Origin of the sequence: Rothia mucilaginosa (genome assembly GCF_001061665.1) — a bacterium.
GTDB classification, from domain to species: Bacteria; Actinomycetota; Actinomycetes; order Actinomycetales; family Micrococcaceae; genus Rothia; species Rothia mucilaginosa_A.
Genome location: NZ_JVSP01000002.1, coordinates 42464 through 91076, shown reverse-complemented (window position 1 = coordinate 91076; position 48613 = coordinate 42464). Strand labels below are relative to the sequence as shown.

Here is a 48613-nt window from a genome sequence, read left to right as displayed (position 1 = left end):
CTTCACCGAGCCCCGCCTTTGCCGTTCCCAACCTAACGCCCCGCGCTCTCGGTGCTCTCGGTCCCCTCATGCCACGACCCATCAGGTGGTGTTCATGCACTACCCGGCGGAATGGTGCTTGCGATAATGCGATACTTTATTCCTAAAATATCAATTCTGCTATGCAACTATTTATGCCGGGCTGAGGAATATCTAAATCTTTACTTTAATCTCTCAATATTGTCTTGACTAGGCAATTCTTTATTTTTATCCCAAAATCAAAAAAATACATTAGCTGTGCCACATTCCCGGTTTTTGGAGCTTTGCCATGAGGGAAAGGTGCTAGGATAGCAATATCTCACCGCATAAACCACTTCCGAAATAAACTCCTCCAGGGGCTTAGAAAACATTGCACATTAATGCAGTAATGTGCATTTTTCTTTCCGTTACCGCACTGCCAACGCGGCGCACAAAGAAATATAAATGTTTTCCGAAAAGTGCATTTATGTGAGTGGGTCATCCTCACCAACTGCCGCTTCCGGCACTCACATATGCAAAGGACCCCGATGTCTTTTACCACTCATCCCTCCTCGCGCCGCATCGCACGCGTCGCACTGAGCATGGGAACCGCCGCAGCACTCGTGGCCTCCCTGGGCGCACCCGCAACCTTCGCGGCTCCCGCCCAGACCAGCAACGCAGCTCGCGCCGCAGCACACACGACCATCTCCTCCCTCAGCTCCGATCAGCAGAAGGCAGGTTTCAACCGCTTCGTCATCACCTACACCGATGACGCGTTGAACGCCGGAGGCATCAACTGGGCAAGCCCCGCGGGCACCCATGTTGCCACCTGGAGCGATTCTCTCTACTCCGGCATCACCGCCGACGTGCAGAAGATCGACGACCTGCTCAATGTCAAAACCAACTACGTGCGCACCACCTCCCAGAAGGCAACCGTGGTGACCACTTCTTCCAAGCTCACCGCAGAGCAGGCGGAGAAGTACATGGCGGCGCTGAGCTCCAACGCCTCCGTCGCCTCCGTCGAGCCCGACCTGATGCGCCGCTCCAGCGCGCGCCGCCAGGCCACCAGCACCCTGGCCAAGGCCGCAAGCGCTTCGAAGAACCAGGCGGCCGTCACCCCGAATGACACCCTGTACCCCCAGCAGTGGAACCTACACGACGCTAAGGGCATCTCCGCTCCCGAGGCCTGGGCCACCACCCAGGGCTCCGGCGTGACCGTTGCTGTGATTGACTCCGGCATCGTCAAGCACCCGGACCTCGACGCGAACGTTCTGCCCGGCTACGACTTCATCACCGAGCCCTCCATCGCCCGTGACGGCAACGGCCGCGACGCCGACCCCACCGACCAGGGTAACTGGGAAGAAGCCGGCGTCTGCGCCGCTGGCTCTGAGGCCTCCGAGTCCAACTGGCACGGCACCCATGTGGCCGGTTCCATCGCCGCAATCATGAACAACAAGCGCGGCATCGCGGGCGTGGCTCCCAACGCCAAGATTCTGCCCCTGCGCGCCCTGGGCATGTGCGGCGGCTATGACTCCGATATCGCGGATGCCATGGTGTGGGCCGCGGGCGGCACCGTTGAAGGCGTGCCCGCCAACACCCACCCCGCCCAGATCATCAACCTCTCCCTCGGTGGCGAGGGTACCTGCCCCGCGACCTACTCCAAGGCCATTGCCGAGGTGAATAAGCGTGGTGCCATTCTGGTGGTTGCCGCCGGTAACGACGATCAGGACACCTCCAAGATTGCCCCCGCAAACTGCGGCGGTTCGATTGTGGTTGGCTCCACGAATCAGAAGGGCCAGCGCAGCGATTTCTCCAACTACGGCAAGATCGTTGATGTGAGCGCCCCCGGCGACGGCATCATGTCTACCGTGGACCTCGGCACCACCGTATCCACCGGTGCCGGCTACACCGAGTACGATGGCACCTCCATGGCGGCTCCCCAGGTGGCCGGCATCATCGCCCTGATGAAGTCCGTGGATCCCTCGCTGACCGCCGATCGTGCAAAGCAGGTTCTCAAGCAGAGCGCAAAGCCGCTGACCTGCGATGTGAATGCATGCGGCGCGGGTATCGCGAACGCCGCGAGCGCTCTTGAGGTCCTGCAGGGCAAGAACGTCACCCCGGCGCACCCCAAGCCCAAGCGTGCACCGAAGTACCCGACCCGTGCGGCTCGCACCGGTTACGTGACCAACCCGACCACGAATCACAACCCGCCGTTCCTAATCACCCCGCACGGCCTGATTCCCGGTCAGTAATTCGGTGAGCTCTCACCCCTCAGTCTTCCGGCGGCGTTAGCCGTGGGAAACCTCAAAGAATGACAATCACAAAGCCCCCGCCGGGTACGTCCCGGTGGGGGCTTTGCGTGAACAGAACGCTGCCGCATTTGGTGCTGCAGCTTGCTTCTCCCACCCACCCTCACGACTGACAGGTGGGAGAAATCTTGGGGTACGCCCCTAGCGAGCTGGACGCTAGGGTAGACGAGCTAGGGGCGTACCTGGGAGGCGCGCACACCGGTACGGATACCGGTTGCCTCCACGCGAGCGGACTCGTAGCTGACCGCACGCAGACCCGAGGGTGCGTTGGTTGCCGTTGTCTTTTCTCGCGGGTTTTCCTGACGCTGGGTGGGTAGAAAAACCCAGCGGCGCTGAACCGCAAAGCTCACCGGAATCAGGATGAGCTCGGTCAGGATTTTGGCGACCAGCAGGGATACGCCCAGGCCGGTCAGGGTTTCCATCAGAGCCGCGTTGGCTGCGAGGATACCCACCGCCAGCACGGTGTAACGTACCAGCGAGGAGGATGCCGAGGGGCGTGCGCCTCCGTCGTGCATGAGCATTCGGTTGACGGTGAAGTTCGTCAGCGCCGAGATGACGCGGGCACCAATCACGGCTGCCAGCAGCGGAACGCCCAAGCCCACCAGGACGAAGAGGGCGATAGCATCCACCAGGAAGCCGGTCACAAACGAGGACGCCAGGAAGGCAAGCAGCGGTGCGTAAATCAGCGCCGAGTCCTGCAGAGGCCTAAAGTGGCTGGTCGGGTTGCCCGGCTCGTAGACCTTCACGATGGGTACCTGCACCAACTCCACGTCTGCGCGGGTTGCGCGCAGCAGCATGGAGAACTCGTACTCGTACTTATCGCCGGGAATCTGCAGCAGCCAGTCCAGGATCTGCGGGGTGAAGCCGCGCAGACCGGTCTGGGTGTCTGCCACGCGGGCGCCGGTCGCCAGGGCGAAGAAGCCTACGGTTGCGCTGTTGCCAATTTTGGAGCGCAGCGGCACCTTCGTGCCTTCTTCGCCGGCGTTCGGGTCGGGCTTGGTACGCACGCCGAGGATGATGGTCCGCTGCCCTGCCGCCGCGGCGGTTTCGGTGCGCACACCCACACGGAAGATGTCCCGAGGGAGGTGCTGGCCGTCCGCATCGGCGGTGACGATGACCTCACCGGGGCGGTTTGCTTTCGCCCAGGCGATGCCGGTACGCAGGGCCGCGCCCTTGCCTCGGTTGACGGGGTGGGTCCGAACGATGGCCCCATCCAGGTGCAGCTCGGCAAAAATTGGCGCATAGGTGCTACCGGATCCATCGTCGATAACGAGAATCTCTGCGCTCGCGTCTTGCGCCTTTAGAGCGTGCACAAGACGGACAAGAGACTGGTCAGGCTTATATGCGGGAATTAGAATAATCATGATGCGCTCCCGGCAATGTAGAGAATGTCGCTGGTTCCACGCTCCTTCGTGCCACCCTGGGGGCGGTTGACCAGCTGGTTGTTGAAGACCATGGCGGAGGAGCCACCACCGTCCAGGTTGTAGGCGCTGACGCAGCCCAGGTCCTTGAACATCTGCGCGAACTCGGTCATGGTTACGCCGCGCGAATAGTTGGTGGAACGGCCATCGACCACGATGAAGACCAGGTGGTTGGCGCCGAGCACACCCACACCGGTTCGAGGCTGGTTACCCTGAATCGAGTGGTTACCGAAGTTGGTGTCCACCTCAACGCTGTCGATGCCATCCACGATGGCGGAATCCTTCACCAGGGCCGGGCCGAAGGAGAGGGTGTTCCACACACCCTCGTTGACGAGGGTCTGGGCGTTGGTTGCGGTTTCGTCGTAGAGCTTGACGGAGCCGTCGCGGTAGAAGGCGAGGCCTTCACGTGCACCGGAGTCACGGTAGACAACACCGTTTCGGATCACGATGCCGGTGGTACGGAAGCCGTAGTAGTCGCCGTTAATGGCCCAGATACCGTTGTGCTCCGAGGCGATATTCGAGGGGGTACCAATGATGTTCTGGCCGAACTTGTTGTTCGCAAAGGCGCTACGCAGCAGGGTCGCGTTATCGAGCTTGATGTCCGCGACGAAGGAAACAACCGCGTCGGAGCCGCTACCGGTGGTGGTGGAGGTGATGGTAATCGAGCCTTCGTTAGCGGTGAGGCTCTGGCCATCGATTTTCACCCCGGTCAGTTCGCTAGGGCTTGCGGTGGCGGAGCCGGATGCCGAGGCGTTCGCCTGGGCCGCGGCCGCCTCGTAGGCGGTGGTATCTTCGATCTCGGTGTGCTCTGCCAGGTAGCGGTTGTAGGCCCAGCCCGCGCCGCCGCCAACAACGGCGAGCGCGCCGAGGCCGCCTCCGATAAAGATACGGCGGGTGAGCTTCTTCTTGGCGAGCTTCTGTTCTACTGCGGCTTGCTCTGCGGCGGTTTGTTCTGCCGCGGCCTGGGTGGTCTGGTTGCTGTTCTGAGTCATGTTCTGTTCGTTATTCATGACTCTAGATTGCCCGTGTACTCTCAGCGCCAGGCATGACTAAGCTGTGCCTCAGCTATGTATGCTTATTCAGCCGAAATTATTTTATGCAGGGGTGTTCCGTCTTTCGAGGCCTCCGGCTGAGCGGTCTCCTTCGTGTTTTTCTCGGTTACGCGTCCTCTTATCCGCGCTCCTCCCGGGGCTCGCCCTCTCGGCTTGGGGTCTTGAGGGCACGAAAAAACCGGCTGAGCACCCCGTGCGGGGCCTCAAGCCGGTTCATCATCTGTAGAATACGCTCGGTCGATACCTACCGAATCATTCCGCGTATCCCTATGCCTCATCCTCGTAGGAAGCGTACTTTTCAGCGTATGCCGAGTAGTCGTCCTCGTCGTCATAGCGGCGGCGGGACGAATCGGAGGACTTGGTATTCTTCGCGCTGCTGAGCTCACGCTCGAGAGCACTGTAGTCGGTCTCGGGGCTGAAGTACTTCATCTCCCGAGCCTGCCTTGTTGCTTTAGCCTTCTGACGGCCGCGCCCCATGGCGTGACCCCCTCTTTCATCCTGTCCGAAGCTACGGGCGCGCGGGGCACGCCCTCCCTCGGATCGTTCTACAGTCTTTACTACACTATAGAGTACCCTGTTTTGACGTTCAATGTCGCGCTCTGCAACACGTATTTTACGGAGCGGAGCACCCCTATGCACCAGAACATCCGTTTTATTTTTCTCGCTCTCGGCTCTCCACGCACGGAACCCCGCGTCGAAGGCATACTCAGCTTCGAAGCGGGGTTCGTGTCTCTCGGGCGGCTCACTCACAAGACCGGCATCGAGAGAATCAGCCGCACCGGTCATGACCTCCGGCGCGGGGTCTATGGGATTCCCAAGTTCCGGGCCCTAGCTTGCGGTGAAACTACCCAGCGAGGTGGCGTTCGAGGCCACGGAAGTGCTGGAGGCATCCACGCTATCGGTCGTGGTGTACACCGTGTAGCTCTGGCCCTTGGTGATATTGGCACTGGAAACCAGGATCAGTGCGGTGTTGGAGTTGGTCACCTTGTAGTTGGCCACCACCTTACCCGAGGAATCGGCCACCTGAATGGTCGTGCCGCTGCTGACATTCGACAGATTCGTCAGCTTCACGTAGCCGCTGGTGGAGGAGGATGCGGGCGCCTCGAACATGTCGCCGGAGTTACCCGCAACCACGGTCGTACCGTTGAGCAGTAGGTCGCCGTTGGTATCCAGCGAGGTGTTACCGCCCGTGAACGGGCCGTTCACGACCAGGGTGCCGCCCGAGAGGGTTGCCGTACCGTTGGAGTCGATGCCGTCGCCGTTCGCGTTCACGGTGACAGTACCACCGGCAATGTTGATGGTCGCGTCGACAACCTCGAAGGTGCCGCCGCCACCGCCCATGCCACCGCCGCCACCGGCCGGGGGCTGACCCATGTTACCGGAGGGCGCCTGGCCACCTGCCGGGGGCTGACCGCCCTGACCGCCCTGCGCTGCATTACTCTGTGCAGACTGGCCGCTCTGGGTATTCTGCGCGGTCTGGTTGCTCTGCGTAGTGGAGCTCGACGTCGACTCGGTGCTGGATGAGCTGGAGGTGCTGTACGAGGCGTTGATGCCGTCATCGGAACTGGTCACGTTCACGGTACCGTCCAGGATGTTGATGTACTGCGCCTCGATACCCTCGTTCGACTCGGTGATGTTCAGGGTACCGCCCGAAATCTCCAGCACGCGCTCGGCCTTGAAGCCGTCGTCACCGGCGGAGATGTTCACGGTACCGCCGCTCAGGCGGACCCAACCGCGGTTGCCGTCGGTGTCATTGGTAGCCTTGATGCCGTCCTTGGTTGCGGTCACGGTTACGGTGCCGTCCAGGATATCGACGTAATCCTTACCCTTGATGCCGGTGTTCGCGGCGGTCACCTCCAGGGTGCCGGAGGCGATGACCAGGCCGTCCGTGGTGTGGATACCCTCTTCGTAGTTGCCCTCAACCTTCAGGGTGCCCTCGCCGGCAAGGGTCAGGTCACTCTTGGAGTAGATGGCTGCGTCGGGGCTGCCGCTGGCGGTATCGGAGTAGGAGGAGCCGTCAGAGACGGTGTTCGTGTTACCCGAGGCGGTGTAGATAACGACCTCGTCCGCCTCAACCACGTTGATGGCCGCGCCGGTGGAGTTGGTGATAGTCGCGTTATCCAGGATCAGGCGGACCATGTCGCTGTCGGCTGCCTCAACCTTGACCTGGCCGCTATAGGTGCCGGTGAGCTTGTAGTTGCCCGCCTTGGTGATGGTGATGACGCCATCGCTGACGGTCACGCCGTCGGTCGCGGTCGGGTTAGAAAGATCGATGGTGACCTCGCTGGAGGAATCCCAGGTCAGATCCTTCGCGGAGTAGTGGGTGTCCTCGGCGAGCTTCGCGCCGTTCTTCACGTCGGTGGAGAAGGAATCGGCGGTCTTCGACTTGGTGTCGGAATCGCTCGAGGTGGAGGTGCTGATGGCGCTCGTCGCGCTGGTGTTCGATGCCGAGGTTGCCGAGCAGCCGGTCAGGGCCAGGGCCGTCAGGAGGGTAATGGAGGTTGCACTCTTGATCATATTGCTCTTTTTCACGGTATTCCTCTTCGTGGTTCACAAGCACTATGTAGTGCCGCTGCGGTTTTCGGGTAAGTCTTTGGGGGGGGTCAGGCGTACTCTTAGCGAATCCTGTTGGTGCCTGCGCCCGGTCAGGGCTATGTCTGGTCAGGATCCGGTTCCATCCGCGCGGGTAGAGCCTGCTACCCTACCCGCGCATCCGGGGTGACGGCCCTAAGCGGCCGCGTAACATTCGGTCAGAAGCTTGCGGTAGTCTTCCTCGGTCAGCGCATCCACGTCGGGACGGGTGCCGTTGACCGGTTCCAGGTGCATCCAGTTCTTCAGGGTTTCTGCCCACTTGTTGCTTGCCAGCTGCGGGTTCAGCGCCGCCATACCGGTTGCGAACTTGGAAATCTTCGCGGGGGTGATGCCCGCATCCCAGAGGTGCTGATCTGCCACGGAGGGCTCCACACCGGACTTGGTTTCGATGATGACCGTGTTCGGCAGGCCGTAGGTGGTGCCGACCAGGTTGCCGTGGAAGTTACGGTAGTTCACGCCCGCCATGAGGATGTTCTCGGACATGGGGGTCCAGGTCAGGTTGGTGTCCACCGTCATGCGGGAGGCGACCGGGTTCTTCTCGCTCTGCGGCAGGAAGACCGTGGTACGGCGGTACCCGGTGGTCAGGACCGCCTCCAGCTTGTGCACGGGGCCCGCGAGGATGTCACCAAGTGCCGCAGTGATGTACTCGTGGCCTTCAGCGGTGAGCGTATCGCGCTTCTCGAAGGTGTACGGGATGCGCTTCTTGACGGTCATGTCCTGCTCACCGTCGGTCTTGACCTCCAGGAAGGTCAGCTTCGAGTCCAGGTAGCTACGGGTACGGATTTTGAAGGTATCGTCGCGGCTGTAGGCTGCCGAGTGGTAGCTCTGCATCTGCGGGGTGTCGAAGTAGACCGAGTCGTAGGCGAAGTCGCGCCGACCCTTGATGTCCATGACGGAGGCGTCTGCGTCAAGCGTGGAGAGTACCTTCGCGGCGGTTTCCGCATCGACGATGTACTTGCGGTCCACACGGGTCTGCATGGCTGCCTTCTCGTTCATGGCTTCGAGACTGATGCTCTTCCACTCTGCGGGGATGATGTTTGCGGCTGCGTTCGTCATGGTCCTATCCTTCTGGGGTTCCGCCTCGATTCGTCGAAGGCGGCGGGAGTAGTGCGTCTGTCGTGGATTTTAGATTTTGGGGTGGTGCCTACCGGGCTTACTTAGCGACGGGAGTCCGCTGGAGCGGCATCATCCGGGTATCCAGCGTGGCGTACGCCTCGGCAGTGGGCGCTATCGGCTGAGTTGCCGCGGGCTGGCGGGTTGCGGTTACCTGCGGTGCTGCTGCCTCCACCGCTGCGGGGGTGCCGCCCTCGGTGGTCTCCTTGGGCTGGTAGGTGATGGTAGCTCGGGTCAGGTCGTTCACCAGGTCCAGCTCGGTCACCTTGACCGAGGTGATGGCGTAGCCCAGGCGGGCGCCCAGGTAAGCCTTGAGCTCTTCCTCATCGCTAATCGCGCGATCGGCGGTGACGGTCTGGGCCTGTCCCTTGACTGCGGGGGCGCTACGCGCATCCAGGATTGCGATGAGAGCCACCAGGGCCGCCATCAGGATGAAGGCTATGTACGCGGGGCTGATGTTGATACCGGCGATCATGCCGACCGAGAGTGCTACGAAGTAGTAGCCGACTTCTCGCTGGCTCAGGGCGGTGGAGCGCAGTCGAATAATCGACAGAACGCCGAAGAGGCCCATGCCCATGGCCGAGGCGTTTGAACCCGCCGAGACCAGGGCCACCGAGACGGTGAAGATACCGGCGTTGATGACCGCGTAGGAAATCATCATTTCGCGGTTGCGGTGACGCACCAGGTAAAGGGTGCACAGGATTGCGATCGCGAGGGCGTCTGCAATCGCCATGGTCAGGATTGTCATGGGGTGCTCCAGGTCGTGGGGTAGGTTTCCAGCTTCCCGAGCCGTCTGTTCTCGGCTCCGGCGTGAGTACCTACGTGTTCTGCTTGGTTTCTAGAATCCCGTCCGAAGCTGTGTCACGCCTGTGCGCTCTGTAATTCTCACTTATGTCTTCGCAAACACCGATTAAATGACTGGTCAGAGCGTTTTACCTTTAAGGTTTTTTCAATTACCGGGGCGCAGTGAGGCGGTCAGCCGCGCCCGGATACAACAAATGGGGCCCCCTCTACATCAGAGGGAGCCCCACTCGGGTTTCTAGGGAGTAACCCTAGAATTCAGTATGTACTTATGCCTTCTTACGCATGCGGGTTGCCACGATGGTTGCACCACCGGCACCCAGAGCAATCAGACCCAGGCCAGCAGCGGTCATCGCACCGGATGCACCGGTCTTAGCCAGGGATGCAGAGCTCTTGGAGGATGCGTTGGAAGAGCCGGAGCCCAGGTTGTCACCGGAGCCGGAGCCCAGGTTGTCATTGTCGGAGGAACCCAGCACGAGGTTATCGGAATCCTTGGAGCTCTTGGGAGCTGCGGAATCGCCCTCAGCGTGGTCGCCCTCGGGAGCGGCCTGGTCCTCAGACTTCTGGTCGTCAGACTTCTGCTCGTCAGACTTCTGCTCGTCAGACTTCTGGTCCTCGGACTTCTGCTCGTCAGACTTCTGGTCCTCAGCGGGCTTGGTCTCCTTAGCGTCCTCAACGGCGGGAGCGGAGGTCTCTTCAGCAGGCTTGGGAGCCTCGGTGGTCGGAGCCGGGGTCGGGTCCTCGGAAGGAGCGGGGGTCGGGTCCTCGGAGGGAGCCGGGGTGGGCTCGGTGGACTCGCTCGGGGCCGGGGTAGGCAGCGACTCGTTAGCGGCCTTAATGGTCACGGTCGCAGCCTTGCCGCCGCGAGGCACGTCACCATCCTTAAGGGAGCCGGACAGCAGGTAGAGGTCAACCGAGACGTTACCCTGCAGCTCGCTCTGCCAGGGAACGGTGACGGTGAAGTTGCCGGCTTCGTCAGCGTGGATCTCCAGGTAGTCCTGGCCATTAATCTTCACTGCGCCCTTGTTCAGCTTCAGGGCCAGCACGGAGCCGGAAGCGCCGTCAGCGGTCTTGAAGCCCTCACCTGCAATGATCAAGCCCTGACCCTCAATCCAAGTGTCGGGGGTGATGAGGCGTGCGGAATCCGCGTAAGTAAAGGAAATCTCCTGTGCAGCTTCGTCAGCGAAGGTAGCGGGGACGGTAGTAGCGACCAGGCCACAGCTAATCAGGGCGGTGGCACCGATGCGTGCGATGTTGTTTCGAATGCTCATGCCCCCCATTCTAACGACCGAACCTGACAATATCGGGGTGCATGATGCCGATTTAACATGAGCTGACTCACTTAATGGGCCCTTCTTGAAGAATTCTTGAGGGGCGAGTTGAAGAATCAATCGCATATTCAAAGAATTCGAACGCTACCGGCGCCTTGGAATCCGGCGTTAGTTTAGACGGTTTTCCGTCCGTAAACCCACTCAACGCCCTGCCGCTCGGGACTCCGTTAAACGCAGAATCCCCCACGCCCGCGAGGCGAGCGAGGGGAATCCTGGAACAACGCATCCGATGCCCGGAGCACCGGATTCCTAAACTCTAAACTTAGGAGTTCTTGCGACGGAGCACAGAGGTCACGCCCGCAACACCCAAGCCGACGGCCACCATTCCCAGGCCGGCCACGGTGAACACGTTCGAGGCGCCGGTATTAGCCAGCGAGGAACGCTGCGCGCGACTCGAGAGAGAGGCGCTCGACGAGGAAGAGCCGAGACGGTCCTGGGTGCCCGATCCGCTGGAGCCGAGATTGTCCTGCGAGGAGGAGCTGCCATTCGAGGAGGAACCACCGTTCGAGGAGGAGCCGCTGTCGACAACCTCGCAGCCGAGGCCGTTATTATCGGCGTCGAACTGCTTACGGAAGTCCGGGTGGCTCGAAGAAATGGGGGCCAGACCCGCGGCGGCGACCTCGGAGCAGTTAGCGAAGCGGGTGCTCTCAGGCGAAGGCTGCTCGGTTGCGGGAGCCTGGACGCTCGAGGAGCCACCCAGCTGATCCTGCGCGGCGGGAGCCTGCTGGGAACCGTCCTTCTGCTCGGCCTTCTGGTCGTTCTTAGCGGTCGATACCTTCTGGTCGGCCTTCTTCTCGTTCTTTACCTCAGCGGAGGCAGAGGGAGAAACAACGGTAGACGCGGAAGCCGATGCGGTGGCGCTCGGGCTCACCGAGGCGGAAGCGGAGGCTTTCTCATCGGCACGGTTCTTCACCTCGGCATCTACCGAGGCAACGGTCTCGTCAGCTGCGGTAGCCGATGCCGAGGGGCTGGCAGAAGAATCAGCCTTGGATTCCTTCTTCGGCTCAGCGGTAGCGCTGGGGGATGCAGAGGGCTCGGCGGTAGCACTGGGGGATGCGGAGGGCTCGGCGCTTGCCGAAACGCTTGCCGAGGCACTGGGGCTCTCGGGGGCCACGGAACGAGCCTCAATCTTCACGGTGGCTGCCTTGCCGCCGCGAGCGGTGTCATTATCCTTCAGGGAGCCGGAGAGCAGGTAGACGTCAACGGAGACGCGATCTTCCAGGTCGCTCTGCCAGGGGATCGAGACGGTAAATTCGCCCTTATCGTTGGCGGTTACCTCGAGGTAGTCCTTACCGTCGATCTTAATGGCGCCCTTGTTGAGCTTAATGGCGATGGTCGAGCCGGAGGCGCGGTCCTGGGTCAGGAAGCCCTCGCCGGAAATCTCGAGGGTTTCGCCCTTGTACCAGACCTCGGAGATGTGGGAGGCGGCACGGTCCTGGTATTCGTGAGTGACGGTCTCGCCGTCATTCTGAGCGAAGGTGGCGGGGATGGCGGTCACAACCAAACCGCAACCGATGAGGGCCGTGGCACCGAAGCGAGTGATAGTGTTTCGAATGTCCATTCCCTCATTCTAGCCCCGGGTTCCAAGGTATTTTCACCAGTCAAGGGTGTATTTGCAATGAATTGCAACACAACCGCGGGCGGGTGGTCGCAGCGGCCGGACCATCGAGAGCCTAGCTGTCAATCGCATCAAGCATGAGCTCCAGGGCCTCCCCCACCCCGGTGCGCCACAGGAAGGTGGCCTTCGTATCCGCACGGCCCGGGCCGCCGTTGATGATTGCCACCGGTTTGCCGGCACGCAGGGCCTCCAGCACAATCTTGTAGCTGCTCATCACCGCCACCGAGGAACCCACCACCAGCAGCGCCGAGCACTCGGCGAGCATGGCGTCCTTGCGCGCCTTGCGCTCGGCGGGCACGGACTCGCCAAAGTACACCACATCCGGCTTGAGGCGGGTCGAGCCACACCCCAGGCAGGGCACCATCCGAAAATCTTGGATGTACTGCTGGTCCAGCTCCACGTCACCATCGGGGTTTACGCGCAGGTCTTCGTCTTCAAGGCGCGCCAGGTAGCCGGGGTTCGCGGCGTCCAGGCGCGCGTCCAGGCTCTCGCGGCCCTCATCCTGACCGCAGTCCAGACAGACGATGCGCGATAGGTCGCCGTGTAGCGCCAGCAGATTGTGACTTCCGGCGCGGGCGTGCAGGCCGTCCACGTTCTGCGTGATGACGCCATTGATAGCGCCCAGCTGCTCGAGCTCGGCGAGCGCGTAGTGAGCGCGGTTCGGCTGGGCGCGGCGCATGCGGCGCCAACCCACGTAGGAGCGCGCCCAGTAGCGCTGACGGGCGGCATCATCGTAACGGAATTCCTGGTAGGTCATGGGACGATGGTCGTGCAGGGACCCACCCGGGCCGCGGTAGTCGGGGATGCCGGACTCGGTGCTCACGCCCGCGCCGGTGAGCACGAGAACCTTACCCGCCTTGAGTAGCCGCGCGATGCCCTCGGCGGCATACCCCTCCTCGTGGGGTTCGGCGGTATCCGCCACGACCCGCTGGATAGAGCGAATCGCGGCCCTATGCACGGAGGCAATTTCTTCGCGCTGTTCACCGGCGGCGGCGAAGTTCTGGTGGTCGGTCCAGCGGTCCATTCTTCTCCCATGCTCTGTGTTCTCTATACATTAAAAGGCTGTGGGGCGCCCCCTTTCGAGGGTACCCCACAGCCTATTTTCTATTAGTTCCAAACTCGCGGACTCAGCCACAGGCTAAGCCCGCTGAGCCAATCGGCTCCGTCCGGCTAACCGGTTGAGCTTAGTCCTCAGCCTTCTGCTCACGCTCGGAGGTCACCGACAGGCCGTCGCTGGCAACGTCCGGGTTCACATCCACGGTCACGGTGTCGCCGTCGTGGATGGCACCGGAGAGGATGCCGCGAGCCAGGCGGTCACCGATCTCGCGCTGAACCAGGCGGCGCAGCGGGCGGGCACCGAATGCCGGGTCGTAGCCGGTCTTGCCCAGCCACTCGAGGGCTGCCTCGGTGACGTTCAGGGTGAGGCGGCGGTCCTCCAGGCGCTTAGCCATGCTCTTGACCTGCAGACCCACAATCTGACCCAGGTTCTCAGCCGACAGGGGCTGGAACATGATGATGTCGTCCAGTCGGTTGAGGAACTCGGGGCGGAATGCCTGGTGCACAACCTCCATAGCCTTCTCGGAGCGCTCGTCGAAGGGCAGATCCTGGTTGACCAGGTACTGCGAACCGAGGTTCGAGGTCAGGATCAGGATGACGTTGCGGAAGTCCACGGTGCGGCCCTGACCGTCGGTCAGGCGGCCGTCATCGAGCACCTGCAGCAGGATGTCGAAGACCTCGGGGTGTGCCTTCTCAACCTCGTCGAGCAGGACCACCGAGTAGGGGCGACGGCGCACGGCCTCGGTCAGCTGACCGCCCTCTTCGTGGCCGACGTATCCGGGAGGGGCACCGACCAGGCGGGAAACGGTGTGCTTCTCGGAGTACTCGCTCATGTCGATACGCACCAGGGCGCGCTCGTCATCAAACTGGAACTCGGCCAGCGCCTTAGCCAGCTCGGTCTTACCAACACCGGTCGGGCCCAGGAAGAGGAAGGAACCAATCGGGCGGTTCGGGTCGGAGATACCGGCGCGGGCGCGGCGCACGGCGTCGGAGACAGCCACCACGGCGGCTTCCTGACCGATGAGGCGGGCACCGATGCGCTTCTCCATTTCGAGCAGCTTCTCGGACTCACCCTGCATCATGCGGCCTGCGGGGATACCGGTCCAGGAGGAAATCACCTCGGCGATATCGTCCGCGGTGACCTCTTCGGAAACCATGGACTCGCTCTTGGCGGTATCCTCGGCGCGCTGTGCTTCTTCCAGTTCAGCCTGCTTTGCGGGAATCTCACCGTACAGCAGGCGGGATGCCTCGGCGAGGTTACCCTCACGCTGTGCGACCTCTGCGCGGGAACGCAGCTCGTCGATCTGGGTCTTGATGTCGCCCACGCGGTTCAGGCTTGCCTTCTCGGCCTCCCAACGAGCGTTGAGGGCGTCGAGCTCTTCCTTCTTGTCCGCCATATCCTTGCGCAGGGCCTCCAGGCGCTCAACCGATGCGGGATCGGTCTCGTCGGCCAGGGCCAACTCCTCCATGGTGAGGCGGTCCACGGCGCGGCGTAGCTGGTCGATTTCCTCCGGTGCGGAGTCAATTTCCATGCGCAGGCGGGATGCTGCCTCGTCAATCAGGTCAATTGCCTTGTCCGGCAGCTGACGGGAGGGGATGTAGCGGTTAGACAGGGTTGCTGCGGCAACCAGCGCGGAGTCAGCAATCTGCACCTTGTGGTGTGCCTCGTAGCGCTCCTTCAGGCCACGCAGAATACCGATGGTGTCCTCGACGCTGGGCTCGCCCACGTACACCTGCTGGAAGCGGCGCTCCAGGGCGGGGTCCTTCTCGATGTTCTCGCGGTACTCGTCCAGGGTGGTGGCACCAATCAGGCGAAGCTCGCCACGAGCCAGCATGGGCTTGAGCATGTTGCCCGCATCCATGGAGCCTTCGGAGGCGCCAGCACCGACGACGGTGTGAATCTCGTCGATGAAGGTCACAATCTGGCCTTCGGACTTCTTGATTTCCTCGAGGACTGCCTTCAGGCGCTCCTCGAATTCACCGCGGTACTTAGCACCGGCGACCATGGAGCCCAGGTCCAGGCTAATCAGGGTCTTGCCGCGCAGGGATTCGGGCACGTCGCCAGAAACCATGCGCTGTGCCAGGCCCTCGACCACGGCGGTCTTACCGACGCCGGGCTCACCAATCAGCACGGGGTTGTTCTTGGTGCGGCGGGAGAGCACCTGCACGACGCGGCGAATCTCGGAATCACGGCCGATGACCGGGTCGAGCTTGCCGGCGCGGGCAATGGCGGTCAGGTCGGTGCCGTACTTTTCGAGCGCCTGGAAGGTACCTTCGGGGTCGGGGGTATCCACGGTGCGGTCTCCTCGGACGTTGGGGATGGTCTGTGCGATGAGCTCTGCGGTTGCGCCAAGGTTGTGCATGGCGGTCGCGGTGCTATCGGTTCCGCTGGCGATGCCCAGCAGAATCATTTCGGTGGAGACGTAGGTGTCTCCGAAGCCCTGTGCGCGAGTCTGCGCAGCCTGCAGAGCGGCGAGTGCGGAACGGCTGAAGGAGGCGTTCTGCACGGAGGTGCCGGATGCCTTGGGCAACTTCTTGATTTCTGCGGAAGCAGCCTCGGAGATAGCGTCGACATCCAGGCCTGCTGCCTTGAGCACGGAGACTGCGATGCCTTCGCGCTGGTCCATGAGGGCCTTGAGGATGTGCGCGGTTTCAATAGTGGGGTTACCCGCCGTTTGCGCATTGGTGTTAGCGGCGGAGATAACTTCTTGACTCTTGGTCGTGAACTTAATATCCATGGTGTCCTTTCGTATTTCGAGGGGTTTATCCTATGTGTCCCTGCATTACATAACTTGAGTCTACTCCGCTCAACTATGTTTCGCAACCCTCTTGCAAAAAATTTTTTCGTATTTTTCACCCCGCCCCATACCCCTGACCCCCAAGCAAAAGCCCCCACCAAAACTCTCTGTCAAAGCCCCCACCAAAACCCCCAGTCGAAGCCGCATTGCTATACTGACCGGATTGGGCGCTTATAGGTTCCCATAACAGCTAAAGATTGGGGACCCCACATGAAAATACTGGTTCTCGGCGCAACCGGCCGCACCGGCCGCCTCTTCATCCACAAAGCCCTCGAGGAGGGGCACTCGGTCACCGCCTACGTACGCAATCCCGATAAGGCGCTAACACTTTTGGGAACCCACCCGAACCTCACGATTACTCCCGGCGACCTCAACGATACCGAGCGGCTCACCGCAGCCTCCGCAGGGCAGGACGTCATGGTCAGCATCCTGGGCCAGAAAACCACGGTACGAGAGTTTCTCTCCTCCACGTTCATGCAGGAGCGCCTGCCCCTCATCATGGAGGCGGTCACGGGCGCAGGCGTGAAGCATTGCGTTCTGATGAGCGCCTACGGTGTGGGCGATACGGTACGGACCGCGTCCCTGCCCATGCGCCTGGTATGCAAGGCCATCATGCGCGGCATTTTCACCGACAAGGTTAAGGCGGACGCCCTGGTTGCCGAGTATCAGCCGTATATTTCGCGTGCTCATCCGGGCAGACTAACCGATAAGCCCGGTAAGGGCGGAGTGAAGGTGTTTGATATGGCGAGCGTCGAGCGAACTCCGGGTATCCCCACGATTGCCCGTGAAGACGTCGCCGATGCGCTACTCACTATCGCCAAGAACCCCCAGAATGCGGGCACAGATTTTCTGGTGACGACTGGGGACGCTGTCCTACGCTCGCCTCAGAAATAAACCGGTAGGCTTAATGACATGACGACTACGAACACCTTCCCCGCCGCCATTCTTTTCGACCACGACGGAACCCTCGTGGACACCGAACCCGTATGGGCTGCCGCAAAGGTTGCTCTCGCTGCAGAATTTGGCGGCACCTGGACTGAGCAGGACACCCTCGACTGCCTGGGCCTGTCAATGAAGTTCACCTTGGATCGCCTACGCGAGCGCGGCGTCGACCTGCCCGACAAGCAGATTAACGATTTGCTCGTGGGCAAGGTGCGCGAGGCTCTTTCCCACCGAGAGGTTGAATTCCTGCCGGGCATCGAACCCTTCCTGCGCGAGGTGCGCGACGCACACATCCCCGCAGCTATCGTCACGAACGCCACCACCTCCATTGCGCGCCGCACCGCCGATGCCGCACCCGAGGGCACATTCTCGGTCGTTATTGGCAACGACGAGACCACCCACCCCAAGCCCAATCCGCAACCCTACCTTTTGGCAGCCGAGCGCCTGGGCGTTGACCCGACTCAGTGCGTGGCAATCGAGGATTCCCCCTCGGGTGTGCGCAGTGCAACCGCGGCGGGTATGCGCGTAATCGTGGTGCCGGGCGAGCTGGACGTTCCGGCAGAACTGGGCACCGCACGCATGAGCCACGAGGAGCTGAACCTGGAGGCGGTTCGCGCGCTAGTGAACCAGTAGGATTCCACTACACCCCATCATGTGACGATTTATTACGAATTACTCATAATAAAGATTGACATTGGGTTCCCAGGATGGTTAACTCGATAGTGACGCTTCGACTCGGGCGACGGTAACCTCCGCGGGCCGAAACGAACTGTAATAGCACGACGCGACATCTCAAAGGAGAACGCATATGGCATTCGCAAAGTACACCGCTCCCGGCCTGACCCTCGAGACCGGCAAGGAACTCTCCGACGTCCTTCAGGCTCGTCTGCACGACCTGAACGATCTGCACCTGATTCTGAAGCACGCCCACTGGAACGTGACCGGCCCCGGCTTCATCGCAGTTCACGAAATGATTGACCCCCAGGTCGACACCGTTCGCGAGTTCGTCGACGCTATCGCAGAGCGTATGGCAACCCTGGGCGCAACCCCCAACGGCCTGGCTGGCGCGCTGGTTGCACAGCGCCCCGTCGAGGATTACCCCGTTGGCCGCGCACGCGTTGCCGACCACCTGCGCGCCCTGAACGACGTGTACACCCGCGTGATTGAGGCTCACCGCAAGGCTCTGGCCTTCGCGGGCGAGGCCGACCCCATCACCGAGGACCTGCTGATCGGCCAGACCGCCGAGCTGGAGAAGTTCCAGTGGTTCATCCGCGCATTCCTCGAGAACAGCGCAGGCGAGATCTCCGAGTAAAGCTGGCGATAATCGCTAAATTCATCCCGGCCGCTACCGGCCGGCTGAGCGCTCCCGGCCCATAGCCGGAATAGCTGCTTACCTTCGGGCAGGCGTTCCCACACACTGCGTGGGAACGCCCGCCCGTTTGCACACCCGCGTCGCGCTATCTACCCCTCTTTCCCGCAGCCTACCAACCGCATCGTTCCGGCACTTCGACCAGGAAAGATTCCTCGACGCGGGGGCTCCCAAAAGTACGTTGGGGCGAACTTCAACACCCGGTGGAGCCGTCCTAGATTTCCGATTCCAAGTGCTTTACAGTGGTTCACTGGTCAACACAGATTTGAACGCATTATCAGCGCGCGCGGGGCCGGACGCACCGCACGCACCGCATCCGCGGAAGGGATTTATGAGTACGCACGCACCCTACGAGCACGGCGCTGAAACCGAGATGCTCCAGAGCGAGCCGGCACGCCACCGGGCGGTTACCGACCCGACCCCGGCGCAGATTAAGCGTTGGCGCCGTTACCTGGCCGACGAGGAATCCGAGGCGCGCATCTATCGCTACCTGGCGAAGCGTGCCGAGGGTACCGACCGCGAAATCTTGCTGCAGGTGGCGGAGGCAGAAAAGCGTCACCAGCAGCACTGGCGTGACATGCTCGGCGAGCACGCGAATGTGCACATGCGCCCGTCCATGCAGTCTCTGGTGTTGCAGTTCTTGGCGAAGAACTTCGGTTCGGTGTTTATTCTGGCGATGGCGCAGCGCGCGGAGTCCCGCTCCCCTTACGCTGAGGACCCGGACGCTACCGAGGAAATGGCGGCTGACGAGGCGATTCACGAGGAAATTATCCGTGCCCTGGCGACCAGCGGCAGGGAGAAGCTTTCGGGTAATTTCCGTGCGGCGGTCTTTGGCGCTAACGACGGTTTGGTATCAAACCTGGCGTTGACTATGGGTATTACCGCCTCGGGCGCGTCCAGCTCGATGGTTCTGCTCTCGGGTATTGCGGGTCTGCTGGCGGGTGCACTGTCGATGGCGGCGGGTGAGTTCGTGTCGGTGCGCTCTCAGCGTGAACTGCTGGATGCCTCCCAGCCGACCCAGGTTACCCTGCGTGTTGCACACGATTTGGATTTGGATTCGAACGAGCTGGAGCTCATCTACCGCGCCCGCGGCATGGACCCGGAGGCTGCGCATCACCGTGCCCTGGAGCGTTTCGGCTACCTGGACTGCGATTGCGATCCGTCCCTGTCGCATCATGACGATGATGAGCGCGAGGAGAACGTGGCTCTGGGCACCGATATTGGTGCCGCCGCGGCGTCTTTCTCGTTCTTCGCCTCGGGCGCGCTGATCCCGATCCTGCCCTATATCTTTGGCATATCGGGTGTGGGCGCGATGATCTTGTCCCTGCTGTTCGTGGGTGCGGCGCTGGGCCTCACCGGCGGCGTGGTGGGCCTGCTCTCGGGTGCGTCCCCGCTCAAGCGCGGTATTCGCCAGATTCTGATTGGTTACGGTGCGGCGTTCGTGACCTATCTGCTGGGTTTGGCGTTCGGTACGACGGTCGGCTAACCTCATCCTCTACATAAGCTTTAGACAAGTGTATATAGCCGCTCAGGTATGCTCTACACTCCCCCGTGAGTGCCGCATTCTGAGCATACAGAAACCCCCGACGAGTGAGTTGAACTCACCCGTCGGGGGTTTCTTTACGCCTTTACCCGAAGCTCTTACGGGTTAGCCCGATTACGGGTGAATCTCCGCGGTGGTGGCCTGACCGGAAACGCTCTCCGAACCGCTCGCGCCGTTGCTCGAGTAGGTCAGGTTTGCGACCTGCACGCTGGAGGTCTGCTTGTACGAAATCCAGCCGTCGTTCGCCGGGAATCGCAGCTGCGCCGGCATGAAGTTGGTCTGGCTGTAGTACTTGGTGCCGGACTGCTTCATGGTGTACGCCTTGCTGGTGGTGTAGACGATACGACCCTTGAAGGTGTAGGTGCCGTCAGAGTTTTTGGTGACGGTCGGTACTTCTGCGGTCCAGGTGCCAGCGGTCTGCGCGACGGACAGGTACTTCGCCTGGCCTGCTGATGCGACCAGCTCGGTGGTCTTACCGGTCAGCTGGCGGCTAGAGGGGCTCCAGGACTGGCCGTTGATCTTGCCGAGCTTGGTCAACGACTGGGCGCTGGCGGAGACGGTGTACTCAACCTCGGTCACGAAGGTCGCACCCGCTGCGAGGGTGACGCTGCCGCCGGGGATGTAGCCGGTGCCGGTTGCGGTGTCCTTGGTCGGTACGGACCACCAGAAGCCGCTGGAGGACATGTATGCGCCGTTAGCGCCGGTCTGGGAGTTGGTGACGGGGGTGAACTTACCTTCGCCGTTGACGTAGGTGGTGTACTTGGGCTTGGAGGTTGCGTCGTCCCAGTTGATGTCGGAGTCGGGGTTGGTGGTGGCGGTGAAGTGCGCCTCGGGGGTCGCCGGGTTGATGGTGCCGGTGTTGTTGGAGGACGCGTAGCCGACGTAGCCGCCGTTGTTCTGTACGCTGACGTACACACCGTACTGAACGCCGGGGGTTTCCTTGGATGCCGCGTATGCGGGAACGGCTACGGAGGCCGCGACGACGGGTGCGGACCAGACGCCTGCCTTGGCGATAGTGCGGCGAGAGATGGGCTGGGTCATGAGTGTGGTGATCTCCTGTGAGTGGTGGTGTTTCTTGGAGCCACTCAGAATGATTCTGACTAGGCTCAATGCACTCCAGTATACAAAGGTTGAGGTTATATCTGCACCTTAATTAGGGCGGATGTGCACAATCTTACTTTCTGTCGCAAGTTCTACCGCTATGGTTCAAACACCTCAAAAGCACCCTCAAATCCCAGCACTGTTCGACAGCTGGAGCGGCTCAACCCTCCTCTTTTCCCCGGCGCATCCCCAGCGCCTCCAGTATTTTCCAGCACGCTGTCCCGGTTGAGCTCCCGGTTAAAGCACGGATGCCGGCAGTCTTTCGACTACCGGCATCTGCCGCAATACTATGCTGTTTACTTCGCTGCGAAGATTTCGCGCATCAGGTTTGCAGCCTCGGAGGGGGTCTTACCGACCTTCACGCCTGCTGCTTCCAGAGCTTCCTTCTTCGCCTGAGCGGTACCGGAGGAACCGGAGACAATAGCGCCCGCGTGGCCCATGGTCTTACCCTCAGGAGCGGTGAAGCCTGCAATGTAACCAACGACGGGCTTGGTCACGTTTGCCTTGATGTACTCTGCAGCACGCTCCTCAGCGTCACCACCGATCTCACCAATCATGACGATTGCCTCGGTCTCGGGGTCAGCTTCGAAAGCTTCCAGAGCGTCGATGTGGGTGGTGCCGATGATGGGGTCGCCACCAATACCGATAGCGGTGGTGAAACCGATGTCGGAGAGCTCGTACATCAGCTGGTAGGTCAGGGTACCGGACTTGGAAACCAGACCAATCTTGCCCTTGCCGGTGATGTTCGCCGGGATAATACCGACCAGGCACTCCTCGGGGGAGATGATGCCGGGGCAGTTGGGGCCGATGATGCGGGTAATCTGCTTGCCGTTCTCGTCCACGGATGCCTTAGCAGCCGCCCAGAACTCTGCGGAGTCCTGAACCGGAACGCCCTCGGTGATGACGACGACGAGGCCAATCTTAGCCTCGATAGCCTCGAGAACTGCTGCCTTGGTGAAGGCCGGGGGAACGAACACGATGGAGACGTTCGCGCCGGTCTTCTCCATGGCCTCAGCCACGGTACCGAACACGGTCAGCTCGATGTCCGAGCCGTCCTTCGCCTTGTGGGTGACGGTAGTGCCGGCCTTGCGGGCGTTCACGCCACCCACAATGTTGGTGCCAGCTGCGAGCATGCGTGCGGTGTGCTTGGTACCCTCGCCACCGGTGATGCCCTGAACGATGACCTTGGAGTCCTTGTTCACAAAGATAGACATATTACTTCCTTGAAATCCTTTGCTGGCGATTACGCCTTGTGAGCGAGCTCTGCTGCCTTGTCAGCGCCGGAGTCCATGGTCTCAGCCAGAACAACCAGCGGGTGGTTCGCCTCGGAGAGGATGCGGCGACCCTCAGCAACGTTGTTGCCGTCCAGGCGCACAACCAGGGGCTTGGTTGCTGCGTCGCCCAGAATCTCCAGAGCCTTCACAATGCCGTCTGCCACTGCGTCACACGCGGTGATGCCGCCGAAGACGTTCACGAAAACGCTCTTGACCTGCTCGTCGCCCAGAATGATCTCCAGGCCGGCAGCCATAACCTCAGCGGACGCGCCGCCACCAATATCAAGGAAGTTAGCGGGCTTGACGTTGCCGTGGTTCTCACCAGCGTATGCAACGACGTCCAGGGTGGACATAACCAGACCTGCACCGTTACCAACGATGCCGACCTCGCCGTCCAGCTTCACGTAGTTCAGGTCGAACTGCTTTGCCTTAGCTTCCAGCGGGTTCTCAGCGGACTTGTCCACGAGAGCCTCGTGCTCGGGCTGGCGGAATTCTGCGTTGTCGTCCAGGGAGACCTTGCCGTCCAGGGCCAGGATGGTGCCCTCGGGGGTCAGAACGAGGGGGTTAACCTCAACCAGGGTTGCGTCTTCCTTGCTGAAGACCTCACCCAGCTTGACGAGGACGGGAACAACCTTCTCCTGCAGTTCTGCGGAGAAGCCTGCTGCCTTCACAATCTCCTCGGCCTTAGCCTGGTCCAGGCCGACCAGCGGGTCAACCTCAACCTTGGCCAGCGCCTCGGGACGCTCAGCTGCCAGCTGCTCAATTTCCATACCGCCTTCAACCGAGCACATTGCCAGGTAGGAGCGGTTTGCACGGTCCAGCAGGAGGGAGAAGTAGTACTCTTCAGCGATGTCTGCGCCGTCGGCGACCAGCACGCGGTGAACGGTGTGGCCCTTGATGTCCATGCCGAGAATTGCCTTAGCGTGCTCGTAAGCTTCTTCGGGGGACTTTGCGAGCTTCACGCCGCCGGCCTTACCGCGGCCGCCGGTCTTAACCTGAGCCTTGATGACGGTCAGGCCGCCAATTTCCTCAGCTGCTGCCTTTGCTTCTTCAGGGGTGGTCGCAACAATGCCCTTGAGCACGGGAACGCCGTGCTTGGCGAAGAGCTCGCGCGCCTGGTATTCGAAAAGGTCCACAGGTGTCCTTCTTCTTCGAAGTGGTGCCGAGCGCGGTGTACGCTCGGCCTGGTCATTAGAGGAGTATTCCCCATGTGCCCGCTACGGTGCGATAGGGGTTTCTCGCACCCGGCGCACGCGCATCATTGACGCGGGGAATTTCTCTCGTTTCTACTCTATCGGATTCGGCATGAGCTCGCACTCACGGAGCCCGAAATACGGGATTTTAGCGACTTAGGTCACAGATATTGCGGGGTGGATATCACCGCGTATCGCATGCCGGGAAAAGGTTTAGGAGCCATGCACCTAAAGCACGCGCAAGGCAGGGGCGGACACCATCGGATGCCCGCCCCTCCACGTTTATCACCGGGCAACGTTAGGAGACCTTCTCCAGCGGCGCGTAACGCAACAGCAGGCGCTTCTCTTCCGAACCGAAGCGCACCTTCGCCACGGTCTTATCGCCGCTACCCTCAACTGCGAGCACGCGACCCTCGCCGAACTTGGTGTGGCGCACGGTATCGCCAACCGCCAGGGTCGGGATTTCCTTACTCTGGTGCACGCGGGAACGGTTCGTCACCTTAGAGGAGGCGGTAGCCGCCGCCAGCCCGTAGCTCGCCGAACCGTTAATATCCGCGGTGGACGACTCGGAGCGGTGTGCGGGGCGGGACTCGTAGGGGTCGTATGAGCCGCGCGAGCCACCGGAACTGTAACCGCCCGAGTAGCTACCGGAACCGTAGCCGGACCGGGAACCGCCCGAATAGCCGCCACCGTACGAGTTACCGTAGGAGCTGCCGCGAGCGCCGTAGGCCCCCATGCCTGAGGCGCCGAAGCCAGAGAAGCCTGCGGTGCGCTTCCACTCGATGAGCTCCTCCGGGATCTCCTCCAGGAAGGGCGAGGGCGGGTTGAACTGGCTCTTACCCCACATCGTGCGGGTCTCCGAGCGGGTCAGGTACAGGCGCTCCATGGCGCGGGTCAGACCCACGTACGCCAGGCGGCGTTCCTCGCTCATTTCCTTCTCATCGGTCAGGGCACGCTGATGCGGGAACAGGCCGTGCTCCATACCGGTCAGGAACACCACGGGGAACTCCAGGCCCTTGGCGGTGTGCAGGGTCATGAGGGTGACCATGCCCTGTGCCTTCGCCTCAGCTGCCTCGGCGGCAATCTGTGCGGCGGAGGCGTTCTCACCGTCGGCGCTGGCGGGGCGGTTCGGGATCGAGTCGGCGTCGGCGACCAGAGCCACGTGTTCGAGGAACTGCTCCAGGTCGGCGCCGGGGTTCTCGGTCTCGAACTCGACCATGGCGTCAAGCAGCTCGGAGAGGTTCTCCACGCGCGATTCGTCCTGAATGTCCTTGGAGGCGCGCAGAGCCGCCAGGTACCCGGTCTGCTCCAGGACCGCCTCCAGGCAGGTTGCGGCCGGTTCAGTGCGGGCAATTTGCGCCAGGTCATCCATGAGGCGCACGAACTCGGCGTACTTCTTGACCGCTGCGGCACCCAGGCCGGGGATGTCGGCTGCCTGGCGTGCGGCGGCGTAGAAGGAGATGCGGTTCGCACTCGCGTACTCCGCCACCACGGACTCAGACTTGGCACCGATACCGCGCTTGGGCTCATTCAGGATTCGGCGCACGTTCACGTCGTCATCGGGGTTGCTCAGGGCGCGCAGGTACGCCAGGGCGTCCTTGATTTCCTTACGCTCGTAGAAGCGGGTGCCACCGACCACGCGGTAGGGCAGGCCGGCACGCATGAGCATGTCCTCGAGGGTTCGGGACTGCGCGTTGGTGCGGTAGAAGATTGCGACGTCACCGGGCTGCACGCCGTGCTCGTCGGCAAGGCGGTCAATTTCGCGGGTGATGTAGCGTGCCTCGGCGTGCTCAGATTCGGCGACGTAACCGATGATTTTGGCGCCCGCACCGGAGGCGGTCCACAGCTTCTTGGGGCGACGATCGGGGTTGCGTTCGATGACCGCATTCGCCGCGGAGAGGATGTTCTGCGTGGAACGGTAGTTCTGTTCCAGCAGGATCGTGTGGGCGTTCGGGTAGTCCTTCTCGAAGTCCGTAATATTGCGGATATCCGCGCCGCGGAAGGCGTAGATGGACTGGTCGGAGTCACCCACGACGGTCAGCTCGGCAGGGGGCACGGCGTCCGGGTAGGGGCCGCGGTCAGCCGGTACCTTCGTGTGGGCGCCGACCAACTCGCGCACCAGCTGGTACTGGGCGTGGTTGGTGTCCTGGTACTCGTCCACGAGGATGTGGCGGAACTTGCGGCGGTAGTAGTTCGCGATTTCGGGGAACTTCTTCAGCAGGAAGACGGTGCGGCCAATCAGGTCGTCAAAGTCGAGGGAGTTGGCGGCGCGCAGACGCTGCGTGTAGACGGTGTAAATCTGCGCGATGGTTTTCTCGTAGGGGTTATCGGAGGCCACGCGGGAGGCGAACGCCTCGGCGCTGACCAGCTCGTTCTTCAGCGCTGAAATGCGGTTGCCCACAGCCTTGGCGGTGAACTTCTTGGTGTCCAGGTTGAGCTCTTTAATGATGAGGCTCAGCAGGCGCTGCGAGTCGGTCGAATCGTAGATGGTGAAGGTGGACTTCAAACCCAGGGCGGCGGCCTCACGGCGCAGCACGCGCACGCAGAAGCTGTGAAAGGTCGAGATCCACATGTGCTTAGCGCGCGGGCCAACCAGCGCCTCGATACGTTCACGCATCTCGGCTGCGGCCTTGTTGGTGAAGGTGATGGCGAGAATCTGGCCGGGGGTCGCGCGGTGGGTTGCGAGCAGGTAGGCGATGCGGTGGGTGAGCACGCGCGTCTTGCCGGAGCCGGCGCCCGCGACGATGAGCAGGGGCGAGCCGGAGTGCAGTACGGCCTCCTCCTGGCGGTCGTTGAGCCCTGCGGTGAGGGAGGCGGGGTCTACGGTGCTCAGGCTGTAGGTGCGTTCACCGTAGGGATCGGCGGGGTCGAAGTCCTCGCCGTAACCGCCGACGCGGTAGGCGGGCGGCATAAAGTCGCCGAGCGGGTCGGCGGCGAAGGCTGCGGGCGCGCCGGGTTCGGGGGCGCTGGTAACGGGAGCGCTGTAGGCGGGCATGCCGGTGGGCAGGGCGGCGGGTACGTCCTGTGCGGGTGCCTCCATCACCGGAGCATCCATCACTGCGGCGTCCATGGGAGGCGCGTAGTAGTCGTCTTCGACAGGGGGTACGTCGTAGTACGGGTCGAAGGGCGGCTCGTCCGCCGGTGCAGGGTCAATTGGAGCGGGGTCTGCCGGTGCTGCGGGGGTGACGAGTTCGGCGGCGAAGAGGCCGTCCTGTTCGGTGAAGGGCTGCTTCTGCTGTTCGGGCTTGTCGCTCATCATCTACCTCGCTGCCTAGAATACACGTTCGATATTCCATGCTACCGCATTTACTCCCCCGCTCCCACCCGTTCGGTCACCCGGCCGCCCCTCGTTCACTCGGAGACGAGAAACCGCCCGCGCCTGCTAATGCAAGCGACGGGCGGTTCTGTCATATGTGTGCCCCCGAGACGATTCGAACGTCCGACACCTTCTTTAGGAGAGAAGTGCTCTATCCCCTGAGCTACGAGGGCGTACCTATCCAGTATAAAGCACCGCGCGTCGCGGGTCGGCACAGTGTTCAGAAACCTCTGCGGCCTGCGCGATTCGCCTCCACTCTGCGTTCACCGCCCGAAGACACCCGCACCCGGCGGCAGAACCGCTCCTACAATGTACGAATGAGCATCTACATTGACCCACCCGTCTGGCCCGCGCACGGCACCGTCTTCTCGCACCTCATCTCCGATGCATCCCTGGCGGAGCTACACGAGTTCGCTGCGGCGGCGGGCATCAGTGAGCGTGCCTTCGACCGCGACCACTACGATGTTCCGGCGCACCTCTACGACGAGCTGGTGCAGGCGGGTGCGAAGGAGCTTAGCGGCGCACAGCTGACCCGTACGCTCATTGCGAGCGGCCTGCGCATCCCGCTGAAGGAACGCCCGGAAAAGATTCGCCCGCGCCTGCTTCGCGCCTGGGAGGCGGCGTTTGCGCCTCGCCTCGAGCGTGCGGATGCGTCCGCCGAGTCGCGGGCCCGGCTCGTAACGCAGGTGGCTGAGTTGGGCGAGCACCTGATACAGGCGTGGGAACAGCCGCACCGTGCCTACCACCACAGCGGGCACCTTTCGCAGATGCTCTCCGACCTGGACCGTCTCTACGCACACCGCACGCAGGGTTCTACTCCCCTGGCGTTGGTTCTGGCGGCCTGGTTCCACGATGCGGTCTACGAGGGCGCGCCGGGTGAGGATGAGCGCCGCAGCGAACAGCTGGCAGGCGCCTCCCTGGAGCCGCTGGTCGTCGCTGGTCTGCTGAGCGAAGAGGAGCTACAGCTGGTGCGCCTTCTGGTTCGCGCCACGGCAGCCCACGAGTTGCCCAAGTCTGTCGACCTACCGGCGGGCTATGAGCCGGCGGATATTCAGTTTTTCCTCGATGCCGACATGGCCATCCTGGCGGCCGAACCGGCGCGCTACCGTCGCTACCTGCGCGGGGTGCGTAGCGAGTACTCCCACTTCGATGATGAGGCGTTCCGCACCGGCCGCACGAGCTTCCTGCACTCCGTCCTGGAGCGCGAGCGCATCTTTCTCTCCGAGCGAGCCCGCGAACTTTGGGAGGAGCCCGCACGGGCCAATCTGTGTGGGGAACTCGCCGAGTGGGACCAGGCCCCGCAGAAGCTCCTGCAGGCTCTCGCACCGTAGAGAAGCGGCCTCAACACGTACCGCCGAGTGTGCACGTGCACACTCGGCGGTATTCTGCGCGCTGAATGGGCACGCAAAAGGCGCCCACCCCGTGCGGGGTAGGCGCCTTTTCGAAGTATGTTGGGCTAGACCCAGCTCTGATGCGCTAAGGCTTAGAGAGCGGTGTAGTAGCCATCAACGGACATCCAGGAGGTGGGGTGCACCAGGGTACCGTTGGTGGGGTTCAGAGCGGAGATCATCTTACCATCACCCAGGTAGATACCAACGTGGCTGTAGCCGTTCTGGAAGACGATGTCGCCGGGCTGGGGGTTAGAGGTGGGGCGCAGCTCGTTCTTCATTGCGTAGGTGAAAGCGGTCAGCTTGATGCCGTGCTGAGCGAAAACCCACGAGGTGAAGCCGGAGCAGTCCCATGCACCGTAGCTCTTGCCGCCCCAAACGTAGGAGCCACCCAGACCGCTCATTGCGGTTGCGACGATTGCGTCGCGGGAAGCATTACCGGTGTTGGAGGAAGCAGCGGGAGCAGCCTGCTCCTGGGTTGCTACGGGAGCAACGTAAGCCTGCTGAGTCTCAGCCTGGGGTGCTACGTAGGTGGTCTCAGCTGCGGGTGCCGGAGCTGCTGCGGGAGCAACGTAGGTCTGCTGTGCCTGAGCCTGGGGTGCAACGTAGGTGGTTGCGGGGGTGGTGTAGCTGGTGTAGTCGAACTCGTAGTTGGTGTAGTCGTAGGACAGATCAGCTGCAGCGGGGATCTGTGCGAATGCGTTCGCGGGAACGGTCGAACCGAGCAGAACTGCGCCTGCTGCGAGGGTTGCACCTGCGGTACGTACGATCTTCTTAGCCATTGTTTCCTCCATTGCCTGACGAGGTGAGCTGTCGGGCTCGAGCATGGATTCGCTCGGCCACCGAAGTGACTTAGCCCCGAGGCTTCTCGAGTGAGAAGCCGTATCCCAGCTTGGGGATTGGGTCCCCCGCTTCTGCCATTCTGGGTAGACGTTCATCGAAGCGTTGGCAGAACTCAGCGGAACCGCTTCGACGGTGCCCTCTTACGTTGAGGATTTGGGCACAGAAATGAGAATACACAGAAAACTCCCAGTTGTCACCTCTCTCGGGCTTAAATTTCGGCGTTTCGCCCCTGGGTGAATACTTGATAGCGCAAGCATCCAAGCTCCAATCAACGCGACTCCTAGCAACCGTTTCATGGCTCTGACTAGGTATTTCATAAGGATGCACATTCTTTTTAAGGGCGCCACTGCCCCTTAAGAACAGGATTCAAAACTCTTAAAAATAAACCTCGTCTCTTAAACCGATCTCCCAGAAAACAGCATTCCGCCTCCTCTGAGGCCTCCCACACGACCGAAAAACACGAAAAATGCACTCTTCTGCAGTTGCCAAAGCCACGGATAGAGGAGTATAAGCACGCGCACGCGAGCCCGCGGGCGGTACAGAGCGCTACGGAAACCGTAAACAGAGGAGGCGGCGCCTCCCCCGCTCGGGGAAGGCGCCGCCTCCACAGCTGTTTAACTACGTCTACAGGGCGCTGGCGCGCTTCACGACGATTGCGTTTGCCACGTCCATATCCAGGGACAGGGTATCGTCCTCGCCGTCGGCGTGAACGATCACGTCATCATTCTGGCCGGCCACAACCGACACCGAGGCGCCGTAGACGATGCCCGCATCCGCCAGAAGCTTCAGCAGCTCAACGTCGGTCTGAATGGACTCGGGGAAACGGGAAATCGTGAAACGGTCCTCGGGGCCCGAATCGCGAGCGGCCAGAGACATCGGCACGGTGCGCTCGTCGTTCTTCTCGCTCTCAATGCCCAGCTCTTCCAGACCGGGAATGGCGTTGCCGTAGGGGGAGAACTTCGGCTCGTTCAGCATCTGCAGGATGCGCTTCTCGACCTTATCGCTCATGACGTGCTCCCAGCGGCAGGCCTCTTCGTGCACGTACTCGAGGTCCAGGCCAATAATATCGGAAAGCAGACGCTCAGCCAGGCGGTGCTTGCGCATCACCTCGACGGCCTTCTGGCGGCCCTCGTCGGTCAGCTCCAGGTGGCGGTCAGGCTCAACGGTGAGCAGTCCGTGCTTCTCCATGCGGGCCACAGTCTGGGAAACGGTCGGGCCGGAGTGCTCCAGACGCTCGGCGATGCGCGCGCGCATGGGGACGATGCCCTCTTCCTCCAGTTCGAGAATAGTGCGCAAGTACATCTCTGTGGTGTCGATAAGGTCAGTCATTATCTCTCCAGCCATCAGCGCGACAGTGCGTAGGTAGCCCTGCCTAAGTCGTTAGTTTACTCAATAAACCATTATGTACCCTTTGGGCGGTTTTTGCCACGAGACAGCCCCGCGGGGTGCCCAGCGCGAACAGCCGGGCACCCCGCGGGGCTCCTTAAATCTCTATGGTGGTGACTCTACTCGGAGACGCTGCCCTCAGACCCCTCGGAGTCCCGGTCGGAATCCAGAGAAACCTCAGCGGCCTCGGCAGGTGCAGTCTCGGTACCCTCTTCTGCACTCTCCGCGCTCTCCTCGGAGGCTGCGGTGGCGGCCTCAGAGCCCTCGGCCTTTTCCTCAGCTTTCTTCTCGGCGGGTACTTCCGAAGAATCGGATGAAGAATCCTGCTCCAGGTCCTCGGGACGCACGCGGTCAGCCCACGGCACCCAATCCGGGGCGATGAGCGCATCGTCACCGGGCAGCAGGCCCACCTCACAAATCGTAGCGACCTTCGAGCGCGGGGCACGGGAGAGGGTCGCAAACCAGAACCAGCCGCGGTACCCGGGCATCGTGCACTCGAAGAGGTGGGTGCTCAGGCGCTCCTCCTCGGGGCGCACGTGGTGCACCAGACCAATATTGTGGTCGGGGGTAATCTCGTGGACGCCCTGCAACGCTACATCCTTAGCCGCCGCTAGGATCTCATCCACCTTGGAGGTGCGACGGGCCTTGTGCGGAACGCCCAGGGAGGGTTCGCCCGGGTCCTCAGCCGGCGCGGAGAAAGGGTCGTTAGAAGTATCAGTGGGGGTCCGGGAAGATTCGGCTTCCTCGGCGGCCTCGGTGAGGGCTGCCTCCACGGTGGCCTCGACGACCTTTTCGGTCTTCTCCTCGGCGGCCTCATCCGCAATCTTCTGCGCGGTCTCTACTTTCTCAGGTACAGCACCATCCACCGAGGTCTCGGCCTCCTCCGGGGCGGCAGCGGGCAGAGCGCCATCTGCGGGAGTATCGGGGGCGGGCATGGTTTCGGGGAGCAGTTCATTCACCTGTTCAGACATACCCCTATTAAAGCATCTCGCGTACACGAACACCTCGGGAGGCCCTCTAAGCTTCACAAACGCTGTGAATTTGGGGCCCAAACCCCCGATTCTTGGGCTTTGCTAGCAGAGAGCTGGGCACAAGCTGATACGGTTAATTTTATGAGTAACACCTCCGTAGAGACCCAGCACAGCAGTTCAGACCGGGCGTCCGCGCCTCTGCCCTACGCCCGTGCCATTCGTTGGCTGGGCGCGGGAGGCGGTATTCTCGCCCTCCTCTGCCTGCTCAGCGGAATCGTCATGCTCCTCATGAAGTGGGCCGGGGCCACCCCGCCCGCCGTCATGAGCCAGATTCCGCTCGTGCTTCTGCCCGTCGCATTCATCGCGCTGATGGTTGCGCTCGGCCTGGCAGTTCTGCGGCGCTCTAAAGCCTAACCACACACCGTTGCACACACTGCATTTCTCTACTCACCGACAGATCACCTTCCTGCCCTTCAGAACGAAAGATAAAGAGTATGTCTGCTGAAGCCAAGCTCCTCGTCGTTGATGACGAATTCAATATTCTTGAACTACTCGCCACTTCCCTGCGCTTTGCCGGTTTTGAGGTCGTCACCGCCGGTAACGGCCGCGACGCCCTCGAGAAGGCCAACACCGAATCTCCCGATCTGATTGTCCTCGACGTCATGATGCCCGGCATGGACGGCTTCGAGGTGACCCGCCGCCTGCGCGAGCTCGGAAGCACCGTCCCCGTCCTCTTCCTCACCGCGAAGGACGCCACCGAAGACAAGGTCACCGGCCTGGGTGCCGGCGGCGACGACTACGTGACGAAGCCCTTCTCACTGGATGAGGTGATCGCCCGCATCCGCGCCATCCTGCGCCGCAGCCGCGCCGTCCAGGACGAGGACGATGCCGTTCTGCGCGTCGACGACCTGAGCCTGAACGTGGATACCCACGAGGTATTCCTCGGCGAGGAAGAAATCGATCTCTCCCCCACCGAGTTCAACCTGCTGCACTACCTGATGCTCAACGCCAACCGTGTGCTGTCCAAGGCGCAGATTCTCGACCACGTGTGGGAGTACGACTTCAACGGTGACTCCTCGATCGTCGAGTCCTACATCTCGTACCTGCGCCGCAAGATTGACAACAACCGCGAAAACCACGAGCCGCTCATCCACACCAAGCGCGGTGTGGGCTACATGATTCGCGGTTCCCGAGGCTAACGTGGCGCTCAAACCCCTCGATCGCATCCCCCTCTCGCTTTCCCTGCGTACGCAGCTGGTGCTGGTGACCTCCATGCTCATCGCCCTGGCGATTGCCGTCACCAGCCTCGTGGCTATCTCTGCTCTGCGCGCCCAGATGGTGCACCAGCTGGACGAAGAGATGAAGACCAGCGCACCGGCACTGGTGCAGCTGGCCACCGTGCGACCTTCCGGCAAGCAAGAGGGGTCGCTCAGCACCTACCGCGTCTACCTACTCGATAAGGACGGCAAGGTGCTGTACTCGCTCAGCTCCGAGCACGACGAGCAGGCCGGCGAACCCACCCTGAACGGTTGGACCGCTGAGAAGGTGCGCAAGCAGAACGAGGAGGGCGTGACCGTTGGCTCCTCCAGCGGTTCCGCCGATTGGCGTCTACTTGCCGTGCCGATTGAGGCGAACGACTCCTCGGGATTGACCGAGGCGAGTTCCCTCATCATCGCGATGCCGCTCAAGCAGACCAACCAGGTGGTCGCCCTGGTCGGCGTGCTCACCTTCGCGTTTGGACTCGCCACCCTAGCCTCGGCCATCGCCATGACGTGGGTGATTGTGACGCGCACCTTCGAGCCGCTCGCGCGCGTTGAGCAGACCGCCGCCAAGATTGCCGCCGGCGACCTCTCCCAGCGTATCGAGGACTACAACCCGAACAACGAGATCGGTAACCTCGCCATCTCGCTGAACACCATGCTCGCCCAGATTGAGGCGCTCTTTAAGGCCCGAGAGAAGAGCGAGGCGAAGATGCGGCGCTTCGTGGGCGACGCCTCCCACGAGCTACGCACCCCGCTGGTGAGTATCCGCGGTTATTCGGAGCTCTACCGCCAGGGCGCGCTTCCCACCGAGGAGGCGGTCGGCACCGCCATGAGCCGCATCGAGTCGGAGTCCAAGCGCATGGGCCAGCTCGTCGAGGACCTGCTGACACTGGCCCGCATCGACGAGCGCAGAGAGTCCAAGCTGGCACCCTTCGACCTGTTTAACCTGGCGGTGGATGCCAGCAACGACGCCTACGCTACGGCCCCCGACCGCGAGGTTTCGCTCGTGGGCCTCAGCGACGATGTTGCCCCCACCTCCGCGCCGGTGCTCGGCGATGAATCGCGCATGCGTCAGGTCGTGGCGAACCTGCTGACCAACGCGATGCGTTACACCCCCGACGGCACGCCCCTGGAGATTGCGGTGGGCGTGCGCGAGGAGGTTGCGGGATTCCCGCTGGCCACCCTTGAGGTGCGCGACCACGGCCCCGGTATTCACGGCGAGGATCGCGAGCGCGTCTTTGAGCGTTTCTACCGCACCGACACCTCGCGTTCCCGCGAGACCGGCGGCACCGGTCTGGGCCTGTCCATCGTGGCCGCCATCATCGAACAGCACGACGGCCGAATCCACATTGAAGAGACCCCCGGTGGCGGCGCGACCTTCGTCATCTCGCTACCCTACTACCCACCACCCATCTCGGATGAGTAGCTGCTGAACTAGCGGGTTACGCGTCTCCGGCAGCCAGCGGCGTACCGAAACCCAGAAGAAGCCCCAAAGAAGCCCCCGAGCCTTACGCTCGGGGGCTTCTTCGTGTCCGGAGGGTTCAATCGCTCCGGCAGGCACGACCGGGTGTGGACGCACCGCCGGATGGACGCACCGCCGGATGGACGCTGCGCAAAGGGCGCAACGCAATATTCAGCCGAATTCTGAAGGCCCCGTTCGAAATTTTCGGTGCGTTGGAAGCAATCGGGAGGGTTTATCCACAGATTCTCTCATTGAGGCATTTTTAGGTAGTTTAATGCATTTTGAAAGAATACAGTGGTGTCATGCACTCGGGATAGTTCATAGCCCGGGGCAAACCCTCCCAGCGGCAACTCGCCGCCCACCACTCTCAAAGGAGAAACCCATGGCACAGTTCAACGTCGATTCTGAGGTCATCGCGGCCAAGAGCGCCCAGGCCAAGTCCTACGTCGCATCCATCACCGCGGATGTCAACGGCATGACCGCTTCCCTGCACGACCTGCAGAGCTCCTGGACGGGCTCGGCATCGGCCAACTTCCAGGGCGTGCTGGATCACTGGCACGCTACCCAGCGCCAGGTCGAAGAATCCATCACCCAGATCAACGAGGCCCTCTCCCGTGCGGGCGTTAACTACGCCGACACCGAGCAGGCCAACGCCTCGATGTTCGTGGGCTAAACGTGGGCTAGACAGCCCGCACCCGGTACGCCCCGCCACCACTGGATGGGCCCCGTGCGTGTGACGTACCAACGGAAAACCCGCCGCACCTCACTATTCGAGGGGCGGCGGGTTTCTCACGTTCTCTTTCCCTCTTTCCCGGTTCTTCCCAGAAATTCTTCCCAATGGTTCTTCTCAGAGGTTCTTCCCGGGGTTGCCGGCGGCGAACCCACCGGGAGCTACCGGGTGGGCGCTACGAGGCGGGGGTCTCCTGGCGGAAACGCAGGCGCCACAGGCCGCGCTCAGCGTCGTAATGCCAGATGCTCGAGCGGCTCACACGACCGCGGGCTGTCGCCACGGCGGCCATGACCAGAACGCTCGAGGCGTCAATCTGCTGAACCCCCTGCTTGGCCGGCGCACCCTGCTGGGTGAAGGCGCGCTCTCGATACTGCAACACCGAGGAGCGCGAAACCGACTTGCCGGTGGCGGTCACCCACACCAGGCGCTCGTGGAGCAGGGCGTCCAACTGAGCCGGGTCCATGACGGCGCCGCGGCTTTCCAATAGCTGTTCGGCGGCGGCGGCATCCTCGGGACGCGGGGCCGCGGGAGCCTGCCGCGTGGAAGGCTGGGTGGCGGGCTCGGGGACAGCGGGCGCGGCGGTCTGCACGGAACCGGGGGTCTCCGCAGGGGCTTCTGTGGGTGCCGGGGTCTCCGTGGGCGCCGGGATCTCTGCGCCCTCGCCCAGCAGCTCGGCGGGATCCACATCGTTCGGGTCGAGGCCGGCGAACTCTTCCAGGCCGGTCAGATCGTCCTCATCTTCCGCCTGCGCGGCGGAGGCCTGGTTGGCGGTTTCCTGCTGGCGGACCAGGGCCTGGGCATCGCGCTCGGCGGCACGCTCTGCCGCGAGCGCCAGCTGCTCCTTGCGGGTGCGGACCGCCTCCGGGTCGGGCGCATCCACGGCCGAGGCGGGCCGCAGCAGGCCGGACAGGCGCAGGCTCTCCACACCGCGCTGGGCATTCTCAATCTCGGCGGCGGTGAATTCCTGCACGGGCAGGTGGGCGTCCGCGGAGGCGGCAGGCTCACCCTCGGAAGCCGTGGTCGTGGCGGTAGCTTCAGAAGCCGCTTCAACCCGCGCTGTGGCGTCCTCTCGACCGGAGGCAAGCGAGCCGAAGCCGGGGCCGTGCGCGGGCTCGCGGCCCTCCTGATAGGCGCGCGCAGCACCATTCGCCAGGGAGTCAGCCTTCTCGTTGAGCTCGTGACCGGCGTGGCCCTTCACCCAAATAAACTCGTAGTCGCGGCCGGTCAGCGCCTGATCCAGCGCCTCCAGAAGGTCGCGGTTGAGCACGGGCTTGCCGTCGGATTTCTTCCAGCCCTTCTTCTTCCAGCCGGGCATCCACTTGGTCAGCGAGTTAATGACGTACTGGCTGTCGCAGTACACGCGCAGCTTCGCCTCCGGGCGGGATGCGGTCGCCTCGAACAGGTCCAGGACCGCCTTGAGCTCACCCATGTTGTTGGTGCCGTGCGCCCAGCCGCCGCTCGCCCAGTGGTCGTCGTCGATATACCATGCCCAGCCCGCCGGTCCGGGGTTGCCCAGCGCCGAGCCGTCTGCGGCGGCAATGATCTCTTGCGTGCTGTTCACGGTACCTTCTTTCTGCGCCGCCGCTCTATTGTGCGGGCGGCAGTCCGTAATGATGTCTGTGATGACTTTACCGCACCGGCGGCGAGGGTGTGTAGCGCGCGGTCACGGCTGTGGACAACCTATAGGAGCCCACCATAGCCGGGCGGGTACACTAAACCTATGAGCTATTCTGCCCCCGAAACACCCAGCGCACAGCGCCCGGAGCGCCCTACCGCCCGTCCGAGCGAGCGCGTGCAGATTTTCGCTCTTCCCACCCGCACCATGTACGGTTCCCTGCGTTTTAGCTGGTTGAGCTACCTGGGTCTTGCCGAGCAGCAGCATGCGGCGCAGTTGCCGACCTCCACGGCGGCGGTCAGCTACCTGAGCACTCAGGCACTCATGCGCGCCATGGCGGCGGCTCGTCTGGATGTGCCGTCCAGTGCCGCTTCTGAGATTGAGGTGGATCGTTCCTGCACCCTGTGCACCAGCGGTAAGAAGCACGGCAAGCCGCGCATCGCGGGCGTAAATTTCAATATGTCGCAGGTAAACCCGCTGGTCGTGGGTGCGTTTAGCCGTAACTCCTCGGCGGTGCTCGGCGTGGATGTTGAGACCCTGGATGCGCGCCTGTTCTCCGGTTTTGCGCGTCTGGCACTCTCCGATGAAGAACGCTCGTTCTACGAGAAGGTGGCTCAGGAACGCCCCGCACCCGTACTGCACCTGCTCTCGGTGGCGCTGTGGACCGCCAAGGAGGCGGTGCTCAAGGCGACCGGCCACGGCCTGAGCGTAGTGCCCTCCCTGGTTCGGGTGCAACTCACCGAGGAGCTGTTGGACGCGCTCGAACTTGCCATGAACGAGGAGGTCCCGGGGGACCTTCTGGGCAGCAACGCTCCCGAGCCGACCGCCCTGCGCGTACTGACTCAGGACAGCTTGACCGCCCAAGCGACCTTTAGCGCGCCCGCGGCTCAGGGCGGCGGCGATCAGGGCGGTAATCAGGGCGGCGACGCTGCCGAGCGTAGCTTTAGTCTGCAGTGGGTACCCGTGGCGCTACCCGACGCGGAGAACCCCGAACACGCGCAGAAGATGCTCATCGCCCTGGCGGTGGAAAACCCTGCCGAGGGTGAGCCCGCGCAGGTTGAGGCTCAGCTTCTGCCCGTGGCCACTCCCCTGGAGCTCAAGCGCCTGCTCACCGATTAGCCGCACTCAATCCCCTAACACCTGATACAACGACGGAACGCGCCCACCATGCCAGCGAACGCGTTCCGTCGTTTTATTCAGTCATCGTATTCAGTCGTTGTATTCTGCCTCGTCAAGGCGTTCGTGGCAGAGTCTTAGGGCGTATCTTCGCCCAGCGTATCCACGCCCAGTGCGCGACCGAAGCTGCCGAGCTTCGTACCGGTCTCCGTGTGCTCCAGCTCCGGGTCGGACTCAGCCACAATACCCGCGCCCGCGTACAGCACCGCCTCGTCCGGGCTGACCTGGGCGCAGCGCAGCACCAGCGCCCACTCGCCGTTACCCTCGGCGTCCATGTAGCCGACCAGGCCACCAAAGTAGCGGCGCTCGAAAGACTCCAGCTGGCGAATCAGTTCCAGCGCCTTCTCAGTGGGGGCACCGCAAATCGCGGGGGTCGGGTGAATCGCGCGGGCACCGTCCAGGCAGGTCAGCCCCTCCTTCAGCACGCCGTCGATGGGGGTCCCCAGGTGCCACAGCTGCGGGGTCTGTAGCAGTGAGGGCACCTGCGGCACGTTCAGCTCCTCGGCAATGGGTGCCAGGCGCTCGGCAATATCGTTGATGACGTAGGCGTGCTCGTGGCGGTCCTTCGGCGAGGCGAACAGGCGGTCACGAATCGCCTCGTCCTCGGCGCTACCGGGCTCGGCGATGCGCGGGGCGCTACCGGCAAGCGGGTGGGTCTTGAAGGCGCGGCCCTCGGTGCGAAACACCAGCTCCGGGGAGGCACCCATCAGGTAGCTTCCGCTCATGCCGCGCTCACCCTCGGGCAGGCGCACCGCAAAGTTGAACGCGGAACGCTGCTGGGCGCGCAGGTTGTTGTACAGCGCCTCCAGGTTGAGGGCGCCGGGTGCGTAGCGGGCGGTGAGCACACGCGAGAGCACAATCTTGCTCAGCTCGCCCGCCTTCATGCGCTCCACGGCGGTCGCAACGGCGGCACGGAACCGGTCGTTCTGGCGGCCGGTGACCGATACCGGCTCGGCAAGCGCCACTGTCTGTTCGGGGATCGGCACCTGCTGCTCCTCCAGGCGTTCGGGCACGAAGAGGTAGGCGGGCATATCGGGGTCAAAAGGAATCAGACCCACGACGGCGCTACCGGAACGTTTCGCCTCGTCCAGGGCATTATCGAAGGTTACAGGGGTCATCGCACCGGATGCGCGCAGGACGCGGGTGCCGGTGGCAAAGATAAAGTCGGGAAGGTTCGTCATCGTACTTCTATCAGTGGTGTGTGGGTTCGCGCCGGTCATCTAAAAGCCGGACGCGGGGTGCCGTTAGAGGGTCGCACCGCCGTCGGCGACAATCTCCTGCATGGTGATGTGGCGTGCCGCCTCAGAAATGAGGAAAGCGTTGACCGCCGCAATATCCACCGGGTCGGCAATACGGCCCAGCGGAATACCCAGGCGGAACGTTTGCGGGTTACCGGCAACCGGCAGGGCGGAGCGGTCCTCCCCCTCCCAGGCGTCGGTCACCATGGGGGTTCGGGTGGTGCCGGGGCAGACCGAGTTCACGCGAATACCGTGCGCGGCAAGCTGCAGACCGAAGCTGGAACTCACGCGCGCCGCCGACGCCTTCGATGCACCGTAGGCACCGAACTCCGCGCGGGGCACGCGCGCCGCATTGGAGGCGACCGTCACCAGGGAGCGGGTATTCGCCGGGTCGGACTCCTGCTGGTCAATCATGATGCGCGCGAATTCGCGCAGGCACAGGAACACGCCGTCGGAGTTGACCGCGTGCAGGCGCTTCCAGGTGGCGAAGCTGGTTTCCAGTAGCGGCTGGCTGTGGGCGATGCCCGCGGCGAGCACCGCACCGGTGATGGGTTCGTCGAGTGCGGCCACGGCGTTGGCGAGGGCGGTGACGGACTCTTCGCTGGTCACGTCCACGGGATGATAGCGGAAGAGCGCATCGCCGTAGGTGGCGAAGGAGGCAATGGGCTGCTCTGCAAGGTCAGCCGCAAACACCGAATAACCGTTCTTAATCAGCTGGTGGACGGTTGCCTCACCAATACCGCCGTTAGCGCCGGTCACGATCACCCAGCTCATGCGCGCGCCTCCTCTGCATCCTCGGTCTTCTCTGCCTTCTCAGCCTTCTGCAGGTCGGCGAGCACATCCGCGGTGTTCAGCACGCGGGCGCAACGACCCGAAGCGTACTCACACGCCATGCGGTGCTCCTCCTCCGAGAAGTCGGCGAGCGCATCCGCAACCATGAACGGCTGAATGTCACGCATGAACGCCTCTAGGGCGGTGGTCAGGCAGCCAATGTGCGCGTACACGCCGCCGATAATGAGCTGGTCGCGGCCAGACTCCTTGAGCAGGTCCTCGAAGGGGCTGCGCACGAACGCGGAGTAGCGCCACTTGGTCAGCACGGTGTCGCGGTCGGTGGGTGCCAGTTCGTCGAGCACGCGGGCGGACTCGTCGTTCTGCAGGCCGTCGCCCCAGAAGTCGATGAGCAGACGGCGGTCTTCGGGGTTCTGGCGCGGCGGCTGCGCGGTGTAGTAGACCGGGATTCCGGCGGCGTGGGCGGCGTCAATGAGGCGGCGCAGGTTCCGAATGGCGATGTTAATCTGGGCGTCCGGGTTGTCGTTGCCCTCACCCAGGTTGGCGCCTTCGAAAGCCTGGACGAAGTGTACCTGCATGTCGTGAACGAGCAGTACGGCTCGGGAGGGGTCCACAGGCCAGCTCACGCGGTTGCTGTGTTCACGGTCGACGTAGGTGTAGGGCTTGATTTTGGGCAGTGCCATGATTCTCCCGGTTCGTGCCTTTGGTTTTCGGTTGTATGCGCGGCGCAGGCGGTGCGCTGTGGTAGGTGTAGCAGCGAGTGGGTGCCTCCTCCGAGCCCTCTCGCGCTGACCACCCAATCGGTGAGCTTGCGCTTATCTCATAACCATCTTAGGGCATGCTTAGCTACAAGGTATATATGAGCCTTAACAAAAATGCTTCCCCACCCGCACCCCCGTTGACAGCACAACGGGCGGAACGGGCAGGGAAGCACTCAGACAAGCAGAAACGCTATACGAACCGCGAATTCAGCCGCGATTCTAGTTCAACTAGTTCACGGGCGCCGCGACGGCAAGAACCTCATTCAGACCCTCGGTAATCGAGGGGTGGGTGTAGATTTCATCGCGCAGCTGCGAAGCAGTAATGCCGTGGCGCATCGCCAGAGCCACCAGGTTAATAACCTCCATGGACTCGATTACCAGCAGCTGGGCGCCCAGAATCTGGTCGGTCTGCGCGTCAATCACGAACTTCATGATGCCGCGCGGGTTCTCCTGGGTCTTCGCACGCGGCATCGCGGCAACCGCGGCAACCGGCTTCGAAGCGACCTTCACCTTGTGGCCAGCCTCGATTGCCTCACGCTCGGTCAGGCCCACGGAAGACAGCGGCGGGTTCATGTAAATGGTCGAAGCCACTGCCTTGCGGTCCTTGGTGGAGCGGGAACCGTCACCGACCAGCTGGGAGAGCACCACGCGGTAGTCATCCAGGGAGATGTAGGTGAACTGCGGGCCGCCGTTCACGTCACCGAGCGCGAAAATGTTCGGCACGGTGCTGCGCAGGTGCTCATCCACGACAATTGCGCCGCGGTCATTGGTTTCAATGCTGGTATTCTCCAGGCCCAGACCCTCGGTGGCGGGCTTGCGGCCGGTCGCAACCATCACGTAGTCCACCTCCAGCTCCCGGGTGGCACCCTCGGAGTCGAGGTAGGTCACGGTCACCGAGTCAGCGCCGTCCTTGAAGGACTGCACGCGCACACCGGTGTGAGCGGTAATGCCCTGGTCTGCGATAATCTCGCGGGCAACCTGGGCAACATCCTCGTCATAGCGGCCGAAGAGGGCGGGTGCGCCATCCAGAATGGTCACCTCGGTACCGTAGGAGGAGAAAATACCGGCAAACTCAACACCGATGGGACCGCCACCGATAATGCCCAGACGCTTGGGGCGCGGGGTAAGCTTCTGCAGCTCGGTGGAGGTGAGCACACGCTCAGATTCGCGGACGCCCTCAATCGGCGGGATAACCGACACGGCACCGGTGTTGACGATGAAGTAGTCGGCGGTAACGCGCAGGGTGTCCTCGCCCGCGGTGACCTCAACCTCGGTGTCGGAGATGAAACGTGCGTGACCGTCAATGAGCTTAGCGGTCTCGTTGGACAGTAGGATTTCGCGGTTCTTGGCACGCATCGCACCGGTCAGCTTGTCACGGAAAACCACGGCGGATTCGTAGGCAGCGTTTGCCTCTTCGGGGGTGCGCTCGCCGCTGGCGCGGAACTCGTCGGCACGGTGAACCAGCGCCTTGGTGGGTACACAACCGATGTTGATGCAGGTGCCGCCGTACATGCCGGTGGACTGTTCGATGAGGGCAACGTTCTTACCGGTCTTGGCGTATGCGCCGGCGAGAGTCTTGCCGCCCTTGCCGAAGCCAATGACGACCATGTCAAAGTGCAACTGAGCGGGGGTGGCCATAATATTCTCCTGTGAAATTTAGATGATGATGTCTTCACAGAGTTCAACGGAAAGAAATGAGTATTATTCCCGCGCGCCACATTTTTTCTTGACCCCACCCACCGCTAGGAAGTGAGCAAAGCCCCCCTCCCCCTCTTCCACAGCCACCCCTCAGCCCGCGCGGGCGTAGACTGAAACTACCCGGCTCCCTACAAGAAGCCGGCCTAAAGGAAGCCAGCAAATTCAGGAGAACTCCATGAACACCCACGATATTCTGCGTGACGCCGCTAGCCGCCCCGGCATCGAAGCCGCCGTAGCCGTCAAGGGGCTATCCCCCGAGGCGCTCAACGCCCACCCGGGCGGGCACCCGAACTCTATCGCCTGGCTGCTCTGGCACGCCGGACGACAGATGGACATGCAGCTCTCCGCGCTGAACGGTCAGCCGCAGATCTGGGAGGCGCAGGGCTTCAGGGAACGTTTCAACCTGGGCGAACTCGGCGACACCATGGGCTACGGCCACACCGCCGAGCAGGCACGCTCCATCGTGGTTGAAGATTCTGCCCTGTTGGTGGAGTACCTTGTGGCAACCGGTGAGGCGCTCGCCGACTACGCGCAGACGCTGAGCGAGGCTGATTTGAGCGGGGTTATTGACCGTTCCTGGACTCCGCCGGTGACTCGCGGTGTGCGCCTGGTCAGTCTGATTGACGACGCAACGCAGCACGTGGGTCAGGCGGCGTACGCGGCGGGTATTCTCGCGGCACAGGATTAAGAGCGGAGAGCTAAACCACGCCCCAAGAATAGGCACGAAAAAGCGGTGGCGCCTCAGACACAACCGTCCGAGACGCCACCGCATACACGTATAAAGGCTGCTACTGCCTCTGCAGCAGCACCATGACCTCGTAGTGGTCCGTATGCGGGAACATGTCCAGCACGCGGCCCTGCACCGGCGCATACGACGGCATGCGCTCTAGGTCCTTCGCCAAAGTCACCGCATTACAGCTCGAATACACCACACGGTTAATACCCGAACCCTCAATCCACGCGCACAAGCTCTCACCAATACCGCGGCGCGGCGGGTTCACCACCAGCATCTGCGGCACCGTGCCCGAAGACACCGCGAACTCCGGTGCATCCTGAGCCGAAAAGTCCACGCCCTCCAGGCCGTACTCAGCGACCGTGCGCTGCGCCGAAGCGACCGCCTCCGCACTAATCTCAATACCCGTCACCGAGCCGCCATCCATCACCGAAGCGGCATGTAGAGCAAAACCGCCCACGCCACAGTACAGGTCCCACAGCGAGCGCGGAGCCACCTCACGCACCCACTCACGGCCCTGCGCGTACATCGCCTCAGCGACCTTCGTGTTCGTCTGGAAGAAGCTCTGTGGACGCAGATGCAGAGTCAGGTCATTCACCTGCATCGGCAGGGTCTGACGCTCCGAAAGGATAATCTCCTCATCCCCCTCAACACGCGCCACCGGTTCACGCAGCAGATTCACCGACAGCACCGCCAGGTTCGGCAGCCGCTCCTGCAACCACCCCAGCTGCCGACGAATCGGCACCAGAAGCTTCTTCGAACGCAGCACGAAACGCACCATCAGCTCGCCCGCCGCCGAAGCAGTCACCAGGATATTCTTCAGCTCACCGCGACGATTCGGAATGTCATAGGGGGTCAGGTCCGCGCGCTGAATCAGTTCACGCAGCACCGGAATAGCCGCCTGAATCGGCTCCATATAGAGCGGGCATTCTCCAAGATCCGTGGAGGCGCCCGTACGGTAATCCACAATGCCCAGGGTCGGATTCTTCGCCGAACCACCCACCACAAGCTTCGCCTTGTTGCGGAAGCCCGCCTCCGCGCTGGTCACCGGGTCCAGCCACTGCAGTTGCGGGTACGCGGCAAGCAGGGCGCGGGCATGCTCCTGCTTCGCCTGCACCTGCGCGGTGTAGGCGGTCTCAATGCTGGGGCAGGAGGAGCAGAGGTCATCACGAAAATAGGCACATTTCATAGGGGAACCATTTTACCGCCTCCACCGCCGGGAACGCCGCCGGCCCATGACGCGCGGGCGCTTAGGAGTGTGAAGGACCAGACCGCCGAGTCCCCTGGCGACGATTTACTTTCAGCACCGACCGATACGACCCTACCGAGAGCACAGAGAGCCCCGAAAAGACCGACAGCACGCCAAGAAAGCCCAGGCACGAGGCAACGGCCCCGGCAGAAAAGACAGAGCCGATGGACCCAAGCGAGAATACCGAACCAATAGAAAACGCCGAGTTCACAGAGCCAATACTGCAGAACGAGTTCACCGACCCGATGCTCAGAATCGAGCCCCGCGATCCGATGCTCTTCACGCTCCGATTGGTGCAGTCCGGGGCTGGTGAAATATGAGAGGAAGACGTGGTGTTAGAGCTCATGTTCTCAGCATATCGCTTGCCCCTTCCCCACCTCGCAACGCCTCTTTGAGTTACCGCCCAAACGGCAAAAAAGCGGGGGCGGTCACCCTTCATGGGTAGCCGCCCCCGCCTCATACGGATGCGTGGACCTGCGCCGGTTTGGGTACCAGCGCCGGGTCACCACCGGGTCACGCTTCGCGTGCCACGGATTCCGTAGAAATTTACCCCATCAGGGATAAATTTCTACTACATCATGCCGCCCATTGCGTCCGCACCAGGAACGGCCGCACCAGCGGGCTCCGGCTTGTTCGCAACAACAGCCTCAGTGGTCAGGAACAGACCAGCAATAGACGCAGCGTTCTGCAGAGCCGAACGGGTCACCTTCACCGGGTCAGCAATACCAGCAGCCATCAGGTCCTCGTACTCGCCGGTCGCAGCGTTCAGGCCGGTACCGGCGGGCAGGGAACGAACGCGGTCAACCACAACGCCCGGCTCCAGGCCAGCGTTAGCAGCGATCTGCTTCAGCGGTGCGTCAATAGCCACGCGCACAATGTTCGCGCCAGTTGCCTCATCGCCGGTCAGCTCCAGCTTGTCGAAGACCTTCACGCCAGCCTGAATCAGAGCAACGCCACCACCGGGGACGATACCCTCCTCAACGGCAGCCTTAGCGTTACGCACAGCATCCTCAATGCGGTGCTTGCGCTCCTTCAGCTCAACCTCAGTTGCGGCACCAGCCTTCAGCACGGCCACGCCACCGGCGAGCTTAGCCAGGCGCTCCTGCAGCTTCTCGCGGTCGTAGTCGGAGTCAGAGTTAGCGATCTCTGCGCGGATCTGAGCAACGCGACCCTCGATAGCCGCTGCGTCGCCTGCGCCCTCGATGATGGTGGTCTCGTCCTTGGTCACAACGACCTTGCGAGCGGAACCGAGCATGTCCAGGGTTGCTGCGTCCAGGGACAGGCCAACCTCTTCGGTAATGACCTGGCCACCGGTCAGGATAGCGATATCAGCCATCTGAGCCTTACGGCGGTCACCGAAGCCCGGGGCCTTCACAGCCACAGACTTGATGGAGCCGCGCATCTTGTTCAGCACCAGCAGAGCCAGAGCCTCACCCTCAACGTCCTCAGCAACAATCAGCAGCGGCTTGCCGGACTGCATGACCTTCTCCAGGACGGGAACGAGGTCCTTAACGTTCGAAATCTTCTGGTTCACAACCAGGATGTAGGGGTCCTCCAGGACTGCTTCCTGACGCTCCGGGTCGGTCACAAAGTAACCGGACAGGAAGCCCTTGTCGAAGCGCATACCCTCGGTCAGCTCCAGGTGCAGACCGAAAGTGTTGGAGTCCTCAACGGTGATGACGCCTTCCTTGCCGACCTTCTCCATTGCCTCAGCAATGAGCTTGCCGATCTCGGCGTCGCCAGCGGAAATAGACGCGGTTGCGGCGATCTCTTCCTCGGTCTCAACTTCCTTTGCGGAGGAGAGCAGAGCCTCGGTCACAGCCTCAACAGCCTTCTCAATGCCGCGCTTGAGGCTCAGCGGGTCAGCGCCAGCAGCCACGTTGCGCAGGCCCTCGCGGACCAGCGCCTGAGCCAGAACGGTAGCGGTGGTGGTACCGTCACCGGCAATGTCGTCAGTCTTCTTGGCAACTTCCTTGACGAGCTCCGCACCAATCTTCTCGTACGGATCCTCCAGCTCGATTTCCTTCGCGATCGAGACACCGTCGTTGGTGATGGTGGGGGCGCCCCACGCCTTCTCCAGCACAACGTTGCGGCCGCGGGGGCCGAGGGTCACCTTCACTGCATCGGCGAGGGTGTTCAAACCGCGCTCAAGGCCGCGGCGTGCCTCTTCGTCAAAAGCAATGAGCTTTGCCATAAGTGTCCTCCTGAACGATAGGATTTTCTCCTGCATCCCGCTGGGATGCGGTACGTCTAAAATTGGGGCCCGGACCCTGGCGCGTGTAACTCACGCGCGCGCCATGCAGGGCGCCCAAATGCTACATCAATTGTGGCACCCGCACCGGCAGGGGGCAAACGTTTAAGCCCAAGGTTGAAGGGTTAATCGCCCAGTGCTTAATCTGCGCTCACCCAACCCGCCGTCGGGGGCCTCAACGCCCTCTCGACGGGGGACGTTAAAGCATCAACCCCACCCGGTACCTAATTGGAATTGCACGAGTGGGGTCGGTGAAAGTTTGTCATGACAAAGCGGCGGAGGCGGGGGCCTAGCCGGTGTAATCGGAGGCCAGAACCACAATCACCTCGTGGTTGCCCATCGGCACGGCGGAGGTCGCCTGGCGCACCTGGGAAATGTCCAGGGCCGCGGCGATGCTCTGCGCCTGCGCCTGGTAGCCCTCCGCGTAGTACACCACGCTGGTCGCCGGGGCCGCACCGGTGTAGTTGGCGGTCTCGTTGACGGTGTAGTTGCTCAGCAGAGCCGCCGCGCTCGAGGCGCTACCGGCCGGGGCAGACGCGTTAAACACGCCCACCGAAATGCTGTCCACCAGACCCGTCTTCGAGGGGGTGGCCGAGGCCGTCGCGGACGCAGAGGCCGAAGCGGAGGTAGCGGATGCCGAGGAACGGGCCGAAGCAGAGCTCGACGCGGACTTCTGCGCCGAGTACTCGGGCGAAGCCGTGCGCGGGGCATAAATGTACATGGCGGCACCCACCAGCAGGCCGACCACGCCGGCGGCAACCAGCGGAATAGCACCCTTCGGGCTCTTTGCGGGATCGGCGTTGACCGCGCGGTAGGTTCCGCGGCGCGCGGTCTTCTCGTCCACCTCATCAAACTCGTCGCGGGGATAGCTCATGGTCTCCTCAATTCACGGGTACTTCATCGCGGTGGTCCGCGCGGTGCTTCTTCGAGGTAGCGCGGCGGATGACTTGGCGCTCCCTGTACCTAGAGTACCGTCTCGGGCAAACAGAACCAACGCGGGCACGCACCGCAAAGCGTCACGCCAGGATTGACTAGTCGGCATCACGACGGGCACGCAGCGCATCCACGAGTCGCGGAGCCGCCGCGCGCACGCGCTCGTCGTCCAGCATGACGTTCAGCATCTGGTAGTAGGCAATCGGGGTGAATCCGAGGGCTTTAATGGCCTTCTCTTTGGAACCCTGATGCTTGAATCCTCGGCCTTCCAGGGCCAGGATGCGCCGCTCGAGTGGGTTCAGCCCGTCGTTCAGCTCATCCGATTGAGTCTCAGCACGGACGGGGGTCTCGGCCGAGGTTTCAGCCGGACTTTCGGTCTTTCCCGGAGTTTTGTTCTCCGGGGTTTCGGACTGCACGGCTTCGGTGTGTTCCTGCTCCGGCATATTCCCTCCTCATTCTGTCTGCGGCGTACCATCGCGGCCGACATTGCCACCGCGAGTATTCGTCTTCCCTTAGTCTAGAGGAGAGCCTCAGTCTAGAGGAGAAGCAAACGTCGCGCGCCCGGCACCGAGAAACCAGCCGGGCCGCCCCAGCCCGAGGAGTACGCTTGAACCAGCCCCTGAACACCATCATGAGCGAGGACTGGGCCGCGGCCCTCGCCCCGGTCGAAGAGCAGATTCACGCCATGGGGGATTTCCTGCGCGCCGAGCACGCCGCCGGCTACCGAACCTTCCCGCCGTCCGGTGATATCTTCAACGCTTTCCGCCGCCCAATGAGCGAGGTTAAGGTTCTTATCATCGGGCAGGACCCCTACCCCACCCCCGGTAATGCCATGGGCCTGTCCTTCTCGGTGCATCGCGGCATGCCCGTACCCCGCTCGCTCACCAATATCTACAAGGAGCTGCAAGACGACCTGGGCATCGCTCCCGCCGAACACGGCGACCTGTCCTGCTGGGCCGACGAGGGCGTCATGCTCCTGAACAGGGTGCTTTCCGTGCGCGAGTCCGATGCCGGTTCGCACCGCGGCAAGGGCTGGGAAGAGATTACCGAGTGCGCTATCCGTGCCCTGGTGGCGCGCAATCAGCCGCTCGTGGGTCTGCTCTGGGGTGCGGATGCACGCAAGTGCGCGCCCATGCTGAAGCCGTACCCGAGCGTGGAGTCGGCGCATCCCTCGCCCCTTTCGGCGCGACGGGGTTTCTTCGGTTCCCGCCCCTTCTCCACAGTGAATTCCCTGCTCGTGCAGCAGGGGGCCGAGCCGGTGGACTGGACCGTGCGCTAGAGCTTTCAAAGATAGCGTGGCGG

At 62.5% G+C, this 48613-nt stretch carries 39 protein-coding genes, 1 tRNA gene and 1 riboswitch; of the genes, 13 read left to right on the top strand and 27 right to left on the bottom strand.

The window, feature by feature from the left end; all coding sequences use genetic code 11:
* Positions 1-545: 545 nt before the first annotated feature.
* The gene (locus ADJ95_RS00745; protein ID WP_049331600.1) at positions 546-2249 is read left to right on the top strand and encodes a S8 family peptidase; all 1704 of its coding nucleotides are present in this window, start codon (positions 546-548) and stop codon (positions 2247-2249) included.
* 227 nt (positions 2250-2476) lie between these two features.
* Here ADJ95_RS00745 and ADJ95_RS00740 read toward each other — a convergent pair whose 3' ends face one another.
* The 10 genes from ADJ95_RS00740 to clpB all read right to left on the bottom strand — a co-directional run bounded on the left by ADJ95_RS00740 (position 2477) and on the right by clpB (position 16028).
* Positions 2477-3670, bottom strand: a complete 1194-nt coding sequence (locus tag ADJ95_RS00740) for a bifunctional glycosyltransferase family 2/GtrA family protein (protein WP_049331597.1) — start codon at positions 3668-3670, stop codon at positions 2477-2479.
* Entirely contained in the window at positions 3667-4737 is a 1071-nt protein-coding gene (locus tag ADJ95_RS00735) for a phosphodiester glycosidase family protein (RefSeq protein WP_049331593.1), read from the bottom strand. Before ADJ95_RS00735 ends, ADJ95_RS00740 begins: the two co-directional genes overlap by 4 nt.
* A gap of 309 nt (positions 4738-5046) precedes the next feature.
* The gene (locus ADJ95_RS00730; protein WP_049331591.1) at positions 5047-5256 is read right to left on the bottom strand and encodes a DUF3073 domain-containing protein; all 210 of its coding nucleotides are present in this window, start codon (positions 5254-5256) and stop codon (positions 5047-5049) included.
* A gap of 351 nt (positions 5257-5607) precedes the next feature.
* Positions 5608-7296, bottom strand: coding sequence for a carbohydrate-binding domain-containing protein (locus ADJ95_RS00725; protein WP_239662740.1), 1689 nt, complete (start codon positions 7294-7296; stop codon positions 5608-5610).
* Between the two features lie 210 nt (positions 7297-7506).
* Complete coding sequence (locus ADJ95_RS00720) at positions 7507-8427, bottom strand: polyphosphate polymerase domain-containing protein (protein WP_049331586.1); 921 nt, start codon at positions 8425-8427, stop codon at positions 7507-7509.
* Between the two features lie 97 nt (positions 8428-8524).
* Positions 8525-9232: a DUF4956 domain-containing protein gene (locus ADJ95_RS00715; RefSeq protein ID WP_049331584.1), complete on the bottom strand. Its 708-nt coding sequence runs from the start codon at positions 9230-9232 to the stop codon at positions 8525-8527.
* Between the two features lie 322 nt (positions 9233-9554).
* Entirely contained in the window at positions 9555-10556 is a 1002-nt protein-coding gene (locus tag ADJ95_RS00710; protein ID WP_049331582.1) for a calcium-binding protein, read from the bottom strand.
* A 322-nt stretch (positions 10557-10878) separates the two neighbouring features.
* Complete coding sequence (locus ADJ95_RS00705) at positions 10879-12177, bottom strand: excalibur calcium-binding domain-containing protein (RefSeq protein ID WP_049331577.1); 1299 nt, start codon at positions 12175-12177, stop codon at positions 10879-10881.
* 112 nt (positions 12178-12289) lie between these two features.
* Positions 12290-13258 (bottom strand): Sir2 family NAD-dependent protein deacetylase, encoded by a 969-nt coding sequence (locus ADJ95_RS00700; protein ID WP_049331574.1) that lies wholly within the window; start codon positions 13256-13258, stop codon positions 12290-12292.
* Between the two features lie 160 nt (positions 13259-13418).
* A complete protein-coding gene (clpB, locus tag ADJ95_RS00695; RefSeq protein ID WP_049331572.1) occupies positions 13419-16028 on the bottom strand; it encodes an ATP-dependent chaperone ClpB in 2610 nt (869 codons plus the stop codon).
* A 270-nt stretch (positions 16029-16298) separates the two neighbouring features.
* Here clpB and ADJ95_RS00690 point away from each other — a divergent pair, with 270 nt between their 5' ends.
* The 4 genes from ADJ95_RS00690 to ADJ95_RS00675 all read left to right on the top strand — a co-directional run bounded on the left by ADJ95_RS00690 (position 16299) and on the right by ADJ95_RS00675 (position 19885).
* Positions 16299-16982 carry an NAD(P)-dependent oxidoreductase gene (locus ADJ95_RS00690; RefSeq protein WP_049331571.1) on the top strand — a complete coding sequence of 228 codons (684 nt, stop codon included), beginning with the start codon at positions 16299-16301 and terminating at the stop codon, positions 16980-16982.
* Between the two features lie 18 nt (positions 16983-17000).
* Positions 17001-17663 (top strand): HAD family hydrolase, encoded by a 663-nt coding sequence (locus ADJ95_RS00685; protein WP_049331570.1) that lies wholly within the window; start codon positions 17001-17003, stop codon positions 17661-17663.
* A gap of 175 nt (positions 17664-17838) precedes the next feature.
* Positions 17839-18342: a DNA starvation/stationary phase protection protein Dps gene (gene dps, locus ADJ95_RS00680; RefSeq protein WP_049331568.1), complete on the top strand. Its 504-nt coding sequence runs from the start codon at positions 17839-17841 to the stop codon at positions 18340-18342.
* A gap of 388 nt (positions 18343-18730) precedes the next feature.
* Entirely contained in the window at positions 18731-19885 is a 1155-nt protein-coding gene (locus ADJ95_RS00675) for a VIT1/CCC1 transporter family protein (protein WP_049331566.1), read from the top strand.
* A 171-nt stretch (positions 19886-20056) separates the two neighbouring features.
* Here ADJ95_RS00675 and ADJ95_RS09550 read toward each other — a convergent pair whose 3' ends face one another.
* From ADJ95_RS09550 to ADJ95_RS00650, 5 genes are all read right to left on the bottom strand, one after another.
* On the bottom strand, positions 20057-20983 hold the full coding sequence (locus tag ADJ95_RS09550) for a hypothetical protein (RefSeq protein WP_049331563.1): 927 nt from the start codon (positions 20981-20983) through the stop codon (positions 20057-20059).
* Positions 20984-21339: 356 nt separating this feature from the next.
* A complete protein-coding gene (gene sucD, locus ADJ95_RS00665) occupies positions 21340-22257 on the bottom strand; it encodes a succinate--CoA ligase subunit alpha (protein WP_049331561.1) in 918 nt (305 codons plus the stop codon).
* 29 nt (positions 22258-22286) lie between these two features.
* Complete coding sequence (gene sucC, locus ADJ95_RS00660) at positions 22287-23453, bottom strand: ADP-forming succinate--CoA ligase subunit beta (protein WP_049331559.1); 1167 nt, start codon at positions 23451-23453, stop codon at positions 22287-22289.
* Positions 23454-23808: 355 nt separating this feature from the next.
* The gene (locus ADJ95_RS00655; RefSeq protein ID WP_049331555.1) at positions 23809-26769 is read right to left on the bottom strand and encodes a UvrD-helicase domain-containing protein; all 2961 of its coding nucleotides are present in this window, start codon (positions 26767-26769) and stop codon (positions 23809-23811) included.
* Between the two features lie 157 nt (positions 26770-26926).
* Positions 26927-26999 (bottom strand) — tRNA-Arg (locus tag ADJ95_RS00650).
* 144 nt (positions 27000-27143) lie between these two features.
* Here ADJ95_RS00650 and ADJ95_RS00645 point away from each other — a divergent pair.
* On the top strand, positions 27144-28157 hold the full coding sequence (locus ADJ95_RS00645) for a DUF4031 domain-containing protein (RefSeq protein ID WP_049331552.1): 1014 nt from the start codon (positions 27144-27146) through the stop codon (positions 28155-28157).
* 152 nt (positions 28158-28309) lie between these two features.
* Here ADJ95_RS00645 and ADJ95_RS00640 read toward each other — a convergent pair whose 3' ends face one another.
* From ADJ95_RS00640 to ADJ95_RS00630, 3 genes are all read right to left on the bottom strand, one after another.
* Positions 28310-28996, bottom strand: a complete 687-nt coding sequence (locus ADJ95_RS00640; RefSeq protein ID WP_049331550.1) for a C40 family peptidase — start codon at positions 28994-28996, stop codon at positions 28310-28312.
* Positions 28996-29156, bottom strand: a riboswitch (cyclic di-AMP (ydaO/yuaA leader). It overlaps the preceding gene by 1 nt.
* A 525-nt stretch (positions 29157-29681) precedes the next feature.
* Complete coding sequence (locus tag ADJ95_RS00635; RefSeq protein ID WP_049331549.1) at positions 29682-30386, bottom strand: metal-dependent transcriptional regulator; 705 nt, start codon at positions 30384-30386, stop codon at positions 29682-29684.
* Positions 30387-30562: 176 nt separating this feature from the next.
* Positions 30563-31414, bottom strand: a complete 852-nt coding sequence (locus ADJ95_RS00630) for a DUF3027 domain-containing protein (protein ID WP_049331547.1) — start codon at positions 31412-31414, stop codon at positions 30563-30565.
* Between the two features lie 141 nt (positions 31415-31555).
* Here ADJ95_RS00630 and ADJ95_RS00625 point away from each other — a divergent pair, with 141 nt between their 5' ends.
* From ADJ95_RS00625 to ADJ95_RS00610, 4 genes are all read left to right on the top strand, one after another.
* Positions 31556-31828: a hypothetical protein gene (locus ADJ95_RS00625; protein ID WP_049331544.1), complete on the top strand. Its 273-nt coding sequence runs from the start codon at positions 31556-31558 to the stop codon at positions 31826-31828.
* An 80-nt stretch (positions 31829-31908) separates the two neighbouring features.
* Positions 31909-32613 carry a response regulator transcription factor gene (locus tag ADJ95_RS00620; protein WP_049331542.1) on the top strand — a complete coding sequence of 235 codons (705 nt, stop codon included), beginning with the start codon at positions 31909-31911 and terminating at the stop codon, positions 32611-32613.
* A gap of 1 nt (position 32614) precedes the next feature.
* Positions 32615-34102, top strand: coding sequence for a sensor histidine kinase (locus tag ADJ95_RS00615; protein ID WP_049331540.1), 1488 nt, complete (start codon positions 32615-32617; stop codon positions 34100-34102).
* A gap of 418 nt (positions 34103-34520) precedes the next feature.
* The gene (locus tag ADJ95_RS00610) at positions 34521-34811 is read left to right on the top strand and encodes a WXG100 family type VII secretion target (protein ID WP_049331538.1); all 291 of its coding nucleotides are present in this window, start codon (positions 34521-34523) and stop codon (positions 34809-34811) included.
* 232 nt (positions 34812-35043) lie between these two features.
* Here the strand turns inward: ADJ95_RS00610 and ADJ95_RS09570 are convergent, their stop codons facing one another.
* Positions 35044-36429: an RNase H family protein gene (locus ADJ95_RS09570; RefSeq protein WP_049331535.1), complete on the bottom strand. Its 1386-nt coding sequence runs from the start codon at positions 36427-36429 to the stop codon at positions 35044-35046.
* A gap of 159 nt (positions 36430-36588) precedes the next feature.
* Here ADJ95_RS09570 and ADJ95_RS00600 point away from each other — a divergent pair, with 159 nt between their 5' ends.
* Complete coding sequence (locus tag ADJ95_RS00600; protein ID WP_049331533.1) at positions 36589-37602, top strand: 4'-phosphopantetheinyl transferase family protein; 1014 nt, start codon at positions 36589-36591, stop codon at positions 37600-37602.
* Between the two features lie 134 nt (positions 37603-37736).
* Here ADJ95_RS00600 and ADJ95_RS00595 read toward each other — a convergent pair whose 3' ends face one another.
* The 4 genes from ADJ95_RS00595 to ADJ95_RS00580 all read right to left on the bottom strand — a co-directional run bounded on the left by ADJ95_RS00595 (position 37737) and on the right by ADJ95_RS00580 (position 42085).
* Positions 37737-38840, bottom strand: coding sequence for an isochorismate synthase (locus ADJ95_RS00595; protein WP_049331530.1), 1104 nt, complete (start codon positions 38838-38840; stop codon positions 37737-37739).
* A 63-nt stretch (positions 38841-38903) separates the two neighbouring features.
* Complete coding sequence (locus ADJ95_RS00590; protein ID WP_049331526.1) at positions 38904-39671, bottom strand: SDR family oxidoreductase; 768 nt, start codon at positions 39669-39671, stop codon at positions 38904-38906.
* Positions 39668-40369 (bottom strand): isochorismatase family protein, encoded by a 702-nt coding sequence (locus ADJ95_RS00585; protein ID WP_049331523.1) that lies wholly within the window; start codon positions 40367-40369, stop codon positions 39668-39670. Before ADJ95_RS00585 ends, ADJ95_RS00590 begins: the two co-directional genes overlap by 4 nt.
* A 306-nt stretch (positions 40370-40675) precedes the next feature.
* The gene (locus ADJ95_RS00580) at positions 40676-42085 is read right to left on the bottom strand and encodes an FAD-dependent oxidoreductase (RefSeq protein ID WP_049331521.1); all 1410 of its coding nucleotides are present in this window, start codon (positions 42083-42085) and stop codon (positions 40676-40678) included.
* 235 nt (positions 42086-42320) lie between these two features.
* Here ADJ95_RS00580 and ADJ95_RS00575 point away from each other — a divergent pair, with 235 nt between their 5' ends.
* Positions 42321-42833 (top strand): mycothiol transferase, encoded by a 513-nt coding sequence (locus tag ADJ95_RS00575; RefSeq protein WP_049331519.1) that lies wholly within the window; start codon positions 42321-42323, stop codon positions 42831-42833.
* 100 nt (positions 42834-42933) lie between these two features.
* On the opposite strand, the gene rlmC is transcribed toward ADJ95_RS00575, so the two are convergent.
* The 4 genes from rlmC to ADJ95_RS00555 all read right to left on the bottom strand — a co-directional run bounded on the left by rlmC (position 42934) and on the right by ADJ95_RS00555 (position 47754).
* Positions 42934-44067, bottom strand: a complete 1134-nt coding sequence (rlmC, locus tag ADJ95_RS00570; protein ID WP_049331516.1) for a 23S rRNA (uracil(747)-C(5))-methyltransferase RlmC — start codon at positions 44065-44067, stop codon at positions 42934-42936.
* 631 nt (positions 44068-44698) lie between these two features.
* Positions 44699-46321 (bottom strand): chaperonin GroEL, encoded by a 1623-nt coding sequence (gene groL / locus ADJ95_RS00565; protein WP_049331514.1) that lies wholly within the window; start codon positions 46319-46321, stop codon positions 44699-44701.
* Positions 46322-46667: 346 nt separating this feature from the next.
* Positions 46668-47252: a LytR C-terminal domain-containing protein gene (locus ADJ95_RS00560; protein WP_049331512.1), complete on the bottom strand. Its 585-nt coding sequence runs from the start codon at positions 47250-47252 to the stop codon at positions 46668-46670.
* Between the two features lie 157 nt (positions 47253-47409).
* On the bottom strand, positions 47410-47754 hold the full coding sequence (locus tag ADJ95_RS00555) for a DUF3263 domain-containing protein (RefSeq protein WP_049331510.1): 345 nt from the start codon (positions 47752-47754) through the stop codon (positions 47410-47412).
* A 164-nt stretch (positions 47755-47918) separates the two neighbouring features.
* Between ADJ95_RS00555 and ADJ95_RS00550 the strand changes: the two genes are divergently transcribed.
* Positions 47919-48590: a uracil-DNA glycosylase gene (locus ADJ95_RS00550; protein ID WP_065423968.1), complete on the top strand. Its 672-nt coding sequence runs from the start codon at positions 47919-47921 to the stop codon at positions 48588-48590.
* The last annotated feature ends 23 nt before the right edge of the window (positions 48591-48613 follow it).

What these genes read in the sequence shown, in the direction of transcription:
- ADJ95_RS00675 (WP_049331566.1), top strand. Translation starts at nt 18,731, where the DNA reads ATGAGTACGCACGCACCCTACGAGCACGGCGCTGAAACCGAGATGCTC.
- ADJ95_RS00720 (WP_049331586.1), bottom strand. Translation starts at nt 8,427, where the DNA reads ATGACGAACGCAGCCGCAAACATCATCCCCGCAGAGTGGAAGAGCATC.
- dps (WP_049331568.1), top strand. Translation starts at nt 17,839, where the DNA reads ATGGCATTCGCAAAGTACACCGCTCCCGGCCTGACCCTCGAGACCGGC.
- groL (WP_049331514.1), bottom strand. Translation starts at nt 46,321, where the DNA reads ATGGCAAAGCTCATTGCTTTTGACGAAGAGGCACGCCGCGGCCTTGAG.
- clpB (WP_049331572.1), bottom strand. Translation starts at nt 16,028, where the DNA reads ATGGATATTAAGTTCACGACCAAGAGTCAAGAAGTTATCTCCGCCGCT.
- ADJ95_RS00625 (WP_049331544.1), top strand. Translation starts at nt 31,556, where the DNA reads ATGAGTAACACCTCCGTAGAGACCCAGCACAGCAGTTCAGACCGGGCG.
- ADJ95_RS00635 (WP_049331549.1), bottom strand. Translation starts at nt 30,386, where the DNA reads ATGACTGACCTTATCGACACCACAGAGATGTACTTGCGCACTATTCTC.
- rlmC (WP_049331516.1), bottom strand. Translation starts at nt 44,067, where the DNA reads ATGAAATGTGCCTATTTTCGTGATGACCTCTGCTCCTCCTGCCCCAGC.
- ADJ95_RS00705 (WP_049331577.1), bottom strand. Translation starts at nt 12,177, where the DNA reads ATGGACATTCGAAACACTATCACTCGCTTCGGTGCCACGGCCCTCATC.
- ADJ95_RS00585 (WP_049331523.1), bottom strand. Translation starts at nt 40,369, where the DNA reads ATGGCACTGCCCAAAATCAAGCCCTACACCTACGTCGACCGTGAACAC.
- ADJ95_RS00685 (WP_049331570.1), top strand. Translation starts at nt 17,001, where the DNA reads ATGACGACTACGAACACCTTCCCCGCCGCCATTCTTTTCGACCACGAC.
- ADJ95_RS00560 (WP_049331512.1), bottom strand. Translation starts at nt 47,252, where the DNA reads ATGAGCTATCCCCGCGACGAGTTTGATGAGGTGGACGAGAAGACCGCG.
- ADJ95_RS00735 (WP_049331593.1), bottom strand. Translation starts at nt 4,737, where the DNA reads ATGAATAACGAACAGAACATGACTCAGAACAGCAACCAGACCACCCAG.
- ADJ95_RS00610 (WP_049331538.1), top strand. Translation starts at nt 34,521, where the DNA reads ATGGCACAGTTCAACGTCGATTCTGAGGTCATCGCGGCCAAGAGCGCC.
- ADJ95_RS00640 (WP_049331550.1), bottom strand. Translation starts at nt 28,996, where the DNA reads ATGGCTAAGAAGATCGTACGTACCGCAGGTGCAACCCTCGCAGCAGGC.
- ADJ95_RS00700 (WP_049331574.1), bottom strand. Translation starts at nt 13,258, where the DNA reads ATGGACCGCTGGACCGACCACCAGAACTTCGCCGCCGCCGGTGAACAG.
- ADJ95_RS00620 (WP_049331542.1), top strand. Translation starts at nt 31,909, where the DNA reads ATGTCTGCTGAAGCCAAGCTCCTCGTCGTTGATGACGAATTCAATATT.
- sucD (WP_049331561.1), bottom strand. Translation starts at nt 22,257, where the DNA reads ATGTCTATCTTTGTGAACAAGGACTCCAAGGTCATCGTTCAGGGCATC.
- ADJ95_RS00715 (WP_049331584.1), bottom strand. Translation starts at nt 9,232, where the DNA reads ATGACAATCCTGACCATGGCGATTGCAGACGCCCTCGCGATCGCAATC.
- ADJ95_RS00655 (WP_049331555.1), bottom strand. Translation starts at nt 26,769, where the DNA reads ATGATGAGCGACAAGCCCGAACAGCAGAAGCAGCCCTTCACCGAACAG.
- ADJ95_RS00745 (WP_049331600.1), top strand. Translation starts at nt 546, where the DNA reads ATGTCTTTTACCACTCATCCCTCCTCGCGCCGCATCGCACGCGTCGCA.
- ADJ95_RS00575 (WP_049331519.1), top strand. Translation starts at nt 42,321, where the DNA reads ATGAACACCCACGATATTCTGCGTGACGCCGCTAGCCGCCCCGGCATC.
- ADJ95_RS00555 (WP_049331510.1), bottom strand. Translation starts at nt 47,754, where the DNA reads ATGCCGGAGCAGGAACACACCGAAGCCGTGCAGTCCGAAACCCCGGAG.
- ADJ95_RS09550 (WP_049331563.1), bottom strand. Translation starts at nt 20,983, where the DNA reads ATGACCCAGCCCATCTCTCGCCGCACTATCGCCAAGGCAGGCGTCTGG.
- ADJ95_RS00580 (WP_049331521.1), bottom strand. Translation starts at nt 42,085, where the DNA reads ATGGCCACCCCCGCTCAGTTGCACTTTGACATGGTCGTCATTGGCTTC.
- ADJ95_RS00600 (WP_049331533.1), top strand. Translation starts at nt 36,589, where the DNA reads ATGAGCTATTCTGCCCCCGAAACACCCAGCGCACAGCGCCCGGAGCGC.
- ADJ95_RS00590 (WP_049331526.1), bottom strand. Translation starts at nt 39,671, where the DNA reads ATGAGCTGGGTGATCGTGACCGGCGCTAACGGCGGTATTGGTGAGGCA.
- ADJ95_RS00595 (WP_049331530.1), bottom strand. Translation starts at nt 38,840, where the DNA reads ATGACGAACCTTCCCGACTTTATCTTTGCCACCGGCACCCGCGTCCTG.
- ADJ95_RS00725 (WP_239662740.1), bottom strand. Translation starts at nt 7,296, where the DNA reads ATGATCAAGAGTGCAACCTCCATTACCCTCCTGACGGCCCTGGCCCTG.
- ADJ95_RS00645 (WP_049331552.1), top strand. Translation starts at nt 27,144, where the DNA reads ATGAGCATCTACATTGACCCACCCGTCTGGCCCGCGCACGGCACCGTC.
- ADJ95_RS00730 (WP_049331591.1), bottom strand. Translation starts at nt 5,256, where the DNA reads ATGGGGCGCGGCCGTCAGAAGGCTAAAGCAACAAGGCAGGCTCGGGAG.
- ADJ95_RS00710 (WP_049331582.1), bottom strand. Translation starts at nt 10,556, where the DNA reads ATGAGCATTCGAAACAACATCGCACGCATCGGTGCCACCGCCCTGATT.
- ADJ95_RS00630 (WP_049331547.1), bottom strand. Translation starts at nt 31,414, where the DNA reads ATGTCTGAACAGGTGAATGAACTGCTCCCCGAAACCATGCCCGCCCCC.
- ADJ95_RS00740 (WP_049331597.1), bottom strand. Translation starts at nt 3,670, where the DNA reads ATGATTATTCTAATTCCCGCATATAAGCCTGACCAGTCTCTTGTCCGT.
- ADJ95_RS00690 (WP_049331571.1), top strand. Translation starts at nt 16,299, where the DNA reads ATGAAAATACTGGTTCTCGGCGCAACCGGCCGCACCGGCCGCCTCTTC.